Source organism: Ensifer sp. VA4, assembly GCF_055710065.1.
In genome coordinates this window covers 1-57671 of the sequence record NZ_JBVQPO010000019.1, presented here as the reverse complement: position 1 = coordinate 57671, position 57671 = coordinate 1, and the positions used below count along the sequence as shown (strand labels likewise).

Genomic DNA, 57671 nt, shown 5'->3' with positions numbered 1-57671 from the left:
CCGAGCGCTTCGATGCATTCCGCCGTCAGCAGGGCACAGTAGATGAGAGCCAGCGCCTTGCGCTCGATCGGGGTCTCCGGTGGCGGCCCGCTAATGCGACCGCGTCCGGCGCTTCCCGAAAAGAGGCCATCGTCATCGCCGAAGGAGGGCAGCGCCATGGTGCGTTTGGTGATCAGGCCCAGCACGACATCGTCCGGGACCTGGGCTGCCGGCGGTGCGGTGCCCGCCACATGCGAAAACTCGCGTCCGCCCATGGTGAGCACACCGCCCAGAGGATTGCCGAAGACGTCGCTGTTCAGCGTCATGCCGCGATGCTCGTCGAGCCGGCCGAGCGGCGTGCGGCCGGAAAAGCCGACGATCCAGGTTCCCGTGGAGACGACGATGAAATCGCCGAGGCCGGCGGCATGGTAACGATAGTGGTTGACGCTGCTGTCGTGGCCGCCGGTCAGCACGCGCAGCCCCTTCGGCAGGCCATAACGGTGGGCAAGCTCCGGACGTACCGGGCCGAGGACCTGCCAGGCATCGGCGAAATCCGGCATCAGCCGTTGCCAGCCGCGCGCGGCGACAATGGGCGCGAACCGGCGTTCGGCGACGTTCCACAGGTGCGATTGCGCGCCGAGGAAGCTTGCTTCCGATGCCGCAACGCCGGATAGCCGCCACGCCCAGTATTGTGGCAAGCCGAGATACCAGCGCGCACCGGCGACCGCATCCGGTGCATGCTCCTGCATCCAATAGAGCTGGCGGGCCTGATGGGTGGCGCTGTGCATCATCGCGCTGCCGCGATCGAAGAAGGAGCCGGCAAGCGGCGCGTAGCCTTGCCGGATCGCCTCCGGCAAAGGCTGCTCGTAGTCGATCATCGGTAAGGCGACGCCGGCCTCCGCGTCGGGATCTGCGCCGACGAGGACGCCACCGGATCCATGACCGGCGGCGACGAAGATTTGCAGCGGATGACGATTGCCGAGCGCTGCGAGGTTGGAGAGGACCCACTCGCCGAGGCTTGCGAGGTCGTGATGTCGCCAGGGCGGCCCCGGCAGCACCGAATTGGCGACGCTCTGCGTTTCCAGAACGACACCGTTTGCAGAGACCGCATTCAGCTTCACATTGGTCTTGCCGACATCGAGCACGGCCACCGTAGCGGCCTCGTCATCCGCCGCGACTGACATCTCTCGCAACCTCCCGTCCTGATCTAACGCGCGCAGAAGCGTTCTAGAGCGGCTCCAACGAAAGCCGCTCTATCTGTTTGTTTTTACGCATTTCCGGACGTAAGCCGCTGCGCGCGTTTGCTGGAAATGCTTTAGATCAACCCGTATTGCCTCGCCTTGTTGCGCAGGAACGGCAGGCCGTTACCCATGACCTCCTCCTCGTCCTTGGCGACGGGTCGCCAGACGGCGAGGCCATAGGCAACTTCCGGCGGCATGTTGATGAAGCTCTCCATCGCAAGGCCGCCCTTGAAGCCGATCGCCGCCAGCGTCGCGAAGATCTCGTCCCAGGCGCAGTTGCCGTAACCGGGCGTGCCGCGATCGCTCTCGGACAGGTGGATGTATTTGATGAAATCGCGCGCATCGAGAATGCCGGTGCCGATGCCCTTCTCCTCGATGTTCATGTGGTAGGTGTCGAGGTGGACGAAGACATTGTCGGCACCGACGCGCTTGATCATGTCGACCGCCTGCCAACCGGTGTTGATCAGATGGTTTTCGTAGCGGTTGACCGCCTCAACGCCAAGCTCGATGCCGCGCATCTTGGCGTGCTTGGCCGCCGCCTGCAGCACGCGCGCGATGTTGTCGTATTCGGCCTCGGTCGGCGGCACGCCGGTGCGCTCGCCGATGCCGCCGTAGATGACGCCGGAGAGCGCCTCGCCGCCGAGATCGGCCGTCTTGTCGATCGCCACCTTCAGGTGCTCGATCGCCGCATCGGGACGGACGGATGCCCAGGCGTGCTCGGGCAGGCCGAGCGAGCAGACGGCGCGCAGCTTGTGTTTCTCGAGCAGGGCCTTGGTATGGGCGGTGTCGACCGCCGGCGGGTTGAGCATCGGGATCTCGATGAAATCCACCCCGTATTTCATCGCCGCGGCGACCGCGCGCTCAGCGCCGGGACGATCCCAATTCATGGTCCACATGCTCGTATGGACACCAAAACCCTGCATGGTCACGTTTCCTTTCTGACAAATGAAATCTTGAACTTGGTCGCCACGAAGCGCAGCACCATGACGCCGGCAAGCAGCAGCCCCCAGACGGCCGTTGCCAGATGCTGGTTGGCGCCGACGAGGTTGAGACCGGAGGAGAGAAGCTGCAGTACCACCAGCGCGACGAAGACGGGAATGACCCGGCCGAAGCCGCCGAACGGATTGACGCCGCCGAGGAAGCAGGCGAGCACCGTGATCAATAGGTAGCTTTCGCCGTGGCCGATGCGCACGGAGTTGAAGCGCGCCAGCATGATGATGCCGGCAATCGCGCACATGGCGCCCGAAAGCGCATAGACGAGCACGATTACCTTGCGAGTGTTGATGCCGGAATAGCGCGTCGCCTCGAGGTTGGAGCCGATCATGTAGGTGTTGAAGCCGAGCTTGCTGCGGGTGAGCAGCACGTGCCAGGCCAGCACGCAGACGACGAAGACGATGAGCGGAACCGGCACCCCAAGGAGCGATCCGTGGCCAAGCGGGCCGATGTAGGCCGGGAAACCTGAGACATCGCCGCCGCGGGTCAGAAACTCGCCGAGGCCACGGAGGAAGATCATCATCGACAGCGAGACGAGGATCGGATGGGCGCGGGTAAAGGCGATCACCAGTCCCATGATCACGCCGCTTGCCGCACCGACGAGGATCGCCAGAACCGAGCCGAGCATGAATGCGGCAGGTCCGGCATCGGCGCCGCCATTTGCCTGCAGCACCCAGGCGAGCGTCAGCCCGGCGATGTTGGCGGTAAAGGTGATCGCGAGGTTGAGGCCACCGGTCAGGATCGGCAGCAGCATGGCGAGCGTCAGCAGGCCGAGCTCCGGAAGCTGGAAGGCGACCGAGCCGAAGGTGGCCGCACTCAGGAATTGCGGCGAGGCGATGCCGAAGACCAGCACAACGGCGAGGAAGGCCAGGCCCGGTCCGGCCATTTCCGGCCCGAGCACGGTCTTCACGCGTTCGACGATCGCGTTCATCGTCCGGCTCCTTTCTGGCTGACGAAGGGCAAGAGCCTTTCGATGCGGGTGTTGGAGAGCGTGATCGCCACGAGGATGATGGCGCCGATGATCATCTTGAAAGCGAAGGGCGACACACCCATCAGGTTGAGGCCATTCTGGGTGATCGAGATCAGGAGCACGCCGAGCACGCAGCCGAGCACCGAGCCCTTGCCGCCGCCAAGCCGCGCGCCGCCGAGGACGACCGCCGCCAGCACGTCAAGCTCGCGACCATAGAGCGCATTCGGCACCACTTCCTGCGCATAATGGGCCTGGATCAGGCCGCCGATCCCCGCCATCAGTCCGAGCCAGCCGAAGGCGATGAACTGCATTGCGCCAATGTTGATGCCGAAGCGGCGGGCGCCTTCCGGATTGTCGCCGAAAGCATAGAGCTGGCGACCGGTGGTCGTGCGGGTGATCAGCACCCAGGTGGCGATGACACAGAGCACCATCACCAAGACCGGCAGCGTGATCTCGATCCAGGTTCCGTCGGCCATCTCGTGTTCGAACAGGATGACGCGGTCTGTCAGCCAGTCCGGCAGGTCGTAGATCGACACGCCCTTGGTGAAGAACATCAACAGGCCGAAATAGATATTGAAGGTCGAGATCGTCGCGACGATCGAGATGACGCGGAAGCGGTGGATCAGGAAGGCGTTGATCGCACCGAGCAGGATGCCGAGCGAACCGGCGATCAGCAGTCCTGAGACCCACCCTCCGCCACCGATCCAGCCGAGTGCGATCGCCGTGCCGTATTGGACGACCGATGCAGCGACCGCGAAGGAAATGTCGATGCCGCCGGCAATCAAAACCACCAGCAGGCCGACGGCGAAGATGATGTTGACCGAACTGATATTGAGCAGGTCGAAGGCATTTCCGAGTGAGAAGAAGTTGGCGGTCGAGACCGACAGCACCGCACTGATCGCGACGATGACGGCGAGCAGCGACACTTCCGTCGCGTGGGTACGGACGAAGCTACGCATAGACAGCTCCTTCGATATCGGCGAGCGAGGACGTGCGCGGATCATAGCTGCCGACAATGCGGCCCTGCGCCATGTGCAGCACGCGATCGGCATTGAAATAGACTTCCGGCACCTCGTCGGAAATCAGGATGATCGCCAGCCCGCTTTCGGCGAGCCGCGCGACGATGTCGAAGATGCCGGCGCGCGCGCCGACATCGACCCCGACGGTCGGAGCGTCGAGGATCAGCAGCTTCGGATCGGTCGCGAGCCACTTGGCGATCGCCACACGCTGCTGGTTGCCGCCCGAAAGCGTCGAGATCGCATCCTGCTGCAGGCCGATCTTGACGCCGAGATCGCCGATCCAGCGAGCGACAAGGCTGCGCTTGCGCTCCTCCGAGAGCAGACCGCCAGCAAGGACCTTGTCGAGTGAGCTGACGACGAGATTGTCGGCGATCGATTGCGGCTGGATGAGGCCGAGCGAAAGCCGGTCCTCGGAGAGGTAGGCGACGCCGGCCCTGATCGCATCGCGATTGGAGGAGAAATGGACAGGTTTGCCCTCCAGCGAGATCGTACCGGATGCGGGCTTCAGCATACCGAAGAGTGTCAGCGCCAGTTCCGTACGCCCTGCGCCAAGCAGGCCGGTGATCCCGAGCGTTTCGCCACGGCGCACCGTCAAGGAAACATCTTCAAACTGGCCAGGGCGCGACAGTCCCTTCACATCAAGTACGACCGGCTGCCCGTCACGCGACTTCGCACGCACCTGTTGATCGAAGGTCTTGCCGGTCATCAGTTCGGTGATGCGCGATTGCGTCATGCCGGCCGCGGGGTAGACACCCACCAGCGCGCCATCGCGCAACACCGTGATGCGGCTCGAAATCTCCAACACCTCGGCAAGCCGATGGCTGACGAAGACGACTGCGACACCGGAGGCGGAGAGCCCACGAACGATGTCAAGCAGGTGATCGGTCTCAGATTGGGTCAGCGATGCGGTCGGCTCGTCCATGAAGACGAGCTTCGCTTCGCCGACGAGAGCCCGGGCGATCGCGACGATCTGGCGCTGGGCGATGGCGTATTCCTTCAGCGGCAGGTCGACGTCGAGCATCACGCCGAGGCGGGCGAGCGCATCCTTGGCGATCTGGCGCATGCGGCCGTAGTCGACGAGCTTCGGCCAGCGGCCGAGCACGGTCTGAAAGGCGATGTTCTCGGCGACGCTCATCTCGGGGAAAAGCGCCAGGTCCTGCCAGATCACCTGGATGCCGCGATCCTGCGCGGTCACCGGAGACATGTGGGAATAGCTCTCGCCGTCATATTCGATCGACGCGCCGTCGGCGGGACGATAGACGCCGGTGATGATCTTGATCAGCGTACTCTTGCCGCAGCCATTCTCACCGGCAAGGCAATGGACCTCGCCCGGACGCACGTCGAAGCTCACATTCTTGAGCGCTCGGACGCCGCCGAAGGTCATGTTGATGTCGCGCAGGGCCAGAAGCGGCTTCTCGCTTCCTCCCGCGGTCGCAAGCTGATGCATGTGCCTGCCCATAAATCGCGTTAAGTTAGAGCGGGATGCGGGCGGAAAGCCGAAAACACCTTTCCTCATCCCGCTCCAGTACCGTTTGAGGGGACTTGCCAGGCCGGCCGGAGCCGGCCCAGCAGCCGGGAGAACCGTTGAGGTCTGTCAGAGACCCATGGCCGCGAGATCTGCGACCGTGTCCTTGTTGATCGGCACGAGCTGGTCGACGATGATGTTGCGGTTCTCGAAGTCGGGCTTGATCTTGCCGAGACCTTCGATCTCGTCGCCCTCCTTGACCTCCTCGCCTTTCATCAGCTTGTCGGCAAGGGTGACGAAGACTTCGCCGGCCTGTTTCGGATTCCACATGAAGCCACCGGAAATCGCGTCGGATTTCACCAGCTTCTGGCCCTGACCGGGGGAGAAGGGACCGAGTACGAAGATCTCACCGACCTTGCGGCGTTCTTCGACGGCGCGGCCGGCACCGATCGGGCCCTGGCTGCCAAAGGCGAGGAAACCCTTCAGGTTCGGATGGGCGGAGATCAGGTCGAGCGCGGTCGACCGGCTCTTGTCGACGTCTTCAGCGACGCCATAGCGATCGCCGACCAGCGTCATATCCGGGTAGTTCTTCTTGATATAGGCGATCGCCGCATCGGCCCAGGCGTTGTGCAGCGGCACGGTCAGGGAACCGACGAAGACGGCGTATTCGCCCTTGCCGCCCATCTTCTCGGCGAGCAGCTTGCCGTGCGCCTCACCGAAACCGGTCGACGACGCCAGTTCGAAATCCCAGTCGGCGCCCTTCTGGCTCGGCGATTCATGGGTGATGACGATGATGCCTTTTTCCTTGGCCTTGGTCAGAACCGGCTCGAGCACCTTGGCGTCGTTCGGGACCACGCCAATGACCTTGACCCCTTGGGCGATCAGATCTTCGATGGCGCGAACCTGGAGCGCCGGATCGGCGCTAGTCGGACCGACCATGAAGGCGTCGACGCCGAGCTTCTGTCCGCGCTCCTTGATACCGGCTTCCATGGCGTTGAACCACGGAATACCGCCGATCTTGACGACGACGCCGACCTTGCCGGCATCCTGAGCAAAGGCGGCTGCAGAGCTGGCAAGCGCCAGCGATGTCGCCAGGGCGGCGACGAGAATTTTCCTGATCATGTCTCTCCTCCACTCGTTCCCGAAGAGGGAACGCGCCCGGTCGCTTCCAAGCGCCGGCCTCCAGTTTCAAACCATCACTGGCGAAGTGCGCCCTCGCCTCCCGGATCACCGCCTCCTCAGACGGCACCACCAAAATTGCACAATCGATATTTCTTGTTTGCACAATCGATGGTGCAAGAACTATTGTGCAGACTTAATCTTTCGTCAAGGGGAAATCGGCACTAAAACGATCAAGGGAGAAAGCGATGGCCAACAGCGGCAAAAAGAAAGCGACGATCTACGACCTGTCGGTGTTGTCGGGCAGCTCGCCCTCAACCGTAAGCGCTGTCTTGAACGGCACCTGGCAGAAACGCCGGATCAAGGAAAGCACGGCGGAATTCATCCGGAGCCTCGCTGAGACGCACCAGTATACGGCCAACCGCCAGGCACGCGGCTTGCGCAGTTCGCGCTCCGGCCTGATCGGCCTGCTGCTGCCGATCCATGACAACCGCTATTTCTCGTCGATGGCGCAGACCTTCGAGGCGCATGTCCGAAGCAAGGGGCAATGCCCGATCGTCGTCAGCGCCAGCCGCGATCCGAAAGAGGAGCGCAAGACCGCGGAGACGCTGATCTCCTACTCGATCGACGAACTTTTCATCTGCGGCGCCACCGATCCTGACGGTGTGCATGAGGTTTGCGAGGCGGCCGGTCTCAAGCACATCAACATCGACCTGCCCGGCACCAAAGTGCCCTCGGTCATCAGCGACAACTACGAAGGCGGGCGGATGCTGACGGAGGCGATCATCCGCCACTTCCAGGCAACGCGCCCGCTCGAACCGCATGAACTCTACCTCTTCGGCGGCCGCAACGACCATGCCAGCCGCGAACGTATCCGCGGATTCCGCGCCGTCAAAAACGAGCTTCTCGGCGCCGATCCGGACGAGTGCATCCAGCCGACCGGCTATGCGCCGAACAATGCGAGGCTGGCCTTCGAGGCCTTCTACGAGAAGCACGGCAAGTTGCCGCGTGGTCTCTTCGTCAACTCCTCGATCAACTTCGAGGGCCTGTTGCGCTTCATGGCGGGACATCCGCACGAGAACTTCGCCGATCTCGTCGTCGGCTGCTACGACTACGATCCCTTCGCATCCTTCCTGCCCTTCCCGGTCATCATGATCCGGCAGGACGTCGAGGGCATGATCACCAAGGCCTTCGACGTCATCGAGGAGGCCCGGCCCCAACCATGCATCCACCTTATCCAACCCGAACTGGTGCAGCCACGAACGGCACTGACCGGCCCGCTCGACGCCTTAAAGGACATCGAGTAAGCCACCCGGCCAACGTTTCCTCGGCTGAACCCATCGGCAAACAAAGAATCTTCTGTACAATCCCTAAATTTCCGCGTATTCATTGGTCATGGATGCAGTGGACAGAAAAATCATTGAAATTCTCGCTGAAGACGCCAGGCGGTCGCTGACCGATATCGGCGCCGCGGTGGAGCTTTCCCCCTCCGCCGTCAACGAACGCATCCGTCGGCTCGTCGCCACTGGCGTGATCCGAAACTTTACGCTTGAGGTCGATCATCGCGCGCTTGGCCTCGACGTGCTGGCCTTCGTCTGGGTCGGCTTGGCGCCGGATGCGGATGAGGCGGCGTTCCGTAGCTTCATGGCCGACCATCCGGCCGTGGCCGAGTGCCACCATGTTACCGGCGCCTGGTCCTATTGCGTGAAGGTCCGGATGCCATCACTTGGCGACCTTGAACCGTTCCTTGCCGAGTTGAAGCAACGGCGGTTCCTGGCGCGAAGCGAAACGGTGATCGCGCTGTCGACCGTCCGGGAAAGCCTGGCGACGACCGCACAGCGCGCCTGACCGGAGGCGCAAAGACTTGCTGCTACATTTTTGAAGTGCTGCGCATGGCCATCCATTGGGGTGTCGAGCCATGCCGCGCCGGAGACCTGCCATGTCTACGTTGTTGTTTGGAAAAAGCCTCTTGCTCGGTCTCGCGATCGCAGCCCCGCTCGGCCCGATGGGGGCGCTCTGCATCAACCGCACGCTGGAACGCGGGTTCTGGGCCGGCGTCGCCGGTGGACTGGGAACGGCCGCTGCCGATGCCACCTACGCAGCCCTTGCCGCGATCGGCTTTGCCGCTTTCGCAGCCGTGCTCTCGATCGTGGCCACGCCGCTTGGCCTGGCCGGCGGGCTGTTCATGATCTGGCTCGGCTTAAGCGGTTTGCGGCCGAAACCGGTGACAGCCGCAGCCGATGTCGGCGGACACGATCTCATCCGCACGACGGCTTCAACGTTTCTCCTGACGATGACCAGCCCGGCGACCATCCTATCCTTTGCCGCGATCTTCGCCGGCCTCGGCCTCGCCAAAACCGGCGACGCACTGAGTGCAGCGATCGTCGTCATCGGCGTGTTCCTCGGCTCGCTCGGCTGGTGGTTTTTCCTGAGCGGCGGGGTCGCGATCGCCCGGACACGGCTGCCCGGCAGCTTCGTCGCCTGGGTGTCGCGCCTTTCGGGCCTCGTCCTGATCGCCTTCGGCGTCATCGCCGTCGGCGCCGCCGCCAAGGGACTGTTTTAGAAAAGCAGAAGGGAGGAAGCGTGCCGATGCGCCCGGTTCAGTAGAACCAGGCGCCGATGTCGCGGAACGCCCGCTTGCTTTGCTCGCGCCGATTGCCCCCGGGCGCGGCCTTGGCGTCCACAACGGGAAGGCGGAAGCCGAAGGGTTCAGCCGGTGCCCCGCCGCGATCGCACCAATAGGCGTCGAGATCCACCATCATCATCTTCCGCCGCTTGAGGCGACGGCGATTGATCACGTGTCTTTCGTTCGAAACCGCATGGATAAAGGCCGCATGACCTTCCGCCACCAGCCCCTGGAGGACGAGCAGCGCCGCATCCTTGGGACGCAAACCACCAAGATCACGCGTTGCCGTGATCAACGCCCGTTTCGCATCTTCGCCCTTCGGCCCCTGCATGCCGCCGATCGCAAGGCTGTAGGTGTCGTCGCCAGAGCGTACGAAGACGAAGCCGACCGTACAAAGCGTGTATTCGTCGCTCTGGCGGCGAAGCCTGATTGCGAAGGCACCCTCGTGACGGGCACCGCAATGGTCGGCCAATTGCAGCTGAATGCGATAGTTCTCAGCGCGACCGGAGACCGTTCCCATCTCCAGCGCGCCTCCCCGCCAGAGCGCCATCAGCGAGCGGCGTGACAGGACCTCGCTCGCGACGTCGAAATGGCTGAGCAGCAAGTCGAGCCGTCCGGACGAAGAGGCACCGTGCAGGAAGAAGGTCGGGATCGATTTGCGCACGAGATCGTCATGCGGCAGCCCCAGGCGATAGCGTTCGCCGAACTCGCCGAGAAAGGCGATCCAGCGCGCAGTAAGGAAGGGATGGCGCACAAATCGCATCGAAAAGACGACGGCGCGTTTCAGGCTGACCCTGAGGCCGAGCTTCAGGACGTGGCCCAGGATCGATGCTTTGGTTCGCGACCGCTCTCGGGCAATCGACCCGGGCAGCGAGCGTCCTGAAGACGATAACGGCGCGCCGCCATGCGTCGTAGTGTCTTGAGCGGGCAACTGCAGGTCCGCGCTGTATTCCTGCCTGATTTCCAGGGACATGGTGCAATCCTCGAGAGCAAACGCTGCTGGCCGGGTTATTCGGCCAGCCTGGGTTTGCCTTCGGACTGTCAAGGAATTGCGGAGAAGCGGTCGGCAAATGAGCGCGGAATCTGCACGCCTGGCGTGACGCCCCGGAGGCCGGCGCCGGCCTTAGGCTGGGACTGCGCGGGGCAGGACGATCGTGATCACGGCGCCGCCGCCGGCGCGGGATGCGAATTCCAGCCGCCCACCATGCGCCTTGGCGATCGCCTGCACGACGGAGAGACCGAGGCCGGTGCCTCCCGTTGCCCTCGACCGTGAGGCATCGCCGCGCCAGAAAAGATCGATCGAATGGGTCGAGACGTCGTCCGGCAATCCGGGGCCGCGATCCAGCAACCGGATAAAGGCCTCGTCAGCCCCGCGTCGGCCCGTCTCACACCGTAGTACCCCGCCACTGGCTGCGTAACGCGTGGCGTTCTCGATCAGCGCCAAAAGCGCCTGGCGCAGGCGTTGCGAATCTCCGGAGACCCGGACCGGTTCCAGCGCCGTCTCGACCGACATGCCGGCCGCGCCAAGCAAAGTGCAGGACGCGCCGAGAACCTGGGTTGCCTCGGCCGCAAGATCGACCGGTTGACACTGCGTGACCAGCTTCTGTCCGGCGGCGAGCGAGAGCGTCCGCAAGTCCTCGACCAGGGCGGAAAGTCCCTCCACCTGCAGCAACAGTTGCTGGACCCTCTCCTGTTCGAGAGGAAACACGCCATCCGCCATGCCCTGGAGGTTGCCTTGAAGGATCGTCAGCGGCGTTCGCAGCTCGTGGGCCACCGCCATCGTGTTGAAACGCAGCCGATTCTCCATGTTTTCGAGCTCGGCCGCCAGTTCGTCGAACGTCTTCACGAGCGTTGCCACCTCCTTGGCACCCTTGCGGATCGATCCGACGCGTACGGCGAAATCACCCGCCCTGAGGTTCTGCGTTGCCTGGGCGAGCACCTCGAGCGGCCGGCTGATCTTGCGCGCCAGCCAGTAGCCGACGAGACCGCAAAATGTGACTGCCGCCGTCCCAAAACCGAGGATAATCTTGTCCACCTCCCAGTTCGCCCAGTCCTCGAGTTCCGGCATGGTCGAAAGCAATTGCTGCAGCGATTCCTGGCTCGGCAGCTTGCCGGAATTGAAATCGGTATAGGCCTGGGCTGCCTCCGGCGGCATCCGCTCAAGCATCTTCGCTTCCAGCCGCGGCTCCATGTAGTCGACGCCGGCATAGATGATGAACACGCTGATGATCAGCAGAACGATCGTCACCAGGGCGGTGAGAATGCCGAGCGGCAGGCGCGAGAGACTGATCTTCATCTCGGCTCCACGAAGCGATAGCCGACACCACGCACGGCGCTGAAGAAACCACAGGCGCCGAGATCGTCCAGCTTGCGCCTGAGATTGGCGATATGGGTATCGACCGTGCGGGCAAGCGCATCGCTGTCCGGCAGGCAGGCATCGAGGATATCGGCGCGGTCGAAGGCATGGGTCGGGCGACGGATCATGTGGGCGAGGATGCGAAATTCGCTGAGCGTCAGCGGCACCGAATGGCGGCGGCCGCTCTTCTCGACGAAGGCGACGTGGGCATCGAGATCGACCTCCACATTCTCGAAGCGAAGCATGGTCGCACCCGCGCCGCTTCGGGTGCGCCGCAGCACCGCGTTGACGCGCGCCACCACTTCCTGCGGATTGAAGGGTTTCACCACATAATCGTCGGCCCCGAGCCTCAGGCCGGTCAACCGGTCGAGATCCTCGGCAAGGGCCGTGACCATGATGACGGGCGTGTTGCCCTCGCGTCGCAGACGGGCGAGGACTTCAAAGCCATCGAGCTTCGGCATGCGGACGTCGAGCAGAACCAAATCGGGCGACAACACCGCATGATGCGTCAGCGCCGTTTCGCCATCGGCCGCACGCACCGTCCTGAAGCCATCGCGCACCAGATAGGCGTCGAGTATCTGCGCGATCTCCGGCTCGTCCTCCGCCAAAAGGATGAGACCCTTGTCGACCATAAACCAACTCCCTGGGCCGATGTTGTGATCTGCAGCTTATGGGACGAATGGATTCGACTTGCAATTCGTCCGGGCAGCACGACCGCCCCTTCGCTGGCTTTCCGGATAGAGCGCCGGACAAATCTCCGCCGTTTCTTGACAATCGGCACCGAGGCGCCAGGGAAATTGATAGATGGCGCCGCCCGTGATCAACCAAAAGATGTAGCCAACAATCGCGTTACTCTACGCGTCAAGCGCACCTTGATCCTCCACCTAGCCTTGACAGGGCGAAGCAAATGTCCGGTCCGCACACACCGACAATCTGCGAGCGACCGGCATGTCCAGCCTTTTTCCATCCACGGCAACATCTTCAGACGGCATCCGATGGTTGCGCGCCAGCCCGCGTCTATGGGTCAGGCAAGCCCGCGCCCGCATGGAAGATCAACCGATCGCCGTTGCGGGCGCGCTGACCATCTGCGCTGCTTTCATCTTCATGGCCTTTCCCGGCATCGATCTCGTCGTTTCGCGCTGGGCCGCATCGGCGGCTGGTGACTTTCCGCTTTCGCGGGAGCCCGCGCTCAGGGCACTTCGCGACTTCAATCGCGTCCTGCCGGTCTTCATTCTGCCGTCCGTCCTGGCGCTGTTGATCATACAGACGATCACGCCGCACCCACGGTTGTTGCGTCCGCACAAGGCATTGTTCTTCCTTACCTTTTACGCCGTTGGCCCCGGGCTGCTCATCCAGACGCTGAAGCGGATGGTCGGCCGCGCCCGCCCCTACGACATCACGGATTTCGGCGGCAGCCTGCCGTTCACACCCGCCTGGCAGGTCTCCAGCGCCTGTTCGCGCAGTTGCTCCTTCGCGTCCGGCGAATCCGCAACGGCGATTGCCCTCGTTGCATTGGCGCTGCTTCTGCCCGTTCGGTGGCAACGCATGGCGATCGTCGCGCTCATCCCATCGATCCTCGCCTTCTCGCTCAACCGGATCGTGTTTGGCGCACACTTCCTCTCCGACGTCGTGCTCGCCTGGCTTCTGATGCTGGCTGATGACGTGGCTCTGGTCGGCCTTCCGCGACAATGGCGAACGCATAGATGCCGCCGTTCAACGGCTCGGGCGGCGGCGAAATCCGTAGATCGCCACTGACGTTCAACTCGGAAAGACCAGCTCGACGGTCGTTCCCCTTCCCGGCTGAGAGAGGATGCGGGCATCGCCCCCGCTTTGCCGGACGAAGCCGTAGACAACGGCGAGGCCGAGACCGGCGCCGCCCTCCTCGTCGCGGGTGGTAAAATAGGGCTCGAACGCCTTGTCCGCGGCTTCCGGCGACATGCCGATCCCCTCGTCTGTCACGGAGACGACGACGTCGCCCTCCATCCGAGCGGCCCGGATCAGGATCGTCCCGCCCTCAGGCATCGCGGCAGCGGCATTGAGGCAGAGATTGAGGATCGCCTGCTCGAAGAGGGCGGCATCGAGCTGCACATTGGGCAGGCCGTCGGCGATCTCGAAGGCAAGACGGCATTTTTCGCCGACGGCGATTTCCAGCACGTCGGCCATGCCGCGCAGCACCCCGCCGATCTCCAGCGTGCCGGGCTGGATCGGGTGCTGGCTGCCCACGGACAACATGCTCGAGGCAAGCGAACGGCCGCGATCGGCCGCCTTGCGGATGCGGGCGATGTGACGCTTCTGCCGATCGTTGAAACCGGTGTCCCTTTCCAGAAGCCCTAGGCTGCCGGTGATGATGCCGATCATGTTGCCGACTTCGTGGCTCACTTGGTGCGTCATGCGCATGATGCCGTCGAGGCGCTGGGCCTTTGCCGCTTCAGCCTCCTGCCGATCGATGTCGGTCACGTCCCGGGCAAGCAGCACGATGCCGCGATCCGGCTGCCGCGACAGCGAAACCTCGATCACGTGGCCGACCTCGGACCGATGCCGCAGGACAAGTCGGTCGTCGAGCGTGCCCGCGTCGCGATCGGCCGGCAGCAGAGCCGGGTCGATCTCGGGCATCGGGCTCACGAAACTGCGCAGCGGCAGCTTCCTTGCCGAACCCGGCCACCCGACGAGCTCCATGACGCGGCGGTTCATCGTGATCGGCTTGCCGCTGGGATCGAAGAGCGCGATGCCTTCGTTCATGTTGCGAAAGGTTGAACGGATGGTGCGCGCGGCGGCCTCGGCCGTCCGACGGAGCCGCGAGACGCGCTCGACGCTTTCTCGAAATGCGCTGAACGCCTCCAACAGCCGAACGAGCTCCGTTTCCGTCCCCTTGTAGGTCGGCGCGTCGACGTCGCGGCGCCCCTCCGCAAGCGCGTTCATCCCATTGGACAGCGACACGATCCCACGCGACACGCGCATGACGGAGCGAATGGAGAAGACTGCCATGACGAGCACGAGGAGCGCGGCGACGGCGACGATGACCAGCAGGCGGCTCAGAGCATCGGAGGTCGAAACGAGATCGTCGTTGAGGCCGCGGGCGACGGCCTCGCTCTGCGTTTCCGTCGCATGCGAGAGGTCGCGCGACACGCTGTGCAATCGCGCCACAGCCGCGCGAATGGCGAACATCTCCAAGAGATATTGCGTCTGAGCTTCGAAAACCCGTTCGTAAGGCGCGAGTTCGGCGGCGGAAACCCGGATATCCGGCGCCGCATGCTCGAGACGCGGCACCGTTTCGGCAATGTAGCGGCGGCGCAATTCACCGAGCTGGAACAGGCTGTCCGAGTTGGATGCCGATTGTACGATCCCATTGAGGCGGCGGCGGAAGTCGGCGTCGGCCATGCCGCTGCCGATCGCGATCTCGCCAAGCGCGGCGGCCGCTTCCGCCTTGTGCTGCTGGGCCGATTCGGCGTCGCCGGCCAGCGTCATCGTCTGCATGCGGATGGTCTCCAGGAGCTCGACGATATGAGCACTGGCAAAGCCCTTGGCGGCCGCGTCGCCATCGTGCGGCACCATGGCGCGCAGCAGCGCGTCGACCTGCGTCACGACCGACCGGCTTTCGCTCGACACGCGATAGGGAGAGGTCGCGTTCATCAGGAACGGTGCGCTCGACACGAGGTCGGAAACCTGGCGGGAAACCAGGGAAGCCCTTGCAAGGCTGGAAAAGGCCTGCAGCCCGTAGGCCGCCATCTCGTCGCGCGCCCGTTGCAGGCCGAAGACCGCAACCGTTGCAAGGCCGAAGACAAGGACGCAGATGAAGACGATCGCGAAGGGCAGCCGGAAGGCGATCGACGAGAGAAAAGGGCGAACGATCACGATTTCGGCTCGCCGTCGTCGGTATCGAGCACGTAGCCTTTGCCGCGTCTCGTCTTGATGTGGCGCGGTAGATCCGGATTGCGCTCGATCTTGCGGCGAAGCCTGAGCACGAGCACATCGACGTTGCGGTCGATGTAGCGATCGCTTTCGGCGCCGAGGCGGTCGAGGATCTGCGCGCGGCCAACCGGCGTGTTCGGCGTTTCTGCGAGGATTTCCAGAAGGGCGAACTCGGCGCTCGTCAGCGATCTGGAGGGATCCGTCAGGCAAATCGCCCGGCGGCTCCGGAGGTCGATCGACCAATCGCCGAGCTTCATCGATGCAGGTTCAGGCTCGCGCTCGCTTTCCCGCTCAGGCTTGAGCGAAGGATGGGTGCGGCGCAGGACGGCCTTGATGCGCGCCGTCAGCTCGATCGGCTCGAATGGCTTGACGACGTAATCGTCCGCCGCCGTCTCCAGGCCCAGCACCCGATCGGCAGCGCTGCCGGCCGCCGTCACCATGACGATGCCGATATTGGTGCGCGCCCGCAGCCTTTGCGCAAAGGTGCGGCCCGAAGTGCCCGGCAAATTATGGTCGACAAGCACGAGATTCACCGCCTCGCGCGCGAGCACATTGGCCGCCGCCTCCGCCGACGGCGCTGTAAGCGGTAGCCAGCCTTCCGCCTCGACCAGATCGGAAATAAGCTCCGCCATGTCCGGATCGTCCTCGACGATCAGAATCCGTATCCTTTCACTCAGCATGCACGTCCTCCCGCCCCCATCATAGGCGGGGCCGTCTGAATGTTCAAAGCAGCTCGCATTATCTGATTTGTCATATTTGTAATCTTTGTAATTTTGAAACGGCGGAGAGCGCCCGAAGCTGTAAGAACCGTAACCATTCTGCGGGTTGCGGCAGGCGGGGAATATCGACATCCTGACTGCGGAGATTGGGACGGCAGCGTTCCGAAGAGGAGGACATCGTGAGAGGCATCACCGCAATCGGCGCGGGCGTGGCGCTATGGCTATGCGCCGCCACAACAGGCATGACGGCGCCGGCGCTCACCGTGTTGTGCGGTGTCGACGAAGCGTGGTGCGCCACGATGAAGACGGCGTTCGAGGCGAAATCCGGCCTCGAAATCTCGATGACGCGCATGAGCACCGGCGACATCCTCAACCAGCTCCGCGCCGAGAAGGACGGCCCGACCGTCGATGTCTGGTGGGGCGGCACGGGCGACACCCATCTGCAGGCAGGGTCCGAGAACCTGCTCGAAACGTATAAACCGGCGCATGAACGCGACATGCTGCCCTGGGCGCAGAACTTCTTCGCCATCTCCGGCGGCCGATCGGCCGGCATCTACGCTGGGGCGCTTGGATTTGCCTACAACGCCGATCTCCTGCATGCACTGAAGTTGCCGGCGCCGACCTGCTGGAAGGACCTCGCAGACAGCGCCTATCGCGGCCGTATCCGCAGCGGCAACCCGAATTCCTCCGGTACCGCTTTCACCACGCTTGCGACGCTGGTCCAGCTTTTCGGTGAAGAGGAAGCCTTCCGCTTCCTGTCGGCGCTCAACCGCAACATCGACCAGTACACGACGGCCGGCTCCGCCCCGGTGAAAGCGGCCGCACGCGGAGAAACGCTGATCGGCATTTCCTTCATGCATGACGCCGTCACCCAGAAGCAGGCGGGCTCGCCGCTGGTCATCGTCGCGCCCTGCGAGGGGACCGGTTACGAGATCGGAGCGGTCAGCATCGTCAAGGGTGCCCGTCATCTGGAGACGGCGAAGATCTTCGTCGACTTCGCGCTGAGCCCGGAGGGCCAAGGCACCGGGGCGGCCTCCGGGCAGAACCAGGTGCCGTCCAATGCGCGCTCGAACCTACCGCTCGCCGCGCCCGATATCTCGATGATCAAAATGGTGGATTACGACTTCGCCACCTTCGGCTCGCCGGAAGAACGAAGTCGCTTGCTCGAAAGGTTCGACGCGGAGATCGCCGCGACGAACTGACTGGCCCTTAGCCAACTCGCACAACCAAAAATCGTGAACGTGCTGCCCGCCGGGCAGGCCGATGGCCGCCCTGCGCGCCCCGTGTTCGCGTCAAGTTTCAAACAGGCAACAGGAGGATGCCCCAATGAAAACGATGACCCTTTCCCTCATGCTCTTCGCCGGAACGGCGCTCAGCGCGCTTTCGGCCCAGGCTGCCGGCAGCCTCAATCTCATCTGCTCGGCGGACGTGGTGATCTGCGAGCAGATGACCGGCGATTTCCAGAAGGAAACCGGAATCAAGGTCAACATGGTTCGCCTGTCCTCCGGCGAGACCTATGCCAAGATCCGCGCCGAGGCGCGCAATCCGAAGACCGATATCTGGTGGGCCGGTACCGGCGACCCGCATCTGCAGGCCGCTTCCGACGGCCTGACGCTCGAATACAAATCACCGATGCTGGATCAGCTTCACGATTGGGCAAAGAAGCAGGCCGAAGGCTCCGGTTACCGCACGGTCGGCGTCTATGCCGGCGCGCTCGGCTGGGGCTACAACACCGAGATCTTCTCGAAGAAAGGCCTGAAGGAGCCGAAGTGCTGGGCCGATCTGCTCGACGCCTCGCTGAAGGGTGAGATCCAGATGGCGAACCCGAATTCGTCCGGCACCGCCTACACGGCGCTTGCCTCGCTGGTGCAGATCATGGGCGAAGACCAGGCCTTCGACTATCTGAAAAAGCTCAACGGCAATATCGCGCAGTACACCAAGTCGGGCTCGGCGCCGGTAAAGGCAGCCGCGCGTGGCGAAGCGGGCCTCGGCATCGTCTTCATGCATGACGCGGTGGCGCAGACCGCCGAAGGCTTCCCGATCAAGGCGATCGCGCCCTGCGAAGGCACGGGCTACGAGATCGGCTCGATGTCGATCATCCGCGGCGCCAAGAACCTGGACAATGCCAAGGCCTGGTACGACTGGGCGCTGAAGCCCGAGGTCCAGTCGCGCATGAAGGACGCCAAGTCGTTCCAGCTACCGTCCAACAAGTCGGCCGAAGTGCCGAAGGAAGCACCGAAGTTCGAGGACATCAAGCTGATCGACTATGACTTTGCCACCTTCGGCGACGCCGAGAAGCGCAAGGCGCTGCTTGAGCGCTGGGATCGTGAGATCGGCGCCACCGCCAACTGATCCTCCGGACAGGCTCGGCCGGATGATCGATCCGGCCGAGCGGCCCAGCGCTCGTCCGTCGCCTCCGCGGCGACGCCACGTCACACCATTCTCATTTCAATTCACGCGAGGACCGTCATGGAACATCGCAACCGCAGGCTCGACCTCGCGCTCGGGCTCGGACTGGCCGCATTCTTGGCTGTCCCCTGGTATCGCATCGAAGGTGGCTTCTTCGGGCTCGGCTGGATCGCCGATTTCCCCGGGGACCCGGCCGTTGCCCCCGGCCTGATGCAGATCTTTGCGCATGGCCGGCCGTGGCTGGTCGTGGCACTGGTGCTGCTCGGCATCTGCGCGGCGGCGCGCTTTGTGAGCGATCCCGCACGCCGTGGGCTTGTGCTTGCTATCGCCGGCGCAACGGGTGTCCTCTATCTCGCCCTTCAGGGGCTTGCGATCGGCTTCACCGGCTGGACGTGGACAGTCAGCGAGGTCCTGTTCGGGCCGCTTTCGGACGGGCAGCCATCGATGGGCGCCGGCGCCGTATTCCTGGCACTTGCCTTCATCCTGATATTCGCCTTCGGGCTTGCCGAGCGTGGCGTGCTCAAGGGAGATGCCTTCATCGTCGCAGCGATCTCGCTGCTCGTTTCTCTGGTCGTCGTCTTCGTTTTCTATCCGGTCGGCAGCATGTTCGCGGCTTCCGTCCAGGATTTCGACGGCTCGTTCAAGCCGGACGGGTTCATCCGCAACATCCAGGATGCCTCGATCTGGAGCTTGCGCTGCGTCGTCGGCGAGGGCCGCTGCGGCGTTGCCTGGCGAACCCTGTGGCTGGCACTGATGACGGCGTCCGGTTCGACGCTGCTCGGCCTCGCCTTCGCGCTGGTCGCCACCCGCACGCGCTTTCCCTTCAAGAAGGGCATGCGGCTCTTGACGGTGCTGCCGATCATCACGCCGCCCTTCGTCATTGGCCTGGCGCTGACCCTGCTTTTCGGCCGCGCCGGCGTCGTCACCGAATTTCTCTCCGATGTTTTCGGCGTCGAGCCCGGCCGCTGGCTCTATGGGCTCACCGGCATCTGGATCGCCCAGGTTCTCTCCTTCACGCCGATCTCCTTCCTTGTGCTGATCGGCGTCGTCGAAGGTGTCAGCCCGTCGATGGAGGAGGCGTCTCAGACGCTGCGCGCCGATCGCTGGCGCACCTTCTGGAACGTCTCGCTGCCGCTGATGAAACCCGGCCTCGCAAACGCTTTCCTCATCGGCTTCATCGAAAGCATGGCCGATTTCGGCAATCCGCTGGTGCTCGGCGGCAGCCACGGCGTGCTCTCGACCGAAATCTTCTTTGCCGTCGTCGGCGCGCAGAACGATCCCTCCCGCGCCGCGGTTCTCGCGATCATCCTGCTCTGCTTCACGCTCTCGGCCTTTTTGGCGCAGCGCTACTGGCTCGCCGGCAAGAACTATTCGACCGTCACCGGCAAGGGCGACTCCGGCGCCCACAGTGCGCTGCCGCGCTCGCTGTCGATCGGCGTTCACGCCGTCGTCATCCCCTGGATGATCTTTACCGTGGTCGTCTACGGCATGATCCTCTTCGGCGGTTTCGTGAAAACCTGGGGCCTCGACAATTCGCTGACGCTCGACCACTACGCCAAGGCTTTCTCGATCTCCGTCGTGGACGGCGCGATCGCCTGGACCGGCGTTGCCTGGAACTCCTTCTGGACGACCATGGAAATCTCGCTGATCGCAGCGCCCCTGACGGCGTTGGTGGGGCTGCTCACTGCCTATCTCATCGTGCGCCAGCGCTTTGCCGGCCGCGACGTCTTCGAGTTCGCGCTGATGCTGAGCTTCGCCATTCCCGGCACCGTCATCGGCATCAGCTACATCATCGCCTTCAACCTGCCGCCACTCGAAATGACCGGCACGGCGTTGATCCTCGTCGCCTGCTTCGTCTTCCGCAATATGCCGGTCGGCGTGCGCGGCGGCATTGCGGCGATGAGCCAGCTCGACAAGAGCCTCGACGAGGCGTCGCTGACGCTTCGGGCAACGAGCTTCCGCACGCTGCGCAAGGTCATCCTGCCGCTGCTGAGGCCCGCCGTCGTCGCCGCCCTCGTCTACTCTTTCGTCCGGGCGATCACCTCGATCAGCGCAGTCGTGTTCCTCGTCAGCGCCGAATACAACATGGCGACCGCCTATATCGTCGGCCTCGTCGAAAACGGCGAGTTCGGTGTTGCGATTGCCTATTCCTCCGCCCTCATCTTGGTGATGATCACCGTCATCACCGGCCTGCAGCTCCTCGTCGGCGAACGCAAGCTGAGGCGGGAGAACCGCGTCTTCGGCGCCGCTCCCGCCCGTCCCGCCACCACCATCTCCCAGGAGAAAACCGCATGAGCACTCACATGAGCGCCCCGCGCACCGGCTCTGTCGTCTTTCAGAACGTGCGCAAGCAGTTCGGCGCCTTCACCGCTATCCACGACCTGTCGCTCACCATCGAACCCGGTACGCTCGTAACCCTGCTCGGGCCCTCCGGCTGCGGCAAGACGACGACGCTGCGCATGCTGGCGGGCCTCGAGCACCCCTCTGCTGGAAAGATCCTGATCGGCGGCAAGGACGTGACCATGCTGCCGGCCAACGAGCGCGACGTCTCGATGGTCTTCCAGTCCTATGCGCTCTTCCCGCACATGTCGGCGCTCGACAATGTCGCCTATGGGCTCGAGTCGTCCGGCATCAAGAAGAAGGAGGCGCGCGAGCGTGCCGAAGAAGGTCTGCAGCTCGTCGGCCTTGGCGGTCTCGGACAAAGGCTCCCGGCCGAGCTTTCCGGCGGACAGCAGCAGCGCGTGGCCGTTGCCCGAGCCCTCGTGCTTGAGCCGCAGGTGCTCCTCCTCGACGAGCCGCTTTCCAACCTCGACGCGCGCCTGCGCCGCAGGGTGCGCACCGAGATCCGCGAATTGCAGCAGCGGCTCGGCTTTACCGCCGTCTACGTCACCCACGACCAGGACGAGGCGCTCGCCGTTTCCGACCGCATCATCGTCATGAAGGACGGCGCAATCGCCCAACAGGGCGCGCCGCGCGATCTCTACGAGGCGCCCGCCTCCACCTTCATCGCCGACTTCATGGGCGAGGCCAATGTGTTGCCCTGCGAGGTCACCGCGACTGACGCCGGCCAGGCGACGATCCGTGTCGGCGGCCTCGAGCATCGCCTGCAGTCGAGAAGTGCTCGGCCCGGTCCGTCGAAACTCGCCGTCCGACCGAATGCGGTGACGCTGACGCCGGCCAAGGGTGCGGCCCTTGCCGGCACGATCAGCAGCGCCGCCTATCTCGGTAGTCACGTCGAATACGAGGTCGAAACGCCGGCGGGCCTGTTGTTTGTTGTCGATCAGGCGGTCGAGGAAATGCTATCTCCGGCAACCGAGGTCGCCATCGGTTTCCGCAACCGCGGCCTTGCTTTGATTGACGCCTGAATTTTCAAACTGGATACGAGAGGGACACTTGCATGACTTCTGAAATTGCCGGCCTCGACGCCCGCTTCGCGCTTGCCAGATCCATGGCCGAGGAGGCCGGCCGGCTCGCCTACGATTATTTCCTCAAGCGGGAAACGCTTGTCATCGAAACGAAGCGCGACGCGCACGACGTTGTCTCGATCGCCGACCGCAACGTCGAGACCTTGATCCGCGACAAGATCGCCGCGGCATTTCCGGACGATGGCGTGCTCGGCGAGGAACACGGGCTTCTCCACGGCACGTCCGGCTTCACCTGGGTGCTAGACCCGATCGACGGCACCACCCCCTTCGTCAACGGCATGCCGAACTGGTGCGTGTCGATTGCCGTTGTCCATGCGGAAAAGCCGGTCATCGGCGTCATCCATGCGCCGTGCCATCAGGAAATCTATGCCGCGGCAACGGGCCGCGGCGCGACACTGAACGGCAAGCCGCTTCGTCTCGACGGCACACGCACGATCCGCAACGCCGTCACCGGGCTTGGCGCCAACGACCAGGTGAAACCCGCCGAGATGGGCGCCATCGTCGAGCGCCTGCTTTCAAACGGCGGCAACTTCATGCGCAACGGCTCCGGCGCGCTGATGATCGCCTATGTCGCCGCTGGCAGGCTGGTCGGTTACTACGAACCCTGTATGCATGCCTGGGATTGCCTCGGTGGCTACTGCCTGGTGAACGAAGCCGGTGGCTGGACATTGCCCTTCCCGACGCGTGGCGAGGCTTTGACCCATTGGGCGCCGGTCCTGGCGGCTGCGCCCGGCGCAGTCGACGATCTGCTGAAAGTCGCCAATCTTGAAAGGACGGCGGCCTGAGCCCTTGGCGCACTCATGATTGACCGGTCGGCTTGTCAGCCTTTAGCCCGAACAGGCCGCCGATCTCCATCGGGAAGGGAAAGACGATCGTCGAGTTCTTCTCGCCCGCAATCACGTTGAGCGTGCTCAAATAGCGTAGTTGCATCGCCTGAGGCTGCTGGGACAGGATCTCCGCAGCCTCGAGCAGCTTGGCCGCCGCCTGCTGCTCGCCCTCGGCATTGATCACCTTGGCGCGCCGCTCGCGTTCGGCTTCCGCCTGGCGGGCGATCGCGCGGATCATGCTCTCGTTGATGTCGACATGTTTGATTTCGACCGTCGCCACCTTGATGCCCCAGGCATCCGTCTGGCTGTCGAGGATCTTCTGGATGTCCTCGTTCAGCCGGTCGCGCTCGGCCAACATCTCGTCGAGATCGTGTTTGCCGAGCACCGAACGCAGGGTCGTTTGCGCCAGCTGGCTGGTCGCCATCATGAAATCCTCGACCTGGATCGTCGATTTCTCCGCATCGATGACGCGGAAGTAGATCACGGCGCTGACGCGGACCGAGACGTTGTCATGGGAGATGACGTCCTGGCTTGGCACGTCCAGCACCCGGGTTCGAAGGTCGACCCGCACCATCTGCTGCACATAGGGCACGAGCAGGATCAAGCCCGGCCCCTTGACGCCGGTGAACCGCCCGAGCGTGAAGACCACCCCGCGCTCGTATTCGCGCAGGATCCGGATCGCATAGGCGATGACGAGAATGATGAGCACCAGCAACGCGGCAAAAGGAGCAAGGCTCCCGAACATGTCCATGACCATTCCTCCATTCCGGCTTTCGCTTGCGCCCACAGGACCCGCGGCGCGCTATGCCTTTTAGCCGTCGCGCACCACTTCGAGCGTCAGGCCGTCTCGCCCGACAACCTTCACAGTTTCACCTCTCGATAGCGTTTGCGTGCTTACCGCCTGCCAGCGTTCACCATGGGCAATGACGTAGCCGGCGGCGCCTGTCCAACTATCGACCTTGCCGACAATGCCGATCATCTGTTCGCCGCCGGTCACCACCGCGTGGCGGCGTGAGCTGAAGGCCAGCCGGGCGACCAGCAGGCTGAAGCCGAAGCTTGCGACGGCAAGCGCCGCCAGCACGGACCAGGAGACCTGCAGGCCCGGCGTATCTGTGTCGAAGAGGATTGCCGCGCCCAGGACTATTGAAACGCTGCCGCCGGCTCCGAGCACGCCGAAAGACGGCGAATGGGCCTCGGCAACCATGAGGCCGATCCCGAGCAGGATCAGCCCGATGCCGGCGTAGCTGACCGGCAGCACGGAAAGCGCATAGAGCCCAAGCAGCAGGCTGATGCCACCAACGGTGCCCGGCGCCACCGATCCCGGCGAGAGAAACTCGAAGATCAAACCGTAAATGCCGATCATCATCAGGATGACCGCGATATTGGGATCGGTGACGACTGAAAGCAGTCGGGTGCGCCAGTCGGGCATGAAGTCCTCGGCGGCGATCCCTGCCGTATCGAGCACGATCTCCTGCTGCCCGGCGCGCACGGTCCGCCCGCTTGCCTGCTTCAACAGATCAGCGATGGTTGTGGCGGTGAAATCGACGACCTTCTCCCTGACGGCCGCCTCGGCCGAAAGGCTTGCGGCCTCGCGCACCGCCTTTTCGGCCCAGTCGGCATTGCGCCCGCGCAACTCGGCCAGTCCGCGGATATAGGCCACCGCATCATTGACGAGCTTCGCCTCGGCGGCGTTCTGCGCCGCGGGCGGTTTGCCGTCGTCCTTGTCGGTATCGGCATCCTTGCCCTGGCCGAACATGTCGCCGCCGATCGCAATCGGGGTCGCCGCACCGAGATTCGTTCCCGGCGCCATCGCCGCAATGTGGCTGGCATAGAGGATGTAGGTGCCCGCGCTCGCTGCGCGCGCACCGCTCGGCGCGACGTAGCTCGCTACAGGCACGGGGGAAGCGAGGATCGCGCGGATGATCTCACGCATCGACGTGTCGAGACCGCCGGGCGTATCCATCTGCAAGACGATGAGCGCAAGGCGACGCTCCTGCGCCTTTGTCAGGCCGCGCCTGACATACTCGGACGTGGCCGGGCCGATGGCGCCGTTGACATGCAACACCAAGGCGACCCGATCGTTTTCGGCTCGCAACGAAGCTGGAAACGCGAACGATGAGACCAAAACGAGCAACAGCGTGAGGATTCGCAACATCCGTCGTCAAAACCTCGCATGCGCAACGCCCCCGAAGAGGCGTCCATTCGAGGATGATAGCACAACACAAGGTTAGGACGAAGCAAGCTTGCTACTGGTTGGCCGGCTCCCCGAGCAACGAGGGCAGCCTTCCGGCTGCGGCGTGATGACAAGTCCGGCGATCGGGGTTATCTGCTAGGCTCCTTTCGCGAAGACGCGCCGCGGCCGGCTCGAGGCAACAGCTACGGCGCCTCCCCGATATCGACCACAACAGGATTTCCGGGTTTGGAGACGACCCTCTATCAGCCGATCAAGAACTTTCTCGAGGCCCGTGGCTACAGCGTCAAGGGCGAAATCGGCGGCTGCGATATCGTGGCGCTCAGCGATGACGAGCCGCCGCTGGTCGTCATCTGCGAACTCAAGCTGAGCTTCAATCTCGAATTGATCCTGCAGGCCGTCGACCGCGCCGCCGCCGGCGACGAGGTATGGATCGCCGCCCGCGTCTCGGCCAAGGGCAAGGGACGGGAGAGCGATCGCCGCTTCCGCGATCTCTGCCGCAGGCTCGGTTTCGGCGTGCTGGCGGTCGCCGACAACGGCATGGTCGACGTCATTCTCGCAGCCTCCGCGGTAATGCCCCGCAAGAACAACAGGAAGCGGTCGCGACTGATCGGCGAGCATCGCCGCCGCAAGGGCGATCCGACCGCCGGTGGCGTTACGCGCTCGCCGATCATGACCGCCTATCGGCAGCAGGCGCTTGCCTGTGCCGCCGCCCTGCAGAACGGTCAGCTGCGTCCGCGCGACCTTCGCGCAGTCGCACCGGATGCGGCCAAGATCTTGCTCAGCAACGTTTATGGCTGGTTCGAGCGGATCGACCGTGGCATCTATGCCCTGACGGAACTGGGGGTCGAGGCGCTTCGCCGCTGGCCACCGAGCGAGACGGCCACAACGTCAATCGCCGAGGCAACCGAAGCATGACGCCGTCTGGAGCCATCACGTGAACCCCGCCCTTCGCATCCTCTGCCTCTGCCTGGCATGGCTGATGGTCGGGCTGGGCGTCATCGGCGCCTTCCTCCCCGTCCTGCCAACGACCCCATTCCTGCTTTTGGCTGCGGGGCTCTTCGCGCGCGCTTCCCCGCGACTGGAGCAATGGCTGCTGAACCATCACATCTTCGGCACATCGCTGCGGCTATGGCGTGAAAAGGGCGCGATCTCCAGGCGCGCCAAAACCGGCGCGGTGAGCCTGATGGCCGCAAGCTTCGGGCTCTTCCTTTTCTTCGTGCATCCGAGTCTGGTGCTGACGGCGATCGTCGCAGCGGCAATGACGCTCCCGGCGCTGTTCATCCTGACGCGTCCCGCGGAATAGCCATCCGGAGAACTACCTGCGCCGCCCTGCAGGAAAACGATACTTTTCCTCTCAAGAAATACTTGGCCCCACTCGAAAAGGTCGCACAGTTCTTGAAATTACACTTTATGAGCGCGCAAATATCGATACTTAGTGTTTTTGTAAATCAAGATATATTTCGAACAACTCAAGAACAAAGTTGTACAAACGTGCAATTTGCAGAGCGGCGCGCTTAGGTCGCGCGTCCCGCCCGCCCTTTTTCCCAAACCGCCATCGCAGCCACGCATCCGAGACAGACCGGGATTCGCACGCTTTGTTGACCTCCTGTGACCGGAGCACGCGCGTCGGTCGGCCGCCGGCGCACCCCCACACTAAGCTATTGCTTTCGGCCGTGCCCGACTCAGATATCCGCTTCGACGATCCGGACGCCCAGGTGAGCTCGGCGCAAGCGGATGAAACGCGCCGCCGCTCTGCCGTGCCCCAGGAGACGAACCGCGATGTTGAGCCCGATCATTTCGTGCGCGTCGCCTGAGCCAACAGCTATAGGACCAACAAAAAACGCTCCGCAACTTGAACTGCGGAGCGTTTTTTGTTGGTCGCGAAAAGCGCAACCCCGTTGATTTTGGCCCGGCGCCCTCGTGTGCGCCGGGCTTGAAAATCAGGCGGCTTCGCGATTTTCGGCGCCGGTCGGAACGGTTGCGATCGTCTTCAGGATCTGCGATGCGATCTGGTAGGGGTCGCCCTTGGAGTTCGGGCGGCGGTCTTCCAGGTAGCCCTTGTAGCCGTTGTTGACGAAGCTGTGCGGAACGCGGATCGAAGCACCGCGGTCAGCCACGCCATAGCTGAACTGGTGGATCGAGGCGGTTTCGTGCTTGCCGGTGAGGCGCATATGGTTGTCCGGGCCGTAAACCGCGATATGGTCGGCGCGAGCTTCGGCGAAGGCAGCCATCAGGCTTTCGAAGTAATCCTTGCCGCCGACTTCGCGCATGTAGGCGGTCGAGAAGTTGGCATGCATGCCCGAGCCGTTCCAGTCGGTGTCGCCGAGCGGCTTGCAGTGGTACTCGACATCGATGCCGTATTTTTCCGTCAGGCGCTGCAGCAGGTAGCGGGCGAGCCAGATTTCGTCGGCGGCCTTGCGCGAGCCCTTGCCGAACACCTGGAATTCCCACTGGCCCTTGGCGACTTCCGCATTGATGCCTTCATGGTTGATGCCGGCAGCCAGGCAGATGTCGAGGTGCTCTTCGACGATCTTGCGGGCGACATCGCCGACGTTGCTGTAGCCGACGCCGCAGTAATAGGGGCCCTGAGGCGCGGGGAAGCCGGCTTCCGGGAAGCCGAGCGGGCGGCCGTTCTGATAGAAGAAATACTCCTGCTCGAAGCCGAACCAGGCGCCTTCGTCGTCGAGGATCGAAGCGCGGGTGTTGGACGGATGCGGCGTCTTGGCGTCCGGCATCATGACTTCGCAGAGAACGAGCGCGCCGTTCTTGCGCTCCGGATCCGGATAGACGGCAACCGGCTTCAGCACGCAGTCAGAGCTGCTGCCTTCGGCCTGCATCGTCGACGAGCCGTCGAAGCCCCAGAAGGGAAGCTGTTCAAGCGTCGGGAAAGCGTCGAATTCCTTGATAAGGGTCTTGCCGCGCAGGTTCGGGGTAGGCTTGTAACCGTCGAGCCAGATGTATTCGAGCTTAAACTTTGTCATTTCGTTCTCTCACTTGACGCCAGGAATGGCTGGGTTCCGAAGCGGCTGGGCAATCCAGATCGGCTTGCCCGACGACCGATGCCTGTTAAGAAGCATTAATCGTGCCAATTCGGATTCAGCGCCGAAAATCCAAGAGAATTGATTATTGCCGGCACCCGTGAACGCTGACGAGCCGATGCATCAGCGCAAGGAAGAAGCGCCATGCACAAAAAATAGGCGAAAGCTGCTCGACTCCGCGGCAAAGCAAATCGGCGAGGCTGAGATCGGCCGTCCTTCCCCGGAGATCGCCGGCGGTTGCCTCCAAAAAGTGCAACTGTCGTTGGCGGGCGATCCCACTTAGCCCGCCCCCGCAACGCCGCATTGGCGCATGATCGAAGGCAGGACCTTGAAAAGCCGCTCGTCTTCGCATTGAGAGACATTGAAGCGCAGGAAGTCATTGGCCGTGCCGGCATGGCTGAAGACATTGCCGGGTGCCAACACGATCTCCTCAAGCAACGCCTTTTGCGCCACCTCGGCCGCATCGATACTCTCCGGCAGGCGGCACCAGAGGAACATCCCAGCCTGCGGCTCGATCCACGGTTTGATGCCGATATCCGTGAGCCGTCCTGCCGTGTCGGCCATCGCTCGCGCCAGGCGCTGGCGCAGCGCCTCCATGTGCTTGCGATAGCTGCCGTCCTTGAGCATCGTAAAAACGAGTTCCGCCGCAAGGCTCGGCCCGCCAAAGGTCGTGGCGATCTTCAGGTCGGTGAGCCCTTCGATCCAGTCGCGCGGCGCGGCGATGAAGCCGCAGCGCATCGAGGCGGAGAGGGTCTTGGAAAAGCTGCCGATCTGCACCACGCGATCAAGCCCGTCGAAGGCGGCGAGCCGCGGGGCCGGCACATGTTCGAAATCGGCAAAGATATCATCCTCGACGATCGTCAGCCCCGCCTGCTCGGCAAGCTTGAGCAGGCGATGCGCGACAACGGGCGAGAGCGTTGCGCTGGTTGGATTGTGGATTGCGGAATTGGTGATGTAGAGCCGCGGCCGATGCGCTGCCAGGACTTCGGCAAATCGTTCGAGGTCGGGGCCCGTGGGCGTATAGGGAACACTGACCACCTCGGCCCGGTGAGCGCGCAGCAAGGCATAGAAATTGAAATAGCAGGGGTCGTCGACCACGACCGTATCGCCCGGCTCCAGCAGGAAGCGGCAGATAAGGTCAATCGCCTGCGTCCCCGATTCCGTCAGGATGATCTGATCGGGCGACGCCTCGACGCCATGCTCGCCGAGACGCCGCGCCAGAAGCTGGCGCAGCGGCCGATGGCCAAGCGGCGTTCCATAGTCGGTCAGACCGCTCGCCTCCAGCCGGGCGGCGGACTTGAGCGCGCGGCGCAGGGCCGCCTCCGGCATCCAGCTCGGCGGCAACCAGCCGCAGCCCGGCTTCAGCACGGTGTCGCCGGTTTCCAGCGCCTGGCGCGAGACCCAGAGCGGATCGACGGCGCGGTCGAGCCGCGGGCCGATCTCGGCCAAAGACAGCGGCGCCAGGGGCGCCGAGACAAAGAAACCGGCACCCGGCTTCGAGCGGATGACCCCTTCGGCCACAAGCCGTTCATAGGCTTCGACGACGGTGGACTTGGAAACGCGCATGGTCTTGGCGAAGGCGCGGATCGACGGCAGCTTCGCCCCCGGTGTCAAAACGCGCGCCGAGATCCGCTGCCGGATTGTCGCCATCACGCCTTCGAGCAGTGTCTCGCTGCCGAGACCGAATTCTTGCATCGTCATCCGTACTGCCCGAGTATCCATTACAGTTTGGAAAAACTGTACCGTATTGTCTCTGGCGAGACCAGCCCGCTCGACCGATACAGGCGAAAAAGGAGCCTATTATGGACAAGACGGCAGACGGTTGGGTAAGCGGTTTTCTCGGGGTATTGATCTTCAGCGGATCTCTGCCGGCGACACGCATTGCGGTGATGGATTTCGATCCAGTGTTTCTGACGGTGGCGCGCGCGGCGATCGCCGGCCTGCTCGGACTCGCGCTGCTTGTCGTCTTCCGCCAGTCGCGCCCGGCGCGGGCCGATCTCGTTTCGCTCGCAATCGTCGCCTTCGGCGTCGTTCTCGGTTTCCCGCTGTTGACCGCCCTGGCGTTGCAGCATGTCACCTCGGCGCATCTGATCGTCTTCGTCGGACTGCTGCCGCTGGCAACCGCCATCTTCGGCGTGCTGCGTGCCGGCGAGCGGCCGCGCCCGGCCTTCTGGCTATTTTCCTCCCTCGGAAGTGCGGCAGTCGTCGGTTTTGCGCTGATGCAGGGCTTCGCCGCATCTCCCGTCGGCGACCTCTTGATGCTCGGCGCCATCATCGTCTGCGGCCTCGGCTATGCCGAAGGCGCCAGTCTTTCGCGCAGGCTCGGCGGCTGGCAGGTGATCTGCTGGGCGCTGGTACTGTCACTGCCGATCATGCTCGCGCTCACGCTTTTCACCATGCCGGCTTCCTTCTCGACGATCAATCACGCCGCCTGGACGGGGCTTGCCTATGTATCGGTCTTCAGCATGCTCGTCGGCTTCGTCTTCTGGTATCGCGGCCTCGCGCTTGGCGGCGTCGCCGGCGTCGGCCAGTTGCAATTGCTGCAGCCCTTCTTCGGTCTGGCGCTAGCGGCAACGCTGCTGGGCGAAGCCGTAAGCTGGGGCATGCTGGCGACCACGGGCGCGATCGTGTTCTGCGTCGCCGGCGCCAAGAAATTCGCGAAGTAGGCGCCTTCAGAGATCAAGATTGGGCGGCGGACGAAGCACCCTCACCCCGCTTCAAAGCTGATCGAGCTTCAGGTGTTCGCCGAGAAGATCCAGGAAGCAGCGGATCTTTGCAGACGGAGTTCGCCCTTCCAGCCAGAGCGCATGGATCGGCACCGGTGCGGGTTCGAAGTCTTCGAGCACGAGTTCGACCTTGCCCGCGTCGATCAGGTGCTTGATCTGCCAGAGCGGCGAGTAGCCAAGACCAAGGCCTTGCTCCACCGCCGCGTAGATCGCGTTCATCGAGTTGGTGCGCAACTTGCCGCCGACCTTGATCGCCCGCGCCCTGCCGTCGATGGTGAACATCCAGGCACCAGGCCGCTCGTCGCCCGTGCGCGTGACACAGCCATGCTCAGCCAGTTCCAGCGGATGCGTGGGCCGACCGAAACGGGCGAAATAGGAGGGCGCGCCGAAAACGACACGGCGGAGCGCACCCAGCCGTTTGCCCGTCAGTCCCGAATCCGCGAGGTCGCCGATCCGTATCACCATATCGAGCCCGCTGCCGGCGAGATCGACGAAGGCATCGGAGAGATCGAGATCGACCTCGACCTCAGGGTACCTCGCCATATAGCCGGCGATGACAGGCATCAGGAACCGCGGCGCAAACAGATTGGGCGCCCCGAGGCGCAGCACGCCTGAAGGCTCGGACCGGCGTTGCGCAGCTTCCTCGCGCGCGTCGTGGATCTCCTCCACCGCCGACTTGATGCGCCGATAGAAGCTCTCGCCAGCCTCGCTCGGCATCGAGCGCCGCGTGGTCCGATGCACCAGTTCCACGCCTACGCCTGCCTCGAGCATTGCGAGCGAACGGCTGACGGTTTGAAGCGGTCGCCCCAACCGTTTGGCCGCAGCCGTCAGGCTGCCCTGTTCCACGATCGCCAGAAAGGCTTCCAGGTCTTCGATGCGGCTCATGAGATAATCCCGTTTTCCGGGAGAATAAATCACATCTGACGTGGATTGTCCGCATTGTTTTGACTCACTAGCTTGAGGTCATCGCTCCTCGACGGCACGAAAGGCAGCCCCCATGAGCCAGCGCTCCAATACCATCCTTGTCGTCGGCGCCACCGGTCGCTTTGCCGGCCTCGTCGTCCCGGAACTGGCGCGGCGGGGAGCAAGGGTCCGCGCGTTGATCCGCAACGAAGCGCATGGCACGCTTGCGAAATCCCTCGGCGCAGCCGAAATCGCCATTGGCGACCTGCGTGAGCGAGGAAGCCTCGACCGGGCGCTCGAGGGCGCCGCCGGCGTCTTCCATATCGGGCCGGCCTTCGCGCCGGATGAAGCGGCGATGGGCGTGTCGATGGTCGAAGCCGCGGTGCGTGCCGGTGTCAGGAAGTTCGTCTTCTCCTCCGTTATCCAGCCGAGCCATATTCGATTGAAAAACCATGCGGCAAAGATCCCGGTGGAGGACGCGCTCTATTCGTCTCCCCTCGAATACACCATCCTGCATCCGGCAAACTTCATGCAGAACCTTCGCTCTGCTTGGCCCACTGTGCTTGCAACCGGCACCTTCGCCGAACCGTTCCCGACGACGGCCCGTATCGCCCGTGTCGATTACCGCGATATTGCCGAGGTTGCGGCAATCGCGCTCACCGAGGATCGGCTCGCCTTCGCAACACTCGAACTCTGCGCCGAAGGCCGGCACAATCGCGAGGAGATCGCCCGAATGATGGGCGAAGCCCTCGGGCGGCCGATCGTTGCCGGAACCATCGACTTTCAAGAATGGGCAAGACCGATCCTTGCAAAGTACACCGACCACCAACTCGACCTTTTGGCCAAGGTGCATGCCCACTATGCGGAGGCGGGACTCGGCGGAAACAGCCTGACGCTTCGGGCGGCCCTTCAGCGTGAACCCCGCAGCCTCCAAGGCTTCATCCGCGAGATGGCGCAATCCTGACGGCAAGGATCGTCCGGGCCATTCCGGCCGACCGACAAGACCGTTTTCTTCAACATCCTGGAGTTCATCCCCATGCCAAAGAAGCTTCCACATCGCTACCAGGCAATCGTCATGCCATTGGTCCTCTCCGTCCTGATGTCGTCGATCGTCTCCTTCGTCTCGACGGCCAGCGGCAGCGGCCTTCAGCCAGGCCTCCTGGCGTTGTGGCTCAAGGCCTGGGCCTTCTCCTGGCTGGTCGCGTTCCCAAGTCTGCTCGTGGTTCTTCCGCTCGTCCGCCGGATCGTGGCGGCGACGGTGGAGCAAACGCGCAGTAGCCCTTGAGGCGGATAGCGCACTCCTCTGCTCTCACCCTCGGCAGCCACCCGCCAGGAGCCCGCCCCTTCGCCGTTTCTGGCCTTCTGCCGCCGTCCAAGATTTTTAGGATATCTAAAATCGATTGACAGGAAATCGGGCTGCACCCTAGCTTGAGCAGTGACGAGAAGGGGACAGACAGTGACAACGGACCAGGCCAGCGGCGCACCGACCGGCGGGGCAGAGGCGACGCCGCTCGGCGATCGCCTGCGCCAACGGCGCAAGGCGCTGAAGATGACGCTTCAGGAAGTCGCCGACGAGGCGGGCTTCTCTGTCGGCTTCATATCGCAGATCGAGCGCGGCATCACCGTTCCCTCCTTGACTTCGCTGATCGCCGTGTGCCGGACGCTGAAGGTCGAGGCCGGCAGCTTCCTCAACCCGCCGAAGGTCGCGACGCCCTTCACCCGTCGCGACCACCGACCGGTCTACGGCCTCGGCGGAGAAGGCGGCAACTCCGTCTCCTACGAACGGCTCTCCGCTTCCTTCCCCGGCAATGTGCTCCGGAGCACCATCATCCACGAGCCACCGGGACACCGCAGCGAACCGATGTCGCACGAGGGCGAAGAGATCTTCTTCATACTCCAGGGTGCCTTGACGCTGGAGGTAGACGGCGAGCGCATGGTGCTGGAGGCCGGCGATTCCGCGCATTTTCCGTCGGTGCGCACCCACACGATGTGGAACCACACCGGCGAGCCGACCACAATCCTGCACACCTGCACCATGGATGTCTTCGGTGACGGCGATCCGTCAGGCAACCCGGCCGACAGCCTTGCGGTGACCCGCGCCGAAAACCGGTTGAATGCCTCCGGGAAGTCTGAGGGCAGCCAGGAAATTTGAGTGGAGACCGAAGGCAGCTCACTGACACAAGCTCTCAGACTTCCCTGACACGGTCAGGCAACAGCACCATCGCACCCGTCGTCTGGCGTCCTTCGAGCCGGCGGTGCGCCTCGGCCGCCTCCGCCAAGGGCAGGCGTGCGTGGACTGGGATCTTGACCGCGCCGCTCGCGACGACGTCGAAGAGGTCCTTGCTCATGGCAAGCACGTCGTCGCGCCGCGCCAGATGCGTGGGCAACAGCGGCCAGGTGGCGTAGAGCGAGCCCTTCGTCGCCAGTATCGTGATGTCGAACGGCGCGATGGGACCGGACGCCGCACCGAAGCTCACGAAGTGGCCGAACGGCCGCAGGCTGTCGAGCGAGCCTTCGAACGTCGACTTGCCGATGCCGTCATAGACGACATCGACGCCCTTGCCTTCCGTAATCTCGCGAACACGCGCAACGAAGTTTTCCTTGCCATAGTCGATCACGTGGTCGGCGCCATTTGCCCGTGCGAGGTCGGCCTTTTCCGCTGAGCCGACCGTGCCGATGACCGTTGCGCCGAGATGCTTCGCCCATTGTGTGAGGATCAGGCCGACACCGCCCGCCGCCGCATGGACGAGGATGATGTGACCGGCCCCGACCCGGAAGGTGCGGCGCAAGAGATATTGCGCCGTCAGACCCTTCAGCATCATCGCTGCACCAGTCTCGAAGCCGATATCATCAGGCAGGTGCACGAGGACATGAGCAGGCACATTGTGCTCTTCCGCATAGGCGCCGAGCGCCTCGGCATAGACGACCCGATCGCCCGGCTTGAAGCCCTCGACGCCAGGTCCGACCGAGATCACCTCGCCTGCCCCTTCTTTTCCGGGCGTGAATGGGAACTGCGGCGGCGGATAGGAGCCACGGCGCAGGTAGACATCGACGAAATTGACGCCGATCGCGCGGTTGCGAACGCGAACCTCGCCTGGCCCGGGCTCGGCGATCTCGACATTTTCATAGGCGAGCACGTCCGGCCCGCCGTGCTGGCGCACGCGAATTGCTTTCATGCGTTTCTTCCTTTGGACGGGATGCTGGCGGCGGGGCCATAACGGCGCCTAGACGGCGATGGATGCCGGCTTGGCTGTCACGGGCAACGTCGCTTGAAGCGCTCCTCTCTGATCACAGCTAATAGATAGCCATCCCAACGTTCCCATTGTAGACTGATATCTATGACAACAGAGTTCAAAGTATATGATATCTGATCAGATCGGCATCGACCTGCTGCGCACCTATGTCGCCGTCTGCCGGCAGGGCAGCTTGAACCGTGTCGCCACCCAGACCGGCCGCACCCAATCGGCGCTCAGCATGCAGATGCGACGGCTCGAAAGCCTGCTCGGTCGCCAGCTGTTCCAACGCACGGGCCGCGGTGTGGTGCCGACGCCCGAGGGCGAGCTGTTCCTGGGATACGCGACCCGTATGCTCGCACTCGGCGACGAAGCGGCGGCCCGCCTCCGGCAGACGGAGCTAAGCGGCGGCGTGCGCGTCGGCCTTGCCGAGGAAGTGGCGACGACGGCACTGCCGGAAGCGCTCGGACGGCTGCGGCGCGGCTATTCGGAAATCCGGCTCGACGTGGTCGTCGAGCAATGCGTCGCACTCGGGAAGTCCTGGCCCGAAGGCGATCTCGATATCATGGTCGTGCCGACCTCCGTCGTGACCGCCGATGCAGTGACCACCTGGAACGTCGAGCTGCAGTGGGTCTGCGCTGCGGACTATGCGCTCGATGAGACGCGGCCGATCGATCTCGTCGCCTTCGCTGCACCCTGCCTGTGGCGCCGGCGCATGATCGAAACGCTGGCGGACAAGGGGCGGGAACACCGGATCACCTTTACGAGCCAGAGCATCACGGCCCTGCAGGCCGCCATAGAAAACGGGCTCGGCATCGGGTTGCTGCCGCCGGAGGCGGTGCGGGCGAGTAAGATGCGCGTGCTCACCGCTTCCGCCGGCGTGCCGAAGCCGCTTCCGGTCCAATACGGGCTCTTTGCCAGGGACCGCCGCGCAGCCGTCGTCGACGCGGCGATCGCCGTTCTGTTGGAGGGGCTGCCTCTGGCGCCGAAGACTTAAACCCGTCGCGCAGCGGTTTTGCGCAACAGGCGAAGTATCAAAAAGCGCAAGGCGCGAACGCGAAAGATCGCGACGGTTTTCAAGCTCCCCAGGTCGTCTCCAGAACACTGATCCAATTGCCGTGGCAGATCTTGGCAAGCGCCGCATCGTCGTAGCCGCGCTCGCGCAGGAGATCGACAAGCAGGGGCAGGTCGGCCGCACTGCGCATCGCGGCCGGGATCGTCGTTCCGTCGAAGTCCGAGCCGAGCGCGACATGCTCGATGCCGATACGATTGACGATGTAATCGATGTGATCGGCCAGAAGCGACAGCGGCGTATCCGGGTTCTTGACGCCATCGGAGCGCAGGAACAGGACACCGAAATTGATGCCGGCGAGACCGCCGGTGTCCTTGATTGCGTCAAGCTGCCGGTCGGTGAGATTGCGGCTGTGCGGGCAGAGCGCGTGCACGTTGGAGTGGGATGCCACCAGCGGCGCCTGCGACAAAGCGGCGATATCCCAGAAACCCTGCTCATTCATGTGCGAGAGGTCGAGCACGATCTTCAGCTCGTTGCAGGCGCGCACCAGATCTCTGCCGGCTTCGGTCAGGCCCGGGCCGATATCGGGCGAGGAGGGAAAGCGGAATGGAACGCCATAGGCGAAGATGTTCGGCCGGCTCCACACGGGCCCAAGCGTACGCAGGCCGGCGGCATGGAGCACGTAGAGCGCTTCGAGATCGGCGCCGACAGCTTCGATGCCTTCGATATGCAGCACCGACGCAAACGCGCCCTTGGCCATGGCGCCGCGGATATCCGCCGCACTCCGGCAGATCTTCAATCGTCCCTCCGACTGGCGCTCGATCCGCATCAACAGGCTTGCCATGCCGAGCGTCGCTTCGAGCGCGCTCGCCTGATCCGGCGTCGCAAACTCGCCGCTGCCGTCCTTCGCGAGCCCCGGAGAGGACACGTAGACGGCGCACAGGCCGCCGGCCAAACCGCCCTCCTCCGCCTTGTCAAGGTCGATATGCCCGGTGTCGACGCCATCGAGAAAGCGGCGTTCCGGCGCGCCGCCCGGCGAACGCCAGAGCCGCGACAGCACGTCGTTATGTCCGTCAAAGACCGGAATTTTCGCTTGGATCGCCAATTCTGGATCGCCTTCTCAACCTGTTGTCCTGTGCGCGACTCATGGATAGTCGCGGACGGACCATAGACTTTGGATGCAGGCACCGCACCCCTTTTCCAAAGAGCGTCCTTAGTGCGTTCATCCGAACCACGCCCTCTAGCGCACGGCAGGCACGCCGGGCAAATGCAAACCGTGCATAGGCCCTGCCGGAATCGGAATTGGCAGCAAGGGCGGCCGTCATGCTTAGTCGGAAAATGCGCGCGGGAGCCGCCGCAAACGGAATGGAGAATGGACATGACGAAGCCGGCATCGCTGGATTGGCAAGCCGCCGAAGCAACCGCAAAGCGCCTGACCGCACAATGGACAGAAGATCAGCCGGGCGGCGCCGTCATTGGTTTCGACAGATCCGGAACCTGCTTTTCGCATGCGGGTGGCGTCGAGAGCCTCGCGACGTTTGCCCCATTCACGGTCGACAGCGTGGTGCGTTATGCCTCCCTCACCAAGCATGTCTTTTCGGCGATGGTGCTCGCTCACGATGATCTGATCGGCCTCGACGATCCGCTCGGCCAACACCTTCCGGAATTGCGTTCACCGCTTGCCGAAGTCACCGTCGGGCAGGCACTCGACATGAGTGGCGGGCTGCCGGATACCCGCGAATGCCTGTCGTTGCTCGGCCTCTCGGTCTATACGGAGACGAAGGCGGGACCGCTGCTCGATTACATTTCGCGCCTCGATCGGCTGAATTTCGATGCCGGCCGCGAAGTCTCCTATTCGAACACCGGCTACCGCCTCGTCGAAGCCGCGCTCGAGCGCAAGGGTTTCCGCTTCGACGACTTCGTTGAGCGCGAGATCGCGACGCCGCTTCGCGTCGCGCTGAAGGCGCCAGACGTCTGGAACGACCCGGTGAAGGGCCTCGTTCCCGGCTATTGGCATTCGGGGGAACGCTGGCAGCTTTCCGCCGCCGGTCTGCACATCTCCGCATCGGGCAGCCTGACGGGCAGCGCACGGGCGCTCGCCACCTGGCTCCACGCCCTGCTCGACGATGAAGGTCGCTTCGCCGGCCTTCTCGACAGGCTGCAGGCAACGCGCTTTCTCGCCGACGGACGGCCGACCGGCTACGGTCTGGGCTTGCGCAAGTCCTGGCTCGGCGCGCACGAATTCGTCGGCCACGGCGGCTCGCATCCCGGCTACAAGACCTATTTCCTGCTTGATCCTAAGACCGGCGCCGGCTTCGTTGTCGTTTCCAACCGCGAAGACACCAACGGCTACAAGATCGCGCTCGAAGGCATGGCGGCGCTCACCAGTCTCCCCCTGCCGGCTCCCGCGGCCGATCTCGGCGACGGTTTGTACGTAACGGAGACCGGTCCCTGGTGGATTGAGATCAAGGACAGCACCTGCACCTATCTCGATGCCGACGAGACACTTTATGACGACGGCGAGGGCTGGGTCTCGTCCCGCTCCGCCTCGGCGCCGATACGGCTTCGTCGCGATGGTCCTGCGCTTGTCGGCGAGGTCGGCCATGCCGCCAGGCGCTTCCTTCCCGCGGCGACGCATGAGCCGGTGCCGGCTTCGCTCTCCGGCGTCTGGCGCTCGGACGAAGGCGCGGAATTCACGATCGAGAACGGCGCGGTCTTGATGGGCGTCGGCCCGACCCGCCACGCCATGGCGCTGACTGCACTCGGCAATGGCCGCTTCCTGTTCACCCTGATCGACGGTCCCTGGGTCAAGCGCATCTGCCTGCATGTGCTTGCGCCCGATCATCTCGAGTTGGTGTCGAGCCGCGCCCGCATGATCGAATATCGTCGCCGTGCCTGATTTCTCTTGATGACGCGCGGGCGCTGCCGCAAAGGAGCCTGTCCCCCGGCGACCGGCTGAGCGGAATGGACTTCCGGAGTGCATGTCGTGGAAATCAAATGGCTTGAAGACTTTCTGGCGCTCGCCAGCACACTGAACTTCTCCAAGGCGGCAGACGAGCGTCACGTGACCCAGTCGGCTTTCAGCCGTCGCATCCGGCAATTGGAGGCCTGGCTGGGCGCGACGCTCGTCGACCGGGCGACCTATCCTTCACGCCTCACCGAAGCGGGCGCGAAATTCGTGCCGGTGGCGCAGGAAACACTGAAGCAGCTCTATCAGACGAAGCGCAACCTTCAGCAGGAGGAAGGCTCCGACGCCCGCACCATCAAGCTGACGGCGCTGCACACGCTTTCCTTCACCTTCTTTCCCGAGTGGATGAGCCGCGTCAACGCCAGGATCGGGCCGCTCTTCTCACGACTTCGCCCGGACTCCGGCAGCATGGAGGAAAACCTCAACTCGCTCGTCGACGGCGAGTGCGACTTCCTGCTCACCTATGCCCACACCCAGGTTCCACACCTGCTGGACCCGCGAGCCTTCGAGCATCGCGTGCTGGGCCACGAGCGCATCCTTCCCGTGTCGGCGGCGAGTAAAACGGGCACACCCTTGCACTCACTCGTAGACGCAGCGATACCCTTCCCGCATCTGAGCTACGAGAAATCGTCCTTCTTCGGCCAGCTTCTCGACGAGCTGATCGGCCCGGAGCTGCCCGCCTCCGAGCGGGTCCACGAAGGCAGCATGTCGGTCGGGCTGAAGGCCATGGCCGAGGCCGGCTGGGGCATCGCCTGGGTTCCCGAGAGCCTGATGACGGCCGAACTGGCGAAGGGCTCGCTGGTGCGCGCCGCCGATCCGCGCTGGGACGTCAGCGTCGAGATCCGCCTCTATCGCGCCAAGGACAACCGTCGCCCGATCGTCGGCCGGGTCTGGCAGAGCCTGGAGGCGCCGTCTGAGCGCCAGTCCAACCGCGCACGGACGACCTAGATCGCCGTCCGCCGCGCGTGCTCCAGATAGAGCTCGCGCAGACGCTTGACGATCGGCCCCGGTGCACCGGAGCCGACGGGCTTCCCGTCGATGCGGGTAATCGGCGCGACGAAATTCGAGGCGCTTGTCAGGCAGGCTTCGCGGGCGTTCAACGCCTCGTCGAGCGTGAAGGGTCGCTCTTCCAACGTCAGCCCCTGTTCGGTGGCCAGCGCCAGGGCGGCAAGCCGGGTGCAACCGGGCAAGGTTGCGTGGCTGTTGCCCCGTGTGATGATGCGGTTATCCTCGGTGACGATGTAGGCGGTGGAGGACGCGCCTTCGGTCACGAATCCGCCTTCGATCATCCAGGCTTCGTCGCAGCCTTCAGCCTTGGCGATGCGCTTGGCGATCACCTGCGGCAGCAGGCAGACGCTCTTGATGTCGCGGCGTTCCCAGCGCTGGTCCGGCACGGTCTTGACCGAAAGCCCCTTCTCCGCCGCAGCGCCGCTCACCAGCGTCTTCTCCTGGGTGAAGAGCACGAGGGTCGGCTTGATAGCCTCCGAGAACAGGAAATTCCGGTCTTCGACACCGCGGGTGAGCTGGAGATAGACGATGCCTTCGAGAACGTCGTTGTCTCGCACCAGGCGCTTTTCAATCGCCACGATCTCCTCGGTCGACACCGGCAGCGGCACGCCGATTTCGCGCGCCGAACGTTCCAGTCGGGCCATATGCGGCGCGCTGTCGACCAGCTTGCCGTCGAGCACGGCGGTCACTTCATAGATGCCATCGCCGAAGAGGAAGCCGCGATCGAAGATCGAGAGGCGCGCCTCGTTCTCCGGCAGAAACGCGCCGTTGAGATAGACTGTGCGAATGGGCGGCTGGGACATGTGGACTCCGTGAACGTTTCTTTGGGGGGGCAGACTGGATCGCTGCTTGCTCGCGATCCGTGGCGCAATTGTCAGTGTCCGCTCAGGGCGCGAAGCCTCTCGAGCGAGATTGGTTCGACCGTGCTTGGCTTGCCGCTCGCGGCGTTGAAGCCATGCATCGTGCGTGCCATGGTGAGCGAATTGAGGATCGCCTCCTCGCTCGCCTCGATCGCTGCCTCGAAGAGCGGCGACATCAGGTCGTTCGGAAGGTCCGGATAATGCGTGATCGCTGCCCGCCGCGCCTTTGTGCGGCGTACGGCAGGCGCCGTGGAGAAGCCAAGCGCATAGTCTCCGGAACCGTTGCTGAGCGCTGCCCCGGTGCGGGCAAGGCCGCCGAAGGCGCGCTCGGCGAGGCGCTTGAGATTGCGTGCAAAGAGCGGCGCGTCGGTCGCGATCACGATGACGATCGAGCCATCCCGGTCGTGCGCCGCCGGCGCGTCATAGGCACGGCCGCAAACGGTGAGCCGGCCGCCGTAATTCGTCTGAACCAGCACGCCGAGGGTGAAGACCTCGCCGGCGGTCTTGACGCGGCGCGAACTGGTGCCGATACCGCCCTTGAGGCCGAAAGCCACCGTGCCGGTTCCAGCGCCGACTGCACCCTCCTCCACAGCCCCGGTCCTGGCGGCCGCGAGGGCAGCACCGATCTCGTCAATCGTCGGGCGGCCGGCGCGGATGTCGTTGAGGCGGGAATCATTGGTCTCGCCGACAACCGCGTTCAGTGACACGACCTTCTCGTTGCCGGGTTGCGCCAGCGTCCAGCGGTTGATCGCCTCGATGGCGCGGCCGGTCGCCAGGGTGTTGGTGAGAACGATCGGCGTCTCCAATTCGCCAAGCTCTTCAATCTGAGTGGACCCGGTGAACTTGCCGAAACCGTTGAACACGGCGAGCGCTGCAGGCACCTTGTCCTGAAAGAGGTTGCCGCCATGCGGCAGGATGGCGGTCGCGCCAGTGCGAATGCGGTCCGCCTCGATCACGGTGGCATGGCCGACCGCGACGCCCTCGACATCGGTGATGGCATTATAGTGACCGGTCTCGTAGACTCCCGGCCAGAATCCGAGGTCCCGAAGTCGCAAGCATTTGATATCTGTCATTTTTCCCCGTCGCCTCCTGTCCGCCGACCCGATCGAGAAGCAGGCATTTCGTCGCAGGGGACCCTACCTTCGTCGGCGGTAAAACGGCATCTCAAAAATGGAATAGTTTTATGAGAAGCCTGCAACGCCGGCAATCACACCGTTTCGACACCCGCGAAAGACGAAGCCGATTTCCCTTATCGCCGCCAGGCAGGCGGCAGCCACTGATAGTCGAGTAAAACAAAGCAGTTGCAACCATAAGAGACAGTTCATAAGTTCGCCTCGTCTTTGGCAAGGAACGCCCCATCCATGACGAAGCCGCCTGATGCTAGCATCGGCAGAACTCAGGAAATGAGGTCCGCAGTGGCGCGGCTAAGTCTCGGCAGGACCCTATGCGCTGGTCGCCTTCATCTTTTCGCTGTGGACCGTCTACGGCAGCGAGCCCCAGGCCGGCCTTTGTTGCCTGCTGCTGTCCGTCTTCCTTTCGGTCGAAAGGAGGGCGCAGGCCGCAAGCTGACGCCAGAAGAATACCCCCGCCTGCACCAAGCACCGAACTACGGAGAGGATTGGACATGACCACGTTGAACAGGGGTCACCGCCGTCTCGGCATGAAAGCACTCGTTCTTGACGACGAGATCAGCGAAGAAAGTGCGGCTGGCCGGGCCGTGCGGTCGCTGATATCAGAACTCGAGCAGCGCCAGATCGAAGTGGTGACCGCAGAAAGCGCAGACGACGGCGTCGCCGTGATCCGGTCCGACCCGGCTCTCCAATGCGTACTGGTCGACTGGGACCTCGGACCGAAGGGGCACGAGCAATCCATCGGGGTCGTCGAGGCGCTGCGCAAGCGCAACGGCACCGTGCCGCTCTTCCTGCTCGCCGACCGCAGCGTCGCTTCGACCGTTCCGGCCGACATCATGGCCAAGGTCGACGACTTCGTCTGGATGCTCGAAGACACCATGGACTTCGTCGGCGGGCGCATCCAGGCGGCGATCGAGCGCTATCGCTCCACCGTGCTGCCGCCGATGTTCAAGGCGCTCGCCCAGTTCTCCCAAGTCCACGAATATTCCTGGCACACGCCCGGCCATACCGGCGGCACGGGTTTTCTGAAGTCGCCTCCCGGCCGCGCCTTCTTCGAATTCTTCGGCGAGCCGTTGCTGCGCTCGGACCTTTCGATCTCGGTCGGCGAACTTGGATCGCTGCTCGACCATTCCGGGCCGATCGGCGCCAGCGAAAAATATGCCGCGCGCGTCTTCGGCTCGCACCGCAGCTACCACGTCACCAACGGGTCCTCGACTTCCAACCGCGTCATCCTGATGGCGAGCGTCAGCCGCGACCAGATTGCGCTTTGCGACCGCAATTGCCACAAGTCTGCCGAACACGCGATGACAATGTCGGGCGCCGTGCCAACATATCTTGTGCCGACCAGAAACCACTACGGCATCATCGGCCCCATCCCGCCGGAGCACCTGACGGCTGCGGCGGTCAGAAAGGCGATCGATCAGAACCCGCTCGCGGCCGACCTCGCGGACCAGGAACCGAAACACGCGATCATCACCAACTCTACCTATGATGGCCTCTGCTACAACGTCGCCCGGGTCGAGGAACTGCTCGGCGCCAGCGTCGACCGGCTGCATTTCGACGAAGCCTGGTACGGTTACGCCCGCTTCAACCCGATCTATCGCGCCCGGCACGCAATGCACGGCGATCCAAAGGCACACACCGCGGACAAGCCGACCGTCTTCGCTACCCAGTCGACCCACAAGCTGCTCGCCGCGCTTTCGCAGGCGTCCTTCATCCACGTGCGCGACGGCCGCAAACCGATCCCGCATGGCATCTTCAACGAGACGTTCATGATGCACGCCTCGACCTCGCCGAACTACGCGATCATTGCATCGAACGACGTCTCGGCGGCCATGATGGACGGCCCCGGCGGACCCGCGATTACCAACGAATCGATCGAGGAAGCCGTCGCCTTCCGCCTGATGATGTCGCGGCTTGCCAACGATGCCGCCGAACGCGGCGACTGGTTCTTCGATTGCTGGCAGCCGGACACGGTGCGCGACCCGAAGACCGGCCGCACCAGCCCCTTCCACGAAGCCTCGCCCGAAGCATTGGCGACGGACCCGTCCTGCTGGGTGCTGAAGCCCGGAGCGGCTTGGCACGGCTTCGGCGAGATCGAGGACGGCTACTGCATGCTGGACCCGATCAAAGTCTCGGTCGTCACACCCGGGGTTGCGGCGGGCGGCGGACTGATGCCGGTCGGAATTCCGGCGAGCCTTGTCACCGCCTATCTCGATGCACGCGGCATCGTGGTGGAAAAGACCACCGATTTCACCATCCTGTTCCTGTTTTCGCTGGGCATCACCAAGGGCAAGTGGGGATCGCTCGTCAGCGCGCTCTGCGACTTCAAGCGCGACTACGACGCCAATCTCACGCTCGAAGTGGCGATCCCGTCGCTGGTCGAGGACCATCCCGAACGCTACGCCGGCATGGGTCTCAAGGATCTGGCAGATACGATGTTTACCGCGATGGACCAGTTGAAGACCACGGCCTCGATGGCCGCCGCCTTCTCTGTGCTGCCGCATCCGGATCTCAGCCCGGTGCGTGCCTATGAACGGCTGGTGCGCGGTGAAGTCGAACAGGTGCCCCTCGACCAGCTGGCCGGGCGCACGGTCGCGACCGGCGTCGTGCCCTACCCGCCGGGCATTCCCCTGTTGATGCCGGGCGAGAATACCGGCCCGGCCGACGGCCCTGTCCTCGGCTACCTCAAGGCGCTGGAAGCCTACGACCTCCGGTTCCCGGGCTTCACCCATGACACGCACGGCGTGGAGGTCGAGGACGGCCTCTATCGCGTCTACTGCTTGACCCGTTGAACCGGCATCAGGAGCGACGAAAATGGCTGCTGTCGATACCGCTTCCAAAACCATATCTGCGGGCGTGGCGGACTCCGCCAAGATCGGCCTCGTTCCCGCGACCTTGATGGTCGCGGGCAACATGATGGGCTCTGGCGTCTTCATGCTGCCGGCGAACCTCGCCGCGGTCGGATCCATCGCCATCTTCGGATGGCTGATCACGATTGCCGGCGCCATCGCGCTGGCGCTGACCTTTGCGAAGCTGGCAGCGATCGATCCCGCCGCCGGCGGGCCCTATGCCTATACGCGCAAGGCCTTCGGCGACTACATGGGCTACCAGACCAACCTCATCTATTGGCTCGCCAACGTCGTCGGCAATGTCGGCCTTGCGGTCGCCGGCCTCGGCTACCTCACGGCCTTCTTCCCGATGCTGCGAGATCCGCTCGTCTCGGCGCTGGCGCAGGTGGCGCTCATCTGGTTCTTCACCTACGCCAACATCCTCGGTCCGAACGTCGTCGGACGGCTGCAGTCCTTCACGACCTCCTTCGCGCTCGTACCAATCCTCGGCATGGCGATCTTCGGCTGGTTCTGGTTCTCGCCGGCGACCTTCTCCGAGGGCTGGAACGTGTCCGGCAAGGACAGCTGGGCGGCGATCATGGCAACGCTCAACTTCACGCTCTGGGCATTCATCGGGGTCGAGAGCGCGTCGGTCTCGGCGGGCGTCGTGCGCGATCCGCAGCGCAACGTGCCGATCGCCACCGTCGGCGGCGTCATCCTTGCGGCCGTTGCCTATATTCTCTCCTCGACCGTGATCATGGGCATGATCCCGAACAAGGAGCTGATCGCCTCCTCCGCGCCTTTTGCCGACGCCGCCCGGCTGGCGCTCGGCGATACCGCCGGTGCGGTTGTCGCGATCTGCGCCGCCCTCGGTTGCCTCGGCTCGCTTGCCGGCTGGACGCTGCTTGTCGGACAGACGGCAAAGGCTGCCGCCGACGACGGTCTCTTCGGCTCTATCTTCGCCAAGGTCAATTCCAAGGGTGTGCCTTCGGCGGGCCTCGCGATCGTCGCCGTCATCATGACGGTGCAGGTCTTCGCCACGATGTCGCCGACCGCCAGCGAGCAGTTCGGGAAGATCGCCTCAATCGCGGTGATCATGACGCTGCTGCCCTATATCTACTCGGCGATCTCGATCAAGGTGCTTGGCTACAACAAGATGCCGGCGAGCACTTACAACTGGTACGTGGTCATCGGCCTGGCGGCGGCGATCTACAGCCTGGTGGCGCTCATCGGCTCCGACGGCGAGCAGACGCGCTGGTCGCTGATCTTCGTCATCTCGACGATCGTGTTCTACTCGGCCGCAATCACCCGCAAGCGCGAGATCGACGAGAAACACATCGATCCCGGCGGCCACGCACCGACCTGGATCCGCTACGTCACGGTCACCGTAACGATCGCCGCCCTCGTCGCTCTGTTCTGGGTTTCGGTCGGCCGCCATCGCGCCGAGACCTTGCGCACCCGCTCGCCGGTACCGCCGGCCGCAAGCACCGCCCAGCCCGCCGCCGGATCACCCGCGGCCGCGTTGCCCGCCGAAAGCCAACCGGCGCAATAGCCCGGACAAACGGGGCGGTGGAACCGTCCGCCGCCCTCCTCGACGGCCCGGGATCATGGCGTCCGGGCCGTCCTCACCGCCGAGTTTGAGACGACGCCGCTGCCGCCGGTTCACGAAACGGTCTGCTCCGGAGCCGAAGCCAGGTTTCGCGAATGACTTGGCGGCGCGCCCATGATCTTGCGGAAGGCGCGGCTGAAGGAAGCTTCGGAATCGTAGCCGAGCCGGTTCGCCACATGGGCGACGCGTTTTCCTTCGCGCAGCCATTGATGCGCCTGATGCATACGCATGCGCGCTACATAGCGGGCCGGCGTCTCGCCGACCGTATCGGCAAAGCGCTGGGCAAAGCCCGAGCGCGACGCGCCCATGAGCTTGGCGAGCTCGGGCACAGTCCAGTCCTTCGTGGGATCGAGATGGATCGCGGCGAGAACGCGGCCGACCTCCGGATGGCGGACGGCTGCAAGCCAGCCCGTCGCCGTGCCGCATCCATGCTCCACCCAGGCGCGGATGATCGTCGCGGTCAGGACGTCGGCAAGTCGCGCCAGGATGCCGCCCGAGCCAACGCGCTGCATCGCCGCCTCGCGCGTCATGGTATCGAGCAGCGACGGGATCGATGGCTCGCTGGATGCGAGATCGCTGGTGCGCATGACCGAGGGCATCAGTTGCAGCAAGGGGTGCAGGCGATCGACGTTGAACTGCATCACCGCGAAGAACAAAAGGTTCTGGCTGTCTGAATGGGGGCATTGCACATCGACGATGCCGTCGCAGAGCTGCCGCTTCGGCAGGTCACGGATCGAAATCGTCGGCAGGCCGGGTTCGCTGGCAAGCACATGCGCATCGCCGCGCGGCAAGAGCACGGCATCCCCCGGCGCAAGCTCCATCCAGTCGCCGTCCGGCGTCTGGAGATAAGCGGAACCGGATGCGAGAAAGTGAAATCGTGCCGGTTCCTGTGCAGGATAGGAGGTTGCCCATGGCGCACAGGGCTGGCAACGCCCATATTCCACGCCGTCGAGCCTCAGTCCGCGCAGGATGTCAGTGAGCGCATCGGTCATTGGCCGCTCCAAACTTTGGACAAATGGCATAGTGTTTTGGATTCTCTAGCATAGAAACTCCAAATGACCATGGATATTTTCATCCCAACTGCAATGGAGATGAAAATCATGGATGGCATCGTCGCAAGCCCTGCAGGCGAGGCGTATGAACGGAAGAAGCCACTATGGGCGGCCGTCGTTTCGCTTTCGCTCGGGGTTTTTGGCCTGGTAACGGCGGAATTTCTGCCGGCAAGCCTTCTCACGCCCATGTCCGCCGATCTCGGCGTAACCGTCGGTGCGGCCGGCCAATCGGTGACCACGACCGCCGTCGTCGCGGCCATTGCCGGTCCGGCGATCGTCGTCTACACCGGGCGCTTCGACCGGCGGAATGTCCTTCTTACACTGACCGCGCTTCTCGTCATATCGAGCCTAATTGCCGGCTTTGCCTCCAGCCTGCCGATGCTGCTTGCCGCACGGTTCCTGCTCGGCATCGCGCTTGGCGGTTTCTGGGCCCTGTCACTGGCGCTCGCCATGCGGCTCGTTCCGGGCAGGCTGATGCCGCGGGCGATGGCGATCATCATGTCGGGCGTGTCGATCGCGACGGTCTGCGCCGCCCCCATCGGCGCCTGGATCGGCGCGACGCTCGGCTGGCGCTATGCCTTCCTGCTCGCCGCCGCCGTCGGCATCGTCGCCTTCATCGTCCAGGCCCTGACGGTCCCGCGGCTTCCGCCGGTCGGATCAACCGGCCTGAATACGATCCTCAACGTGCTGAAGCGCCCGGCCATCCGGCTCGGCCTCGCAACCATCCTGCTCGTCGTCACGGGTCACTTTGCCGGCTTCACCTATGTTCGCCCGTTCCTCGAGCAGGTGCCGCAGTTCGGCGTCGAGGCGATCACCGCGATCCTGCTCGCCTTCGGTATCGGTGGCTTCTTCGGCAACATTGCCGGCGGTTTCCTCGCCGAGCGCAGCACGCGCCTGTCTATGATGTCGGCTGCAGCCGGTGTCGCCGTCACGACCCTGACGCTGGCGCTTGCCGGCGCGCTGCCGGCCCTTGCCATCCTAGCCACCGCCGCCTGGGGCTTCGCCTTCGGCGCGCTGCCCGTCAGCGTCCAGTCGTTCTTGAGTCGCGCCGCCGGTGACGAAGCCGAAGGTGCCGGTGCGGCAACGCTCACGACCTTCCAGATCGCCATTTCCACCGGCGCAATCCTCGGTGGCCTTCTCGTTGAATTGCAGGGTCCGACTGGCGTCTTCCTCTTCGCCGCGGTCGCGGCGATGCTCGGCACATCGCTGGTCTCCGTCTACCGCGAGCGGGCGCTGCAAGCCGCAGAGTAACGCTGTCCGCCACGGTTTGGTGCGAGTGGCAACGCGCACCTGTGTCTGCCGGGCCTCACGGGGGTCCGGCAGACGAAGCGCGCGTCATTGGCGCCCTCCTTTGCTGGACGACATGGAAGACAGGCTTCCCACATCGAAGCGCGACGTGATCAACTCGGTGGCGGACGCAGGCGTCTCTTCTCCCAAGTTGCCTTCGGCACGATGTTGCCAATGGCGATGCTGAACGATACCAGTTCCGTTGCGTCCTCATTAACGAGGCACTTGAAGTCGACATCATACCAGTTCGACTTGTTGTGGTAGGCGCCACCGCTCGCCTCCATTCGGTTATCGAAGATGAAGCCGCCCCTCGGACCAAAGGGAACGAAACCTTCCGGCGGGGTATTCGGTCGCTGATTGCGGATCTGCTCCAGCGCCTCGGCCGTGCAAATCTGGCGGATGCGTACTTTGACGGGCAACTTGAGAAGTGCCTGCTTGAACCGCGGGTCAGCGATTGCCTTCTCCGAATATAGTACCTTCGCCTCCACCAATTTGCTCGGCACCGGCTTGAGCTCAACTTTTGCAGCCGCATCTGCCGGCTTCGTCTTCGGCTTTTCTTCCGGTTGCTTTTCCGCTTGCTGCTTGGCCTCGGCTGCCTTCGTATCCTTCGGCTCGGGCTTCACCTCGGCCACCGTCGCCATTGGCTTTGCGTCCGATTTTGCCGTGGCATTGTCTGGCGATTTCGCTGGGGCGGCCAGCGTCGGCAAGGGCTTTTGCTCCTTTACCGGAGTCTCATCCTTCTTGGGTGGCACCTTTGCCGGCTCATCTACGGCTTTCGCCGATTCGCTGACAGCCTTCACCTGGTCCGACGCGTCGGGCTTCTTTTCAGCCGTTTGCGCGGCCGGCGGAAGCTCGGCCTCCTTGTTGTCCTGCTTGGTCTTGGCCATGGCCGAGGCGAAGGATTGCGGCAGTTGCTGCGCGGGCTTCGGCTGTGGCTTTGGTTGAGGTTGCGCTTTTGGTTGCGGCTTAGGCTTCGGTTGCGGCTTCGGCTGCTCGGCCTTCTTCTCCTCGCCCTTCTTCTGCTCAGCCTTTTTCTGTTCGGCCTTCTTCTCTTCCTTTGCATGGGGAGGAGGAACGAGCTCGACGTTGACGGTCTGCTCCTTCGGAGGCTTCGGCAGTTCGAGCGGCAGGTCGAACAACAGCAAAAAGGCAACGATGAGGTGCACGGCGACCGATGTCGGCGCGCCCCATCCTACCCGTTCCCACCATTTCTTCGCAAAGAGCCGCATTGCCAACGAAATAAACCATTCGACCGGCGGAACCTATGAACTTCCGCCGATCTCAACAAGAGGAGCAGTCCTGAGACCCGGCAGCCCGGACGCGCAGCTCCCGGCCGATCGGACCACGCAGTCACCGCCACGCGGGCACGTGCTCGCCTGTCGCAAGCAGGACGACACAAGCATGGCCGCCTTGCTTCGGCCCGACCTCCCGCTTGTCAAAAATGTTCCCGGCAAAAACGGGACGGCGAAATCTGTTTCGGGCCGCGCGTCGATTTCGCACAAAAATACCTATTATATAATTTCTATAGATTTAATCATTGCAACACGCATCGGGCGCTTCCGCCGTGCATGCGCAGTGACATTCCTTTCTGGCTTTGGGAGCCTTCATGCAGCGACATTTCACTCACCGAAAACTTTTCACCAAAGCCTTTGCCGCAACGACAGCGCTGGCGGCTGGCCTGATCGCCACGTCAGCGCTTGCCGGCGAAACGCTCGACAAAATCAAGGCACGCGGCGTGATCAAAGTTGGCGTCGGCACCACGCCGGGCTTCTTCTCGCCCGATAGCAGTGGCCGCTGGCAGGGCTTCTTCGTCGATTTCGGCCGCGCCATCGCCATCACCGTTTTCAACGACGCCGAGAAGGTTGAGTTCACCAACTCCTCGCCGCAGCAGCGGCTGCCGGCATTGCAATCCGGCGAGTTCGATATCCTGCTTTCCGGCGTCACTCAGACGGTGAGCCGCGCCTTCAAGCTCGGCTTCCACTTCGGTCCCGTCGTCTTCTATGACGGCCAGGGCCTGCTGGTGCGCAAGGACCTCGGCGTCGCCAAGGGCGAGGAACTGAACGGCGCGACGATCGGCCTCCAGAGCGGCACGACCGGCGAGCTCAACATCGCCGACTTCTTCCGCAAGACCGGCAAGACCTTCACGCCTGTCACGATCGAGGAGACCAGCGAATTCCTGAAGGCGCTGGACTCGGGCCGCGTCGATGCTCTGACCCAGGATGCGACCGACCTTGCCGCCAAGCGCACCCAGCTTTCCAAGCCTGACGACTACGTGCTTCTGCCGGAGCGCCTGTCGAAGGAGCCTTTGGCGCCGGCGATCCGCGCCGGCGACGACCAGTGGCTCGAAATCGTCAACTGGACGGTCTATGCCACGATCCAGGCGGAAGAATTCGGCATCACCAAGGACAATGTCGACACGTTCCTGAAGAGCGAAGACCCGGCAATCAAGCGCTTCCTCGGCGTCGATCCATCGCTTGGCGAAGCCATCGGCCTCGACCCGAAATTCGCCTATAACATCGTCAAGGCGGTCGGCAATTACGGCGAAATCTTCGAGCGCAACGTCGGCAAGGGCACGGCTCTCAACTTCGAGCGCGGCTACAATCAGCCCTGGACCTCGGGCGGCCTGCTCTATTCGCCGCCGTTCCGTTGAGCCGGGTCTTCCCATGACACGCTTCCTCCAACCGGGCCCTTCGGGGCCCGGACCCGTCTTACGCCTGCGCACCTGGATCGGGCCCCTGCCGCTGCAGCAGAGCCTGCTCTTCGTCGGCGTGCTCCTGCTCTTCGCGGTTTTGGGGCAGAACACAGCCGACAGCATGCACCGCATGGGCCTCACGCCGGGTTTCGCCTTTCTCTCCCATCAGGCGAACTTCGAGATCGGTGAAAGCGTGCTTTCCTATTCCGCCGGCGACAGTTATGCCCGGGCGCTTGCGGCCGGCGTCGCCAACACGGTCAAGGTCGCGGTTGCCGGCTGCCTGCTTGCAACCGTGCTCGGCGTCGCGCTCGGCATCGCGCGGCTCTCGGGCAATTTGCTGCTTGCCAGCTTCGTCCATGGCTACGTCGAGTTTCTGCGCAATACCCCGCTGTTGCTGCAGCTCTTCCTGTGGAGCGCGATCATTCACGCGCTGCCGCCGCCGCGCGGCGCCTATACCTTCCTGGGCAGCGTCTATCTCAGCAATCGCGGCATTTACCTACCCTCGCTCTCGATCGAGGGGGTACCGACCATCGTCTGGCTTTCGACGGTCGTACTGGCTGTTCTCGCCGCGGTCCTTCTCTGCCGTCAACTTTTCGCAGGCTCAGCCTTCTATCTTCCGAAATCTGCCGGTGTCGCGCTCGCCGTCCTTGCCCTCTGCTACCTCGCACTCACCTCCCTTGGCTTCGCGGCCTCTGTCGAAATCCCCGCCAAGGGCGGCTTCAACATTCGCGGCGGCCTGTCGCTGACGCCGGAATTCGCGGCATTGCTCGTCGGCCTGGTCGTCAATGCCTCGGCGTCGATTTCGGAGATCGTGCGCAGCGGCATCCAGTCGGTGAAATCGGGCCAATGGGAGGCAGCCCGAGCCCTCGGACTGCGGCCCGCGCAAATCCTGCGTCTTGTGGTGCTGCCGCAAGCCCTTCGGGTCATCGCGCCGCTGATGATCTCGAGCTTCCTGGATCTCACGAAGAACTCGAGCCTCGCGGTCGCGATCGGTTACCCCGACCTCGTCAGCGTCGCCAATACGACGGCCAACACGACCGGACAGGCACTGGAAGCGATCATCATCATCGGCGCCGTCTACCTGACGATCAGCCTGTCGGTATCGTCCGTCATGAACGTCTACAACCGGCGCGTGGTTCTGCGCGGAGAAGGAAAGCGATGAGCCAGATCGAACTTGCGTCCCCCGTCGCGCCCGATTGGCACCGCTGGCGCCAAGGGCTTTTCAACGGCTGGGGGAACGGCCTCGTTACGCTTGGAACACTTGCGACGATCCTCTGGCTCGCGCTTCCCCTTTTCCGCTGGGCGGTCATCGATGCCGTCTGGTTCGGCACGTCGGCCGATTGTGCTGAGGAAACCGCCGGCGCCTGTTGGGCCTTTGTCGGCGCAAAGCTTCGCTTCATGCTTTTTGCCTTCTTCCCACCGCCGCTGCAGTGGCGCCCGGCATTGGTCGTTGCCTTCATCCTGACGCTGCTCGCGGTCTCCGCCCTTCCCCGCTTCTGGAGCTTTCGCCTCGTGCCGGTCTGGCTGCTGGCTCTTCTCGGCAGCTGGCTGATAATGGCGGGCACCGGTGCCATGGAACCGGTCTCGACCAATCACTGGGGCGGGCTGCCGATCACGCTCACCGTGTCGATCGCCGGCCTCGCCTTTGCCTTCCCGATCGCGCTGCTGCTGGCGCTTGCCCGCCAGTCCGACATGGGCATCCTGCGATGCCTGGCGATTGCCTTCATCGAAGTGCTGCGCGGCGTGCCGATGATCGCCATCCTCTATGTGGCGATGCTGATCGTGCCGATGGCGCTGCCGAGCGGGGCCACCATCGACAAGCTGCTGCGCGCGCAGATCGGCGTCACCCTGTTCTTTTCTGCCTATCTCGCCGAAGTCATTCGCGCCGGTCTCCAGGTCGTTCCCGTCGGTCAGCGGGAGGCGGCCCTGTCACTTGGCTTGAGCAGAATTCAATTGCTGCGCCTCGTGGTCCTGCCGCAGGCGCTTCGCGCCGTCATCCCGGCTATCGTCAACCTCGCAATCGGCATCGTGCTCAACACCTCGCTGCTTGCGGTCATTGGCATCTATGATCTGCTGAACGCCGCCAAGACCTCGGCAACCGACCCTGGCTGGCTCGGCTTCTACAGCGAGGCCTACATCTTCGCCGCGGCGGTCTATTTCGTCATCTGCTTCACCGGTTCGCGCTACAGCCTGTGGCTCGAGAGGAAGCTCAATGGTGCCAATCGCCGCTGAGTGCACGTCAGGCGGGGTTGCGCGACGGCCGTTGCCGGGCCAAGAGTGCCGGGAGTGGAATCGATGACCGGGCAGGCGGATGGGGAAGAAGCAGATCGCCGTTATCGGCGGTGGGCCAAGCGGGCTGATGGCCGCCGAGGTGCTGGCTGAACGCGACCACGCGGTCACTGTCTACGACGCCATGCCGACGGTCGCGCGGAAGTTCCTGCTTGCCGGCAAGTCGGGCCTGAACATCACCCATTCCGAACCCTATGCCGTCTTTGCCGAGCGCTTCGGCAACGCTTCGCCGCGGCTGCGCGCGGCCCTTGATGCGTTTACGCCCGACGATGTCAGGCAATGGGCCGCCGCTCTCGGAACGAAGACCTTCGTCGGTTCGTCGGGCCGTGTCTTTCCTGAGGTCATGAAGGCGTCGCCGCTGCTGCGCGCCTGGCTGAAGTCGCTGGAAGGCCGCGGAGTCCGGATCCTGACCCGGCACCGCTGGACGGGCGTGGAGGGCAGCGAACTCGTCTTCGACACGCCCGATGGCAAGAAGCTCGCCAGCGCCGACGCGACGCTACTCGCGCTCGGCGGCGCCAGCTATCCACGCCTCGGATCTGACGCCGTCTGGGTCCCCCAATTGGGCGAGAGGGGCGTGGCTGTCGCCAGCTTCCAGCCTGCCAACTGCGGCTTCGACGTCGATTGGAGCGAAACCTTCCGCGACCGTTTTGCCGGCGCAGCGCTCAAGGGCGTCACCGCCACATCCCCGGCAGGGACCGTTCCCGGTGAGTTCGTGGTGTCCAGCAGCGGCATCGAGGGCAGCTTGGTCTACGCCCATGCAGCCCCGCTCAGAGACCGCCTCGTGGGCGGTGAAAAGGCCGATCTGGTGGTCGATCTCGCTCCCGGACGAGCCGCCGAGCGACTGGCGAAGGATCTCGGCCGCTTTGACAGCAAGACGAGCTTCGCCAACCGCCTGCGCAAGGGAGCCGGGTTCGAAGGCGTGAAGGCAGCGCTGCTGCGCGAACTTGCGCCCGAAGCCGCCCGGATGAGCCCACCGGATCTCGCTGCCTTGATCAAGGCGCTGCCGATACCGCTGCGACGCCCGCGGCCGATCGCCGAAGCCATCTCTTCGGCAGGCGGAGTTCAGTGGGATTCGATCGACGACAGCTACATGCTGAAAGCCCTGCCCGGCACGTTTGTCGCTGGCGAGATGATCGACTGGGAAGCGCCGACCGGCGGCTATCTGTTGACCGCCTGTTTCGCCACCGGCCGTGCGGCTGCGCGCGGCATCGTTCGCTGGCTTGCTCAGTAGATACGAAATCCGCCGCGCCCACATCAGGCGCGGCGAACAGTTTGGCAGACGACATTCCTTACTGGTCGTTCAGCACCAGCCCCTTGGTCAGTTCCAGCGCCTGGCGCTCGAAGAGACCGCGGTAGATTCCGCCGTCAAGACGGATCAGCGCGTCGTGCGTGCCCTCCTCCGCGATCCGGCCGTGATCGAAGACCAGCAGCCGGTCGAGCGCCCGCACGGTCGACAGGCGATGCGCGATCACCAGCGTCGTACGCCCGAGCATCAGCCGTTCCATTGCCTGCTGGATCAGCACTTCCGATTCCGAATCGAGGCTCGAGGTTGCCTCATCGAGAATAAGGATCGGTGCATCCGCCAGGAACGCGCGCGCAATGGCGATGCGCTGGCGCTCACCGCCCGAGAGCTTGACACCGCGTTCGCCCACCAGCGTGCCGTAGCCTTTCGGCAGGGCCGTGACGAAGTCGTGGGCGCTGGCAAGCTTCGCTGCCTTCTCGATCTCGCTCTGCGTGGCGCTCGGCCGCGCATAGGCGATGTTTTCTGCAAGCGAGCGATGGAACAGGATCGGCTCCTGCTGGACGATCGCGATCTGCTGGCGCAGCGACGTCTGCGCCACCGAGGCGATGTCCTGGCCGTCGATCCGGATCTGCCCGGACTTCAGATCGTGCAGACGCTGGATCAGCTTGACGAAGGTCGTCTTGCCCGAGCCGGAATGCCCGACGAGGCCGACACGTTCGCCCTCCCGGATCGTCACCGAGAACCGGTCGTAGAGCGGCTTGCGGTGCGCACCGTAATGGAACGTCACGTCCCTGAACTCGATGCGACCGTCGGTGATCCGGATCGGCTTGGCATCGGCCCTATCCTCGATACCGAGCGGCTGGCCATGGATGTCGACGAGCTCTTCCATGTCGTTGATCGAGCGCTGCAGGTTGCGGATATGCTGCCCGACTTCACGCAGGTAACCCTGCAGGATGAAGAACGAGGTGAGCACGAAGGTGATGTCACCCGCCGTTGCCTGCCCGCGCGCCCACAAAAGCAAGGCGAAGCCGATCACGGCCGCGCGCAGGACGAGCAGCATCGCCCCCTGTGTCGTGCCGTTGGTCGTGCCTCTAATCCACGTGCGGCGCGTGCGGTCCCGCCACTTGGCAAGAACCTTGGCAAGGCGTGCATCCTCGCGCCCCTCGGCGCCGGAGCCCTTGACGACGATGTTGCAGCTCACCGCGTCGGCGAGTGCGCCGCCGAGCTTCGTGTCCCACCGGTTGGCGAGGCTTGCCATCGGCGCGACATAACCGAGCGAAAGCGCGATCGTCATCAGGATGAAGACGATCGAGCCGATACCGATGATGACACCCATCATCGGCCAGTAGAACGACATCAGCACCGTCGAACCGACCAGCATCACGACGGACGGGAACAGCGCGACCAGCAATGTGTCGTTCAGAAGGTCGAGCGCCCACATGCCGCGCGTCACCTTGCGCACCGTCGAGCCGGCGAAGCTGTTGGCGTGCCAATCGGTCGAGAAGCGCTGGATGCGGTAGAACGCCGCCGAGGCGATGTCCGCCATCATCTTGAGCGTCAGATCCGTGACGCCCAGGAAGGTGAGGTGACGCAACAGGATCGCGCCGAGCGAGAGCGCCATCAGCATCCAGAATGCCGCGATCGCCGCGGTCCAGGCGAGCTCATCCGTTGCCGCGCCGGAAACGACGGCATCAACGAGCCGGCCCGAATAGAGCGGCGTCAGGACATCGGCGAGCGTCGACAGAAGGACCATGCCGAGGATGGCGCTGATCCTGATCGGCTGCGCCTTCCAGTGAGACCAAGTGAAACCAAGAACGCTGCGGAACGCACCGCCGCGCAAGGCGAAACGAGTAAAAGCCATAATATTTGCCCGATGCGCGACGCATCGGCCTCAAAAAGATTCAGAATGGATTATGCCGTTAAAAAGGAACCCAGCTTCCGATGCGGCATCATTGGCTTGGCAATATTCTCTGGAAGAGAACGGCCAAAATCAGCGAAACGACTTCTGACCCGGAATAGACGGAAAGACGAAGGCGCCCTTCTGCGTCCAGTTCAGAACTGTACGCCGCCCCGTAGGGAGAAAGAAAAAGCTGGCATCTTTTGAAACCTCCCTGATTGGTTGCCGGATGACGAGCTATAAGCGAATCGCGTGCAACCGCCAAGTGCGGAAATCTTGCCATGACGCCAATCGTCGCGGCTGCGTCCCGTATGCAACAGTCGCAGAAACAGCCGACGGCGTGGCTTCTGCCCGCGACCTTTCTACCAGCGGACGAGCCAGCGGGCGCCAAGGGTCCCGAGCAGGGTGAGGCCAAGGACGGCAATCGTGTACCAGGTCGCGACGAAGAGCGGTGAATCATCGGGGCAGTGCGCCGCATAAAACGTGGCGGCGATGCCGCCGGCGGCAAGCCCCGCCAGTGCACCGGATAGCGCCGGACGCGATGGAGCGCCGTAGCGCAGCGCCAGCAGGAAGAGACCCAGTGGCGCCAACCCGATCAGCGGAATGAAGGTCAGGCAAAGCCGGCTGTTGGTGCCGATAAGC

At 63.8% G+C, this 57671-nt stretch carries 49 protein-coding genes (1 of these 49 running past the window's edge); 25 read left to right on the top strand and 24 right to left on the bottom strand.

Translation table 11 applies throughout. The features are described from left to right. From AC0C6X_RS27130 to AC0C6X_RS27105, 6 genes are all read right to left on the bottom strand, one after another. A protein-coding gene (locus AC0C6X_RS27130; protein WP_472956173.1) for an FGGY-family carbohydrate kinase crosses the window boundary here: on the bottom strand, window positions 1-1163 show its 5' portion. It extends 307 nt beyond the left edge of the window; only the first 1163 of its 1470 coding nucleotides appear in the window; its start codon is at window positions 1161-1163; its stop codon lies beyond the left edge, outside the window. A 131-nt stretch (window positions 1164-1294) separates the two neighbouring features. Continuing rightward, entirely contained in the window at window positions 1295-2143 is an 849-nt protein-coding gene (locus AC0C6X_RS27125; protein WP_173518793.1) for a sugar phosphate isomerase/epimerase family protein, read from the bottom strand. A gap of 2 nt (window positions 2144-2145) precedes the next feature. Next, window positions 2146-3144, bottom strand: coding sequence for an ABC transporter permease (locus AC0C6X_RS27120; protein WP_472956171.1), 999 nt, complete (start codon window positions 3142-3144; stop codon window positions 2146-2148). Next, a complete protein-coding gene (locus tag AC0C6X_RS27115) occupies window positions 3141-4142 on the bottom strand; it encodes an ABC transporter permease (protein WP_472956170.1) in 1002 nt (333 codons plus the stop codon). Before AC0C6X_RS27115 ends, AC0C6X_RS27120 begins: the two co-directional genes overlap by 4 nt. Continuing rightward, entirely contained in the window at window positions 4135-5649 is a 1515-nt protein-coding gene (locus AC0C6X_RS27110) for a sugar ABC transporter ATP-binding protein (RefSeq protein ID WP_472956169.1), read from the bottom strand. The genes AC0C6X_RS27115 and AC0C6X_RS27110 overlap by 8 nt, the downstream gene beginning before the upstream one ends. 147 nt (window positions 5650-5796) lie before the next feature. Beyond that, window positions 5797-6789, bottom strand: a complete 993-nt coding sequence (locus AC0C6X_RS27105; RefSeq protein ID WP_173518797.1) for an autoinducer 2 ABC transporter substrate-binding protein — start codon at window positions 6787-6789, stop codon at window positions 5797-5799. A gap of 245 nt (window positions 6790-7034) precedes the next feature. On the opposite strand from AC0C6X_RS27105, the gene AC0C6X_RS27100 reads away from it, so the two are divergent. From AC0C6X_RS27100 to AC0C6X_RS27090, 3 genes are all read left to right on the top strand, one after another. Beyond that, on the top strand, window positions 7035-8093 hold the full coding sequence (locus AC0C6X_RS27100; protein WP_173518798.1) for a LacI family DNA-binding transcriptional regulator: 1059 nt from the start codon (window positions 7035-7037) through the stop codon (window positions 8091-8093). Window positions 8094-8181: 88 nt separating this feature from the next. Further along, entirely contained in the window at window positions 8182-8634 is a 453-nt protein-coding gene (locus AC0C6X_RS27095; protein WP_173518799.1) for an Lrp/AsnC family transcriptional regulator, read from the top strand. A gap of 91 nt (window positions 8635-8725) precedes the next feature. Then, window positions 8726-9349 (top strand): LysE family translocator, encoded by a 624-nt coding sequence (locus AC0C6X_RS27090; protein ID WP_173518800.1) that lies wholly within the window; start codon window positions 8726-8728, stop codon window positions 9347-9349. A gap of 37 nt (window positions 9350-9386) precedes the next feature. Here AC0C6X_RS27090 and AC0C6X_RS27085 read toward each other — a convergent pair whose 3' ends face one another. From AC0C6X_RS27085 to AC0C6X_RS27075, 3 genes are all read right to left on the bottom strand, one after another. Further along, on the bottom strand, window positions 9387-10385 hold the full coding sequence (locus AC0C6X_RS27085; protein WP_472956167.1) for a DUF535 family protein: 999 nt from the start codon (window positions 10383-10385) through the stop codon (window positions 9387-9389). A gap of 150 nt (window positions 10386-10535) precedes the next feature. Continuing rightward, entirely contained in the window at window positions 10536-11708 is a 1173-nt protein-coding gene (locus tag AC0C6X_RS27080; protein WP_472956166.1) for an ATP-binding protein, read from the bottom strand. Next, complete coding sequence (locus AC0C6X_RS27075; protein ID WP_472956164.1) at window positions 11705-12400, bottom strand: response regulator; 696 nt, start codon at window positions 12398-12400, stop codon at window positions 11705-11707. Before AC0C6X_RS27075 ends, AC0C6X_RS27080 begins: the two co-directional genes overlap by 4 nt. Window positions 12401-12812: 412 nt before the next feature. Between AC0C6X_RS27075 and AC0C6X_RS27070 the strand changes: the two genes are divergently transcribed. Next, on the top strand, window positions 12813-13523 hold the full coding sequence (locus AC0C6X_RS27070; RefSeq protein WP_472956163.1) for a phosphatase PAP2 family protein: 711 nt from the start codon (window positions 12813-12815) through the stop codon (window positions 13521-13523). A 3-nt stretch (window positions 13524-13526) separates the two neighbouring features. On the opposite strand, the gene AC0C6X_RS27065 is transcribed toward AC0C6X_RS27070, so the two are convergent. Continuing rightward, window positions 13527-15620 carry a two-component system sensor histidine kinase NtrB gene (locus AC0C6X_RS27065; protein ID WP_472956160.1) on the bottom strand — a complete coding sequence of 698 codons (2094 nt, stop codon included), beginning with the start codon at window positions 15618-15620 and terminating at the stop codon, window positions 13527-13529. Continuing rightward, the gene (locus tag AC0C6X_RS27060) at window positions 15617-16357 is read right to left on the bottom strand and encodes a response regulator transcription factor (RefSeq protein WP_173518806.1); all 741 of its coding nucleotides are present in this window, start codon (window positions 16355-16357) and stop codon (window positions 15617-15619) included. The genes AC0C6X_RS27065 and AC0C6X_RS27060 overlap by 4 nt, the downstream gene beginning before the upstream one ends. Before the next feature lie 218 nt (window positions 16358-16575). On the opposite strand from AC0C6X_RS27060, the gene AC0C6X_RS27055 reads away from it, so the two are divergent. The 5 genes from AC0C6X_RS27055 to AC0C6X_RS27035 all read left to right on the top strand — a co-directional run bounded on the left by AC0C6X_RS27055 (window position 16576) and on the right by AC0C6X_RS27035 (window position 23015). Continuing rightward, a complete protein-coding gene (locus tag AC0C6X_RS27055; RefSeq protein ID WP_247958724.1) occupies window positions 16576-17598 on the top strand; it encodes an ABC transporter substrate-binding protein in 1023 nt (340 codons plus the stop codon). A 124-nt stretch (window positions 17599-17722) separates the two neighbouring features. Continuing rightward, complete coding sequence (locus AC0C6X_RS27050; protein ID WP_173518807.1) at window positions 17723-18748, top strand: ABC transporter substrate-binding protein; 1026 nt, start codon at window positions 17723-17725, stop codon at window positions 18746-18748. Between the two features lie 117 nt (window positions 18749-18865). Continuing rightward, window positions 18866-21100, top strand: coding sequence for an ABC transporter permease (locus AC0C6X_RS27045; RefSeq protein ID WP_472956156.1), 2235 nt, complete (start codon window positions 18866-18868; stop codon window positions 21098-21100). A gap of 8 nt (window positions 21101-21108) precedes the next feature. Then, window positions 21109-22170, top strand: a complete 1062-nt coding sequence (locus AC0C6X_RS27040) for an ABC transporter ATP-binding protein (protein WP_472956181.1) — start codon at window positions 21109-21111, stop codon at window positions 22168-22170. A 32-nt stretch (window positions 22171-22202) separates the two neighbouring features. After that, the gene (locus AC0C6X_RS27035; RefSeq protein WP_173518809.1) at window positions 22203-23015 is read left to right on the top strand and encodes an inositol monophosphatase family protein; all 813 of its coding nucleotides are present in this window, start codon (window positions 22203-22205) and stop codon (window positions 23013-23015) included. A 13-nt stretch (window positions 23016-23028) separates the two neighbouring features. Here AC0C6X_RS27035 and AC0C6X_RS27030 read toward each other — a convergent pair whose 3' ends face one another. Further along, the gene (locus tag AC0C6X_RS27030; RefSeq protein ID WP_173518810.1) at window positions 23029-23808 is read right to left on the bottom strand and encodes a slipin family protein; all 780 of its coding nucleotides are present in this window, start codon (window positions 23806-23808) and stop codon (window positions 23029-23031) included. A gap of 60 nt (window positions 23809-23868) precedes the next feature. Further along, the gene (locus AC0C6X_RS27025; protein WP_173518811.1) at window positions 23869-25212 is read right to left on the bottom strand and encodes an NfeD family protein; all 1344 of its coding nucleotides are present in this window, start codon (window positions 25210-25212) and stop codon (window positions 23869-23871) included. Between the two features lie 264 nt (window positions 25213-25476). Here AC0C6X_RS27025 and AC0C6X_RS27020 point away from each other — a divergent pair, with 264 nt between their 5' ends. Further along, window positions 25477-26166, top strand: a complete 690-nt coding sequence (locus AC0C6X_RS27020; RefSeq protein WP_173518812.1) for a DUF2161 domain-containing phosphodiesterase — start codon at window positions 25477-25479, stop codon at window positions 26164-26166. 64 nt (window positions 26167-26230) lie between these two features. After that, on the top strand, window positions 26231-26554 hold the full coding sequence (locus AC0C6X_RS27015; RefSeq protein ID WP_472956179.1) for a YbaN family protein: 324 nt from the start codon (window positions 26231-26233) through the stop codon (window positions 26552-26554). Window positions 26555-27191: 637 nt separating this feature from the next. Here the strand turns inward: AC0C6X_RS27015 and AC0C6X_RS27010 are convergent. Together AC0C6X_RS27010 and AC0C6X_RS27005 are read right to left on the bottom strand one after the other, a co-directional pair. After that, the gene (locus AC0C6X_RS27010) at window positions 27192-28232 is read right to left on the bottom strand and encodes a glutamine synthetase beta-grasp domain-containing protein (protein ID WP_173518814.1); all 1041 of its coding nucleotides are present in this window, start codon (window positions 28230-28232) and stop codon (window positions 27192-27194) included. 336 nt (window positions 28233-28568) lie between these two features. Then, the gene (locus tag AC0C6X_RS27005; RefSeq protein ID WP_376741677.1) at window positions 28569-30011 is read right to left on the bottom strand and encodes an aminotransferase-like domain-containing protein; all 1443 of its coding nucleotides are present in this window, start codon (window positions 30009-30011) and stop codon (window positions 28569-28571) included. 80 nt (window positions 30012-30091) lie between these two features. Here AC0C6X_RS27005 and AC0C6X_RS27000 point away from each other — a divergent pair, with 80 nt between their 5' ends. Continuing rightward, window positions 30092-30955 (top strand): DMT family transporter, encoded by an 864-nt coding sequence (locus AC0C6X_RS27000; protein ID WP_472956154.1) that lies wholly within the window; start codon window positions 30092-30094, stop codon window positions 30953-30955. Window positions 30956-31006: 51 nt separating this feature from the next. Here the strand turns inward: AC0C6X_RS27000 and AC0C6X_RS26995 are convergent, their stop codons facing one another. After that, on the bottom strand, window positions 31007-31900 hold the full coding sequence (locus AC0C6X_RS26995; protein WP_472956152.1) for a LysR family transcriptional regulator: 894 nt from the start codon (window positions 31898-31900) through the stop codon (window positions 31007-31009). 112 nt (window positions 31901-32012) lie between these two features. On the opposite strand from AC0C6X_RS26995, the gene AC0C6X_RS26990 reads away from it, so the two are divergent. The 3 genes from AC0C6X_RS26990 (at window position 32013) to AC0C6X_RS26980 (ending at window position 34070) form a co-directional block, all read left to right on the top strand. Next, entirely contained in the window at window positions 32013-32882 is an 870-nt protein-coding gene (locus AC0C6X_RS26990; protein WP_173518818.1) for an NmrA/HSCARG family protein, read from the top strand. A gap of 72 nt (window positions 32883-32954) precedes the next feature. After that, window positions 32955-33203, top strand: coding sequence for a DUF2798 domain-containing protein (locus AC0C6X_RS26985; protein ID WP_173518819.1), 249 nt, complete (start codon window positions 32955-32957; stop codon window positions 33201-33203). Between the two features lie 171 nt (window positions 33204-33374). Continuing rightward, window positions 33375-34070 carry a helix-turn-helix domain-containing protein gene (locus AC0C6X_RS26980; RefSeq protein ID WP_210266622.1) on the top strand — a complete coding sequence of 232 codons (696 nt, stop codon included), beginning with the start codon at window positions 33375-33377 and terminating at the stop codon, window positions 34068-34070. A gap of 34 nt (window positions 34071-34104) precedes the next feature. Here the strand turns inward: AC0C6X_RS26980 and AC0C6X_RS26975 are convergent, their stop codons facing one another. After that, a complete protein-coding gene (locus tag AC0C6X_RS26975) occupies window positions 34105-35094 on the bottom strand; it encodes a quinone oxidoreductase family protein (RefSeq protein WP_472956149.1) in 990 nt (329 codons plus the stop codon). Window positions 35095-35278: 184 nt separating this feature from the next. Between AC0C6X_RS26975 and AC0C6X_RS26970 the strand changes: the two genes are divergently transcribed. Then, window positions 35279-36148: a LysR substrate-binding domain-containing protein gene (locus AC0C6X_RS26970; protein ID WP_173518821.1), complete on the top strand. Its 870-nt coding sequence runs from the start codon at window positions 35279-35281 to the stop codon at window positions 36146-36148. 79 nt (window positions 36149-36227) lie between these two features. Here the strand turns inward: AC0C6X_RS26970 and AC0C6X_RS26965 are convergent, their stop codons facing one another. Continuing rightward, window positions 36228-37268 (bottom strand): dipeptidase, encoded by a 1041-nt coding sequence (locus tag AC0C6X_RS26965; protein ID WP_173518822.1) that lies wholly within the window; start codon window positions 37266-37268, stop codon window positions 36228-36230. A gap of 273 nt (window positions 37269-37541) precedes the next feature. Between AC0C6X_RS26965 and AC0C6X_RS26960 the strand changes: the two genes are divergently transcribed. Then, window positions 37542-39062: a serine hydrolase domain-containing protein gene (locus AC0C6X_RS26960; protein ID WP_472956148.1), complete on the top strand. Its 1521-nt coding sequence runs from the start codon at window positions 37542-37544 to the stop codon at window positions 39060-39062. Between the two features lie 87 nt (window positions 39063-39149). Beyond that, window positions 39150-40079, top strand: a complete 930-nt coding sequence (locus AC0C6X_RS26955; protein ID WP_173518824.1) for a LysR family transcriptional regulator — start codon at window positions 39150-39152, stop codon at window positions 40077-40079. Here the strand turns inward: AC0C6X_RS26955 and AC0C6X_RS26950 are convergent. Both AC0C6X_RS26950 and AC0C6X_RS26945 read right to left on the bottom strand, forming a co-directional pair. Next, window positions 40076-40942: a D-amino-acid transaminase gene (locus tag AC0C6X_RS26950; RefSeq protein ID WP_173518825.1), complete on the bottom strand. Its 867-nt coding sequence runs from the start codon at window positions 40940-40942 to the stop codon at window positions 40076-40078. The two genes, AC0C6X_RS26955 and AC0C6X_RS26950, sit on opposite strands and share 4 nt — an antisense overlap. 71 nt (window positions 40943-41013) lie before the next feature. Continuing rightward, window positions 41014-42072 carry a P1 family peptidase gene (locus AC0C6X_RS26945; RefSeq protein WP_472956146.1) on the bottom strand — a complete coding sequence of 353 codons (1059 nt, stop codon included), beginning with the start codon at window positions 42070-42072 and terminating at the stop codon, window positions 41014-41016. 551 nt (window positions 42073-42623) lie between these two features. Between AC0C6X_RS26945 and AC0C6X_RS26940 the strand changes: the two genes are divergently transcribed. Both AC0C6X_RS26940 and adiC read left to right on the top strand, forming a co-directional pair. Next, the gene (locus tag AC0C6X_RS26940) at window positions 42624-44924 is read left to right on the top strand and encodes an Orn/Lys/Arg family decarboxylase (RefSeq protein WP_472956144.1); all 2301 of its coding nucleotides are present in this window, start codon (window positions 42624-42626) and stop codon (window positions 44922-44924) included. A 22-nt stretch (window positions 44925-44946) separates the two neighbouring features. Beyond that, a complete protein-coding gene (gene adiC, locus AC0C6X_RS26935; protein ID WP_472956143.1) occupies window positions 44947-46512 on the top strand; it encodes an arginine/agmatine antiporter in 1566 nt (521 codons plus the stop codon). A gap of 110 nt (window positions 46513-46622) precedes the next feature. On the opposite strand, the gene AC0C6X_RS26930 is transcribed toward adiC, so the two are convergent. After that, window positions 46623-47561 carry an AraC family transcriptional regulator gene (locus AC0C6X_RS26930; protein WP_247958732.1) on the bottom strand — a complete coding sequence of 313 codons (939 nt, stop codon included), beginning with the start codon at window positions 47559-47561 and terminating at the stop codon, window positions 46623-46625. A 108-nt stretch (window positions 47562-47669) separates the two neighbouring features. Between AC0C6X_RS26930 and AC0C6X_RS26925 the strand changes: the two genes are divergently transcribed. Beyond that, entirely contained in the window at window positions 47670-48872 is a 1203-nt protein-coding gene (locus AC0C6X_RS26925) for an MFS transporter (RefSeq protein WP_173518829.1), read from the top strand. Window positions 48873-49021: 149 nt separating this feature from the next. On the opposite strand, the gene AC0C6X_RS26920 is transcribed toward AC0C6X_RS26925, so the two are convergent. Continuing rightward, window positions 49022-50137 (bottom strand): DUF930 domain-containing protein, encoded by a 1116-nt coding sequence (locus AC0C6X_RS26920; RefSeq protein WP_247958878.1) that lies wholly within the window; start codon window positions 50135-50137, stop codon window positions 49022-49024. Window positions 50138-50514: 377 nt separating this feature from the next. Between AC0C6X_RS26920 and AC0C6X_RS26915 the strand changes: the two genes are divergently transcribed. The 4 genes from AC0C6X_RS26915 to AC0C6X_RS26900 all read left to right on the top strand — a co-directional run bounded on the left by AC0C6X_RS26915 (window position 50515) and on the right by AC0C6X_RS26900 (window position 55120). Beyond that, window positions 50515-51558 carry an amino acid ABC transporter substrate-binding protein gene (locus AC0C6X_RS26915; RefSeq protein WP_472956139.1) on the top strand — a complete coding sequence of 348 codons (1044 nt, stop codon included), beginning with the start codon at window positions 50515-50517 and terminating at the stop codon, window positions 51556-51558. A 13-nt stretch (window positions 51559-51571) separates the two neighbouring features. Next, window positions 51572-52762, top strand: coding sequence for an amino acid ABC transporter permease (locus tag AC0C6X_RS26910; RefSeq protein WP_173518832.1), 1191 nt, complete (start codon window positions 51572-51574; stop codon window positions 52760-52762). Then, window positions 52759-53832, top strand: a complete 1074-nt coding sequence (locus tag AC0C6X_RS26905; RefSeq protein ID WP_173518833.1) for an amino acid ABC transporter permease — start codon at window positions 52759-52761, stop codon at window positions 53830-53832. Before AC0C6X_RS26910 ends, AC0C6X_RS26905 begins: the two co-directional genes overlap by 4 nt. Window positions 53833-53911: 79 nt before the next feature. Continuing rightward, window positions 53912-55120 carry a TIGR03862 family flavoprotein gene (locus AC0C6X_RS26900; protein ID WP_472956135.1) on the top strand — a complete coding sequence of 403 codons (1209 nt, stop codon included), beginning with the start codon at window positions 53912-53914 and terminating at the stop codon, window positions 55118-55120. Window positions 55121-55178: 58 nt separating this feature from the next. Here AC0C6X_RS26900 and AC0C6X_RS26895 read toward each other — a convergent pair whose 3' ends face one another. Both AC0C6X_RS26895 and AC0C6X_RS26890 read right to left on the bottom strand, forming a co-directional pair. Next, a complete protein-coding gene (locus tag AC0C6X_RS26895) occupies window positions 55179-56993 on the bottom strand; it encodes an ABC transporter ATP-binding protein (protein WP_173518835.1) in 1815 nt (604 codons plus the stop codon). A 398-nt stretch (window positions 56994-57391) separates the two neighbouring features. Beyond that, the coding region (locus AC0C6X_RS26890; protein ID WP_472956133.1) for an NrsF family protein at window positions 57392-57671 on the bottom strand (280 nt) is incomplete at its 5' end.

Coding starts and splice junctions, on each gene's coding strand:
- AC0C6X_RS27075 (WP_472956164.1), bottom strand. CDS start 12,400: ATGGTCGACAAGGGTCTCATCCTTTTGGCGGAGGACGAGCCGGAGATC.
- AC0C6X_RS27080 (WP_472956166.1), bottom strand. CDS start 11,708: ATGAAGATCAGTCTCTCGCGCCTGCCGCTCGGCATTCTCACCGCCCTG.
- AC0C6X_RS27010 (WP_173518814.1), bottom strand. CDS start 28,232: ATGACAAAGTTTAAGCTCGAATACATCTGGCTCGACGGTTACAAGCCT.
- AC0C6X_RS26950 (WP_173518825.1), bottom strand. CDS start 40,942: ATGTCCCAGCCGCCCATTCGCACAGTCTATCTCAACGGCGCGTTTCTG.
- AC0C6X_RS27025 (WP_173518811.1), bottom strand. CDS start 25,212: ATGTTGCGAATCCTCACGCTGTTGCTCGTTTTGGTCTCATCGTTCGCG.
- AC0C6X_RS26905 (WP_173518833.1), top strand. CDS start 52,759: ATGAGCCAGATCGAACTTGCGTCCCCCGTCGCGCCCGATTGGCACCGC.
- AC0C6X_RS27120 (WP_472956171.1), bottom strand. CDS start 3,144: ATGAACGCGATCGTCGAACGCGTGAAGACCGTGCTCGGGCCGGAAATG.
- AC0C6X_RS27050 (WP_173518807.1), top strand. CDS start 17,723: ATGAAAACGATGACCCTTTCCCTCATGCTCTTCGCCGGAACGGCGCTC.
- AC0C6X_RS27100 (WP_173518798.1), top strand. CDS start 7,035: ATGGCCAACAGCGGCAAAAAGAAAGCGACGATCTACGACCTGTCGGTG.
- AC0C6X_RS27040 (WP_472956181.1), top strand. CDS start 21,109: ATGAGCGCCCCGCGCACCGGCTCTGTCGTCTTTCAGAACGTGCGCAAG.
- AC0C6X_RS26940 (WP_472956144.1), top strand. CDS start 42,624: ATGACCACGTTGAACAGGGGTCACCGCCGTCTCGGCATGAAAGCACTC.
- AC0C6X_RS26900 (WP_472956135.1), top strand. CDS start 53,912: ATGGGGAAGAAGCAGATCGCCGTTATCGGCGGTGGGCCAAGCGGGCTG.
- AC0C6X_RS26925 (WP_173518829.1), top strand. CDS start 47,670: ATGGATGGCATCGTCGCAAGCCCTGCAGGCGAGGCGTATGAACGGAAG.
- AC0C6X_RS26995 (WP_472956152.1), bottom strand. CDS start 31,900: ATGAGCCGCATCGAAGACCTGGAAGCCTTTCTGGCGATCGTGGAACAG.
- AC0C6X_RS26945 (WP_472956146.1), bottom strand. CDS start 42,072: ATGACAGATATCAAATGCTTGCGACTTCGGGACCTCGGATTCTGGCCG.
- AC0C6X_RS26975 (WP_472956149.1), bottom strand. CDS start 35,094: ATGAAAGCAATTCGCGTGCGCCAGCACGGCGGGCCGGACGTGCTCGCC.
- AC0C6X_RS27095 (WP_173518799.1), top strand. CDS start 8,182: ATGGATGCAGTGGACAGAAAAATCATTGAAATTCTCGCTGAAGACGCC.
- AC0C6X_RS26930 (WP_247958732.1), bottom strand. CDS start 47,561: ATGACCGATGCGCTCACTGACATCCTGCGCGGACTGAGGCTCGACGGC.
- AC0C6X_RS27030 (WP_173518810.1), bottom strand. CDS start 23,808: ATGGACATGTTCGGGAGCCTTGCTCCTTTTGCCGCGTTGCTGGTGCTC.
- AC0C6X_RS27085 (WP_472956167.1), bottom strand. CDS start 10,385: ATGTCCCTGGAAATCAGGCAGGAATACAGCGCGGACCTGCAGTTGCCC.
- AC0C6X_RS27090 (WP_173518800.1), top strand. CDS start 8,726: ATGTCTACGTTGTTGTTTGGAAAAAGCCTCTTGCTCGGTCTCGCGATC.
- AC0C6X_RS26915 (WP_472956139.1), top strand. CDS start 50,515: ATGCAGCGACATTTCACTCACCGAAAACTTTTCACCAAAGCCTTTGCC.
- AC0C6X_RS27105 (WP_173518797.1), bottom strand. CDS start 6,789: ATGATCAGGAAAATTCTCGTCGCCGCCCTGGCGACATCGCTGGCGCTT.
- AC0C6X_RS27060 (WP_173518806.1), bottom strand. CDS start 16,357: ATGCTGAGTGAAAGGATACGGATTCTGATCGTCGAGGACGATCCGGAC.
- AC0C6X_RS26920 (WP_247958878.1), bottom strand. CDS start 50,137: ATGCGGCTCTTTGCGAAGAAATGGTGGGAACGGGTAGGATGGGGCGCG.
- AC0C6X_RS27035 (WP_173518809.1), top strand. CDS start 22,203: ATGACTTCTGAAATTGCCGGCCTCGACGCCCGCTTCGCGCTTGCCAGA.
- adiC (WP_472956143.1), top strand. CDS start 44,947: ATGGCTGCTGTCGATACCGCTTCCAAAACCATATCTGCGGGCGTGGCG.
- AC0C6X_RS27070 (WP_472956163.1), top strand. CDS start 12,813: ATGGAAGATCAACCGATCGCCGTTGCGGGCGCGCTGACCATCTGCGCT.
- AC0C6X_RS27005 (WP_376741677.1), bottom strand. CDS start 30,011: ATGGATACTCGGGCAGTACGGATGACGATGCAAGAATTCGGTCTCGGC.
- AC0C6X_RS27015 (WP_472956179.1), top strand. CDS start 26,231: ATGGTCGGGCTGGGCGTCATCGGCGCCTTCCTCCCCGTCCTGCCAACG.
- AC0C6X_RS26985 (WP_173518819.1), top strand. CDS start 32,955: ATGCCAAAGAAGCTTCCACATCGCTACCAGGCAATCGTCATGCCATTG.
- AC0C6X_RS26990 (WP_173518818.1), top strand. CDS start 32,013: ATGAGCCAGCGCTCCAATACCATCCTTGTCGTCGGCGCCACCGGTCGC.
- AC0C6X_RS27125 (WP_173518793.1), bottom strand. CDS start 2,143: ATGCAGGGTTTTGGTGTCCATACGAGCATGTGGACCATGAATTGGGAT.
- AC0C6X_RS26895 (WP_173518835.1), bottom strand. CDS start 56,993: ATGGCTTTTACTCGTTTCGCCTTGCGCGGCGGTGCGTTCCGCAGCGTT.
- AC0C6X_RS27115 (WP_472956170.1), bottom strand. CDS start 4,142: ATGCGTAGCTTCGTCCGTACCCACGCGACGGAAGTGTCGCTGCTCGCC.
- AC0C6X_RS27110 (WP_472956169.1), bottom strand. CDS start 5,649: ATGCATCAGCTTGCGACCGCGGGAGGAAGCGAGAAGCCGCTTCTGGCC.
- AC0C6X_RS26960 (WP_472956148.1), top strand. CDS start 37,542: ATGACGAAGCCGGCATCGCTGGATTGGCAAGCCGCCGAAGCAACCGCA.
- AC0C6X_RS26970 (WP_173518821.1), top strand. CDS start 35,279: ATGATATCTGATCAGATCGGCATCGACCTGCTGCGCACCTATGTCGCC.
- AC0C6X_RS27045 (WP_472956156.1), top strand. CDS start 18,866: ATGGAACATCGCAACCGCAGGCTCGACCTCGCGCTCGGGCTCGGACTG.
- AC0C6X_RS27000 (WP_472956154.1), top strand. CDS start 30,092: ATGGACAAGACGGCAGACGGTTGGGTAAGCGGTTTTCTCGGGGTATTG.
- AC0C6X_RS26910 (WP_173518832.1), top strand. CDS start 51,572: ATGACACGCTTCCTCCAACCGGGCCCTTCGGGGCCCGGACCCGTCTTA.